General features: G+C 72.0%; 53 protein-coding genes, 1 pseudogene and 1 riboswitch (1 of these 55 cut by a window edge). Of the genes and pseudogenes, 26 read left to right on the forward strand and 28 right to left on the reverse strand.

Annotated elements, in window-relative coordinates; translation table 11 throughout:
- Window positions 1-42 precede the first annotated feature (42 nt).
- Window positions 43-378 (reverse strand): helix-turn-helix transcriptional regulator, encoded by a 336-nt coding sequence (locus tag PSH03_RS26365; RefSeq protein ID WP_210782867.1) that lies wholly within the window; start codon window positions 376-378, stop codon window positions 43-45.
- A 226-nt stretch (window positions 379-604) separates the two neighbouring features.
- Here PSH03_RS26365 and PSH03_RS26370 point away from each other — a divergent pair, with 226 nt between their 5' ends.
- Window positions 605-1,339: a carbonic anhydrase gene (locus PSH03_RS26370; RefSeq protein WP_238690720.1), complete on the forward strand. Its 735-nt coding sequence runs from the start codon at window positions 605-607 to the stop codon at window positions 1,337-1,339.
- Between the two features lie 56 nt (window positions 1,340-1,395).
- On the opposite strand, the gene PSH03_RS26375 is transcribed toward PSH03_RS26370, so the two are convergent.
- Together PSH03_RS26375 and PSH03_RS26380 are read right to left on the reverse strand one after the other, a co-directional pair.
- Entirely contained in the window at window positions 1,396-2,415 is a 1,020-nt protein-coding gene (locus tag PSH03_RS26375) for a coiled-coil domain-containing protein (RefSeq protein ID WP_210782871.1), read from the reverse strand.
- Between the two features lie 4 nt (window positions 2,416-2,419).
- A riboswitch (cyclic di-AMP (ydaO/yuaA leader) is annotated at window positions 2,420-2,550 on the reverse strand.
- A gap of 166 nt (window positions 2,551-2,716) precedes the next feature.
- Window positions 2,717-4,087: a YibE/F family protein gene (locus PSH03_RS26380; protein ID WP_238690721.1), complete on the reverse strand. Its 1,371-nt coding sequence runs from the start codon at window positions 4,085-4,087 to the stop codon at window positions 2,717-2,719.
- Between the two features lie 242 nt (window positions 4,088-4,329).
- Here PSH03_RS26380 and PSH03_RS26385 point away from each other — a divergent pair.
- Window positions 4,330-4,896, forward strand: a pseudogene (locus tag PSH03_RS26385) (HAD-IC family P-type ATPase); the annotation flags it as partial.
- A gap of 6 nt (window positions 4,897-4,902) precedes the next feature.
- Here the strand turns inward: PSH03_RS26385 and PSH03_RS26390 are convergent.
- Window positions 4,903-5,199 (reverse strand): metal-sensitive transcriptional regulator, encoded by a 297-nt coding sequence (locus tag PSH03_RS26390; protein ID WP_030329541.1) that lies wholly within the window; start codon window positions 5,197-5,199, stop codon window positions 4,903-4,905.
- A 94-nt stretch (window positions 5,200-5,293) separates the two neighbouring features.
- Between PSH03_RS26390 and PSH03_RS26395 the strand changes: the two genes are divergently transcribed.
- From PSH03_RS26395 to PSH03_RS26425, 7 genes are all read left to right on the forward strand, one after another.
- A complete protein-coding gene (locus PSH03_RS26395) occupies window positions 5,294-5,503 on the forward strand; it encodes a heavy-metal-associated domain-containing protein (protein ID WP_238690722.1) in 210 nt (69 codons plus the stop codon).
- Window positions 5,504-5,516: 13 nt separating this feature from the next.
- The gene (locus PSH03_RS26400; protein WP_210782877.1) at window positions 5,517-6,467 is read left to right on the forward strand and encodes a DUF8832 domain-containing protein; all 951 of its coding nucleotides are present in this window, start codon (window positions 5,517-5,519) and stop codon (window positions 6,465-6,467) included.
- Window positions 6,468-6,479: 12 nt separating this feature from the next.
- Window positions 6,480-8,726 (forward strand): heavy metal translocating P-type ATPase, encoded by a 2,247-nt coding sequence (locus tag PSH03_RS26405; RefSeq protein ID WP_238690723.1) that lies wholly within the window; start codon window positions 6,480-6,482, stop codon window positions 8,724-8,726.
- 73 nt (window positions 8,727-8,799) lie between these two features.
- A complete protein-coding gene (locus PSH03_RS26410; RefSeq protein ID WP_210782881.1) occupies window positions 8,800-8,973 on the forward strand; it encodes a CsbD family protein in 174 nt (57 codons plus the stop codon).
- Window positions 8,974-9,136: 163 nt separating this feature from the next.
- Window positions 9,137-9,484 carry an ArsR/SmtB family transcription factor gene (locus tag PSH03_RS26415; RefSeq protein WP_210782883.1) on the forward strand — a complete coding sequence of 116 codons (348 nt, stop codon included), beginning with the start codon at window positions 9,137-9,139 and terminating at the stop codon, window positions 9,482-9,484.
- Entirely contained in the window at window positions 9,481-9,750 is a 270-nt protein-coding gene (locus PSH03_RS26420) for a hypothetical protein (protein WP_091395128.1), read from the forward strand. The genes PSH03_RS26415 and PSH03_RS26420 overlap by 4 nt, the downstream gene beginning before the upstream one ends.
- Before the next feature lie 125 nt (window positions 9,751-9,875).
- Complete coding sequence (locus PSH03_RS26425; RefSeq protein ID WP_238690724.1) at window positions 9,876-11,336, forward strand: alpha/beta hydrolase; 1,461 nt, start codon at window positions 9,876-9,878, stop codon at window positions 11,334-11,336.
- A gap of 47 nt (window positions 11,337-11,383) precedes the next feature.
- On the opposite strand, the gene PSH03_RS26430 is transcribed toward PSH03_RS26425, so the two are convergent.
- The 4 genes from PSH03_RS26430 to PSH03_RS26445 all read right to left on the reverse strand — a co-directional run bounded on the left by PSH03_RS26430 (window position 11,384) and on the right by PSH03_RS26445 (window position 15,147).
- Entirely contained in the window at window positions 11,384-12,040 is a 657-nt protein-coding gene (locus PSH03_RS26430; protein ID WP_210782885.1) for a class I SAM-dependent methyltransferase, read from the reverse strand.
- Window positions 12,041-12,131: 91 nt separating this feature from the next.
- A complete protein-coding gene (locus PSH03_RS26435) occupies window positions 12,132-13,385 on the reverse strand; it encodes an RNA polymerase sigma factor (protein WP_238690725.1) in 1,254 nt (417 codons plus the stop codon).
- A complete protein-coding gene (locus PSH03_RS26440; protein ID WP_238690835.1) occupies window positions 13,382-13,738 on the reverse strand; it encodes a YciI family protein in 357 nt (118 codons plus the stop codon). The genes PSH03_RS26435 and PSH03_RS26440 overlap by 4 nt, the downstream gene beginning before the upstream one ends.
- Before the next feature lie 146 nt (window positions 13,739-13,884).
- Window positions 13,885-15,147: a DUF2786 domain-containing protein gene (locus tag PSH03_RS26445; protein WP_210782891.1), complete on the reverse strand. Its 1,263-nt coding sequence runs from the start codon at window positions 15,145-15,147 to the stop codon at window positions 13,885-13,887.
- A gap of 188 nt (window positions 15,148-15,335) precedes the next feature.
- Between PSH03_RS26445 and PSH03_RS26450 the strand changes: the two genes are divergently transcribed.
- Together PSH03_RS26450 and PSH03_RS26455 are read left to right on the forward strand one after the other, a co-directional pair.
- On the forward strand, window positions 15,336-15,818 hold the full coding sequence (locus tag PSH03_RS26450) for a DUF2243 domain-containing protein (RefSeq protein ID WP_238690726.1): 483 nt from the start codon (window positions 15,336-15,338) through the stop codon (window positions 15,816-15,818).
- Window positions 15,815-16,666: a cytochrome c oxidase assembly protein gene (locus PSH03_RS26455; RefSeq protein ID WP_210782895.1), complete on the forward strand. Its 852-nt coding sequence runs from the start codon at window positions 15,815-15,817 to the stop codon at window positions 16,664-16,666. Before PSH03_RS26450 ends, PSH03_RS26455 begins: the two co-directional genes overlap by 4 nt.
- On the opposite strand, the gene PSH03_RS26460 is transcribed toward PSH03_RS26455, so the two are convergent.
- The 8 genes from PSH03_RS26460 to PSH03_RS26495 all read right to left on the reverse strand — a co-directional run bounded on the left by PSH03_RS26460 (window position 16,667) and on the right by PSH03_RS26495 (window position 24,598).
- A complete protein-coding gene (locus PSH03_RS26460) occupies window positions 16,667-16,942 on the reverse strand; it encodes a hypothetical protein (RefSeq protein ID WP_238690727.1) in 276 nt (91 codons plus the stop codon).
- 14 nt (window positions 16,943-16,956) lie between these two features.
- On the reverse strand, window positions 16,957-18,075 hold the full coding sequence (locus PSH03_RS26465) for an IQM protein middle domain-containing protein (protein ID WP_502361701.1): 1,119 nt from the start codon (window positions 18,073-18,075) through the stop codon (window positions 16,957-16,959).
- Window positions 18,020-18,361, reverse strand: a complete 342-nt coding sequence (locus tag PSH03_RS26470; protein WP_210782901.1) for a WXG100 family type VII secretion target — start codon at window positions 18,359-18,361, stop codon at window positions 18,020-18,022. The genes PSH03_RS26465 and PSH03_RS26470 overlap by 56 nt, the downstream gene beginning before the upstream one ends.
- 3 nt (window positions 18,362-18,364) lie before the next feature.
- Window positions 18,365-18,823 (reverse strand): YbaB/EbfC family nucleoid-associated protein, encoded by a 459-nt coding sequence (locus PSH03_RS26475; protein WP_238690729.1) that lies wholly within the window; start codon window positions 18,821-18,823, stop codon window positions 18,365-18,367.
- Window positions 18,824-18,937: 114 nt separating this feature from the next.
- Window positions 18,938-20,059 carry a CaiB/BaiF CoA transferase family protein gene (locus PSH03_RS26480; RefSeq protein ID WP_210782905.1) on the reverse strand — a complete coding sequence of 374 codons (1,122 nt, stop codon included), beginning with the start codon at window positions 20,057-20,059 and terminating at the stop codon, window positions 18,938-18,940.
- Window positions 20,056-22,212: a 3-hydroxyacyl-CoA dehydrogenase NAD-binding domain-containing protein gene (locus tag PSH03_RS26485; protein WP_238690730.1), complete on the reverse strand. Its 2,157-nt coding sequence runs from the start codon at window positions 22,210-22,212 to the stop codon at window positions 20,056-20,058. The genes PSH03_RS26480 and PSH03_RS26485 overlap by 4 nt, the downstream gene beginning before the upstream one ends.
- Before the next feature lie 15 nt (window positions 22,213-22,227).
- Window positions 22,228-23,442 (reverse strand): acetyl-CoA C-acetyltransferase, encoded by a 1,215-nt coding sequence (locus PSH03_RS26490; protein ID WP_238690731.1) that lies wholly within the window; start codon window positions 23,440-23,442, stop codon window positions 22,228-22,230.
- On the reverse strand, window positions 23,432-24,598 hold the full coding sequence (locus PSH03_RS26495; protein ID WP_210782911.1) for an acyl-CoA dehydrogenase family protein: 1,167 nt from the start codon (window positions 24,596-24,598) through the stop codon (window positions 23,432-23,434). Before PSH03_RS26495 ends, PSH03_RS26490 begins: the two co-directional genes overlap by 11 nt.
- A gap of 140 nt (window positions 24,599-24,738) precedes the next feature.
- Here PSH03_RS26495 and PSH03_RS26500 point away from each other — a divergent pair, with 140 nt between their 5' ends.
- Window positions 24,739-25,383 carry a TetR/AcrR family transcriptional regulator gene (locus tag PSH03_RS26500; protein WP_210782912.1) on the forward strand — a complete coding sequence of 215 codons (645 nt, stop codon included), beginning with the start codon at window positions 24,739-24,741 and terminating at the stop codon, window positions 25,381-25,383.
- Between the two features lie 98 nt (window positions 25,384-25,481).
- On the opposite strand, the gene PSH03_RS26505 is transcribed toward PSH03_RS26500, so the two are convergent.
- Window positions 25,482-26,369 carry a zf-HC2 domain-containing protein gene (locus tag PSH03_RS26505; RefSeq protein WP_238690732.1) on the reverse strand — a complete coding sequence of 296 codons (888 nt, stop codon included), beginning with the start codon at window positions 26,367-26,369 and terminating at the stop codon, window positions 25,482-25,484.
- 72 nt (window positions 26,370-26,441) lie between these two features.
- On the opposite strand from PSH03_RS26505, the gene PSH03_RS26510 reads away from it, so the two are divergent.
- From PSH03_RS26510 to PSH03_RS26545, 8 genes are all read left to right on the forward strand, one after another.
- Window positions 26,442-27,482, forward strand: coding sequence for a TRM11 family SAM-dependent methyltransferase (locus PSH03_RS26510; protein ID WP_238690733.1), 1,041 nt, complete (start codon window positions 26,442-26,444; stop codon window positions 27,480-27,482).
- 446 nt (window positions 27,483-27,928) lie between these two features.
- Window positions 27,929-28,018 (forward strand): K(+)-transporting ATPase subunit F, encoded by a 90-nt coding sequence (kdpF, locus tag PSH03_RS26515; RefSeq protein WP_036410889.1) that lies wholly within the window; start codon window positions 27,929-27,931, stop codon window positions 28,016-28,018.
- Window positions 28,018-29,673, forward strand: a complete 1,656-nt coding sequence (gene kdpA / locus PSH03_RS26520) for a potassium-transporting ATPase subunit KdpA (RefSeq protein WP_238690734.1) — start codon at window positions 28,018-28,020, stop codon at window positions 29,671-29,673. The genes kdpF and kdpA overlap by 1 nt, the downstream gene beginning before the upstream one ends.
- Before the next feature lie 20 nt (window positions 29,674-29,693).
- The gene (gene kdpB, locus PSH03_RS26525) at window positions 29,694-31,889 is read left to right on the forward strand and encodes a potassium-transporting ATPase subunit KdpB (protein ID WP_238690735.1); all 2,196 of its coding nucleotides are present in this window, start codon (window positions 29,694-29,696) and stop codon (window positions 31,887-31,889) included.
- Window positions 31,889-32,770, forward strand: coding sequence for a potassium-transporting ATPase subunit C (locus tag PSH03_RS26530; protein WP_238690736.1), 882 nt, complete (start codon window positions 31,889-31,891; stop codon window positions 32,768-32,770). The genes kdpB and PSH03_RS26530 overlap by 1 nt, the downstream gene beginning before the upstream one ends.
- A gap of 72 nt (window positions 32,771-32,842) precedes the next feature.
- Window positions 32,843-35,392, forward strand: a complete 2,550-nt coding sequence (locus PSH03_RS26535; protein WP_238690737.1) for a sensor histidine kinase — start codon at window positions 32,843-32,845, stop codon at window positions 35,390-35,392.
- The gene (locus PSH03_RS26540) at window positions 35,389-36,069 is read left to right on the forward strand and encodes a response regulator (RefSeq protein WP_238690738.1); all 681 of its coding nucleotides are present in this window, start codon (window positions 35,389-35,391) and stop codon (window positions 36,067-36,069) included. The genes PSH03_RS26535 and PSH03_RS26540 overlap by 4 nt, the downstream gene beginning before the upstream one ends.
- Before the next feature lie 102 nt (window positions 36,070-36,171).
- Complete coding sequence (locus PSH03_RS26545; RefSeq protein WP_238690739.1) at window positions 36,172-38,187, forward strand: FAD-dependent oxidoreductase; 2,016 nt, start codon at window positions 36,172-36,174, stop codon at window positions 38,185-38,187.
- A gap of 134 nt (window positions 38,188-38,321) precedes the next feature.
- Here the strand turns inward: PSH03_RS26545 and PSH03_RS26550 are convergent, their stop codons facing one another.
- Window positions 38,322-39,254: an SDR family oxidoreductase gene (locus PSH03_RS26550; RefSeq protein ID WP_210782926.1), complete on the reverse strand. Its 933-nt coding sequence runs from the start codon at window positions 39,252-39,254 to the stop codon at window positions 38,322-38,324.
- A 182-nt stretch (window positions 39,255-39,436) separates the two neighbouring features.
- Between PSH03_RS26550 and PSH03_RS26555 the strand changes: the two genes are divergently transcribed.
- Entirely contained in the window at window positions 39,437-40,192 is a 756-nt protein-coding gene (locus tag PSH03_RS26555; RefSeq protein WP_210782928.1) for a dienelactone hydrolase family protein, read from the forward strand.
- A 17-nt stretch (window positions 40,193-40,209) separates the two neighbouring features.
- Here PSH03_RS26555 and PSH03_RS26560 read toward each other — a convergent pair whose 3' ends face one another.
- The 8 genes from PSH03_RS26560 to PSH03_RS26595 all read right to left on the reverse strand — a co-directional run bounded on the left by PSH03_RS26560 (window position 40,210) and on the right by PSH03_RS26595 (window position 47,353).
- A complete protein-coding gene (locus PSH03_RS26560) occupies window positions 40,210-41,313 on the reverse strand; it encodes an L-dopachrome tautomerase-related protein (protein ID WP_238690740.1) in 1,104 nt (367 codons plus the stop codon).
- A 100-nt stretch (window positions 41,314-41,413) separates the two neighbouring features.
- Window positions 41,414-42,295, reverse strand: coding sequence for an SMP-30/gluconolactonase/LRE family protein (locus PSH03_RS26565; protein WP_238690741.1), 882 nt, complete (start codon window positions 42,293-42,295; stop codon window positions 41,414-41,416).
- 20 nt (window positions 42,296-42,315) lie between these two features.
- Window positions 42,316-43,257: a sugar kinase gene (locus PSH03_RS26570; RefSeq protein ID WP_238690742.1), complete on the reverse strand. Its 942-nt coding sequence runs from the start codon at window positions 43,255-43,257 to the stop codon at window positions 42,316-42,318.
- The gene (locus PSH03_RS26575; RefSeq protein WP_210785672.1) at window positions 43,254-43,874 is read right to left on the reverse strand and encodes a bifunctional 4-hydroxy-2-oxoglutarate aldolase/2-dehydro-3-deoxy-phosphogluconate aldolase; all 621 of its coding nucleotides are present in this window, start codon (window positions 43,872-43,874) and stop codon (window positions 43,254-43,256) included. The genes PSH03_RS26570 and PSH03_RS26575 overlap by 4 nt, the downstream gene beginning before the upstream one ends.
- A gap of 11 nt (window positions 43,875-43,885) precedes the next feature.
- Window positions 43,886-44,713 carry a hypothetical protein gene (locus PSH03_RS26580; RefSeq protein WP_238690743.1) on the reverse strand — a complete coding sequence of 276 codons (828 nt, stop codon included), beginning with the start codon at window positions 44,711-44,713 and terminating at the stop codon, window positions 43,886-43,888.
- Between the two features lie 5 nt (window positions 44,714-44,718).
- Entirely contained in the window at window positions 44,719-45,864 is a 1,146-nt protein-coding gene (dgoD, locus tag PSH03_RS26585; RefSeq protein ID WP_210785674.1) for a galactonate dehydratase, read from the reverse strand.
- Complete coding sequence (locus PSH03_RS26590; RefSeq protein WP_112620721.1) at window positions 45,861-46,571, reverse strand: FadR/GntR family transcriptional regulator; 711 nt, start codon at window positions 46,569-46,571, stop codon at window positions 45,861-45,863. Before PSH03_RS26590 ends, dgoD begins: the two co-directional genes overlap by 4 nt.
- Before the next feature lie 35 nt (window positions 46,572-46,606).
- Window positions 46,607-47,353, reverse strand: a complete 747-nt coding sequence (locus tag PSH03_RS26595) for an SDR family NAD(P)-dependent oxidoreductase (protein WP_238690744.1) — start codon at window positions 47,351-47,353, stop codon at window positions 46,607-46,609.
- A 159-nt stretch (window positions 47,354-47,512) separates the two neighbouring features.
- Here PSH03_RS26595 and PSH03_RS26600 point away from each other — a divergent pair, with 159 nt between their 5' ends.
- Genes PSH03_RS26600 through PSH03_RS26620 form a run of 5 tightly spaced genes read left to right on the forward strand, consistent with a single transcriptional unit; the run spans window position 47,513 to window position 54,892 of the window.
- Window positions 47,513-48,808: an ABC transporter substrate-binding protein gene (locus PSH03_RS26600; protein ID WP_238690745.1), complete on the forward strand. Its 1,296-nt coding sequence runs from the start codon at window positions 47,513-47,515 to the stop codon at window positions 48,806-48,808.
- Between the two features lies 1 nt (window position 48,809).
- Window positions 48,810-49,730: a carbohydrate ABC transporter permease gene (locus tag PSH03_RS26605; protein WP_210785678.1), complete on the forward strand. Its 921-nt coding sequence runs from the start codon at window positions 48,810-48,812 to the stop codon at window positions 49,728-49,730.
- Window positions 49,727-50,548: a carbohydrate ABC transporter permease gene (locus PSH03_RS26610; protein ID WP_196920834.1), complete on the forward strand. Its 822-nt coding sequence runs from the start codon at window positions 49,727-49,729 to the stop codon at window positions 50,546-50,548. The genes PSH03_RS26605 and PSH03_RS26610 overlap by 4 nt, the downstream gene beginning before the upstream one ends.
- Window positions 50,545-52,632 carry an alpha-galactosidase gene (locus PSH03_RS26615; protein ID WP_238690746.1) on the forward strand — a complete coding sequence of 696 codons (2,088 nt, stop codon included), beginning with the start codon at window positions 50,545-50,547 and terminating at the stop codon, window positions 52,630-52,632. The genes PSH03_RS26610 and PSH03_RS26615 overlap by 4 nt, the downstream gene beginning before the upstream one ends.
- A gap of 46 nt (window positions 52,633-52,678) precedes the next feature.
- Entirely contained in the window at window positions 52,679-54,892 is a 2,214-nt protein-coding gene (locus tag PSH03_RS26620) for a DUF8189 domain-containing protein (RefSeq protein ID WP_238690747.1), read from the forward strand.
- Window positions 54,893-54,909: 17 nt separating this feature from the next.
- On the opposite strand, the gene PSH03_RS26625 is transcribed toward PSH03_RS26620, so the two are convergent.
- Together PSH03_RS26625 and PSH03_RS26630 are read right to left on the reverse strand one after the other, a co-directional pair.
- Window positions 54,910-55,215: a hypothetical protein gene (locus PSH03_RS26625; protein WP_238690748.1), complete on the reverse strand. Its 306-nt coding sequence runs from the start codon at window positions 55,213-55,215 to the stop codon at window positions 54,910-54,912.
- 322 nt (window positions 55,216-55,537) lie between these two features.
- Window positions 55,538-56,243 carry the 3' portion of an HNH endonuclease signature motif containing protein gene (locus PSH03_RS26630; protein ID WP_238690749.1) on the reverse strand. Its footprint extends 545 nt past the window's final position, so 706 of the gene's 1,251 nt are visible here — the last part of the coding sequence; its start codon lies off the right edge, out of view; the stop codon is at window positions 55,538-55,540.

Below are 56,243 nucleotides of genomic sequence, written 5' to 3' on the forward strand. Positions count from 1 at the left end.
AGGTTACCGCCGTGACCGTCGGTCAGCGGCCCCCGGCCAGGGTCAGGCCCCGGGCTCCGCCTTCGCGGTGGAAGCGTCGGCGAACAGCGCGAGCAGGTCGCCGACCTGCCGGTCGGCCTCGGCGGGGTGCCGGAACCGGCCGGCCGGGTTGAGGGTGTATTCGTTACGTCGCCCGACCCGGGTGCGGTGCAGGTAACCGCCCGCCTCCAGGTCGGCGACGATCGCCTGCGCGGCCCGTTCGGTCACCCCGACCTCGGCCGCGACGTCGCGCAGCCGGGCCGTCGGATCGCGGGCGATGGCCAGCAGGACGTGTCCGTGATTGGTGAGGAACGTCCAGTTCCGCCCGCCGCCGGTGTCGTCCGTCACCGTGCTCGCCATCGTGTTACCGCCTTTCCGGATGTCCGTCTGCCCTCGCGAGAGTCTGGTCCGCCGTGCCCCGGGACGGTTGCCCAGGGGGTGGTCGGAGTCAACGTATGAAATCTAAATCACGCATACCTTGACGCATCTTACGGTGCGTGTGACGGTGGAGCGCGAGCCAGCGCCCGCCGCCCGGCCGGCGGAGAGCCGGTTTGACCAGGTCAGATGCGTCGAGACGAGGTGCGGGATGAGTCATACCGGGAGCTCCGGCGGTCAGCCGGGTCCGCAGCGGACCACCGACCGGGCCACCGCGCTCAGCGAGCCGACCCGGGCGTACGCCGAGCTGGTCGCCGGCAACCGGCGCTTCGTCGATGGCGCCCCACGCCACCCCAACCAGGATGCCGGGCACCGGGCCGCAGTGGCCGACGGGCAACACCCGTTCGCGGTGATCGTCGGCTGCTCCGACTCGCGGCTGGCCGCCGAGATCATCTTCGACCGGGGCCTGGGCGACCTGTTCGTGGTTCGCACCGCCGGGCACACCGCCGGCCCCGAGGTGCTCGGCAGCGTCGAGTACGCGGTGACAGTGCTCGGCACCCCGCTGGTGGTGGTGCTCGGCCACGACTCCTGCGGTGCGGTGCAGGCCGCCCGGGAGTCCGCCGCGACCGGTACCGCGCCGAGCGGCCATCTGCGCGCGGTGGTCGACGCCGTGCTGCCCAGCCTGCGCCGCGCCACGTCCGAGGGCGTGGACGACATCGACGGCATCGTCGACATCCACATCGCCCAGACCGTCGAGACGTTGCTCGGGCAGTCGCCCGTGCTGGCCGACGAGGTGGCGCGGGGGCGGTGCGCGGTGGTGGGGGTGTCCTACCGGCTGGCCGCCGGAGCGGTGCGCACGGTGGCCGCCGTGCCGGCCGGCTTCGCGACATTGGAGCCCTCGGCCTCGACCGAGTCGACCGAACCGGCCGCGCCTGCCACCGTCTGACGCGACGAGGGCCGCTCCGCGTCACGCGGAACGGCCCTCGTCGGGGATCGTGCGGGTCAGAGCAGCGACATGTGGACGTGGTCGGTGTGGTTCGACGGCCCGCTGTACGAGCTCCAGCCGGTGGCCGGGAACCAGATCTGCCGGTTCCAGATCACGTAGTAGATGCCGAGCCGGTCGGCGTTACGGATGAGGAACGCGGCGACGTTGTTGCCGTACGTCCGGGTGTCGTTGTTGTGCCACGGGGAGAACCCGCTCTTCTGTAGCGACCAGTCGCAGGCGCGGCCCTTCGGGTGCTCCCACGGCCCGCCGGGGCGGTAGCAGCCGACGAACCGGTTGAAGCCGGCCGCCTTGACCTCCTTGTACGCGTGCAGGGTGCGCGGCGTGACGCAGCCGGACGTGGTGGGGTCGTTCTCGCTGCACGACTGGGGCTTCCAGTCACCGTCGGCCGTGCGACCCGGGCCGATCTTCGCGACCTTGGAGGTGGCATCCACCAGGCCGCCGGTGAAACCCTTGCCGCCGACGAGGGAGAGCGCCTTGTCGGCCTCGCTCTTGCGCTTCGCCATCAGGGCGGTCTGCTTCTGCTGCTCCCGGACCTCGGTGTCGAGGGCGAGCTTGGCCTGCTCGGCGCGGGCCTTCACCTCGTTGACCTCGGAGAGCTTCTTCTCGTTGACCATGTTCATCTCGTCGAGCATCCCGGCGCGCTGGACGAACGAGTCGGGAGCGTCGCTCTCCAGCAGCATCGCGACAGCGCCGATCCGGCCGGTCCGGTACGCCTGGGCGGCGATCCGCCCGACCTGCGGGGCCAACGCGTCCAGGTCAGCCTTGGCCCGGTTGACCTCCGCCGCCAACTCGCTCTGCCGCTTCTTGGATTTGTCCAGCTTGGACTTTGCGGCGGAGTAGTCGCGGTTGGCCTGCTCGATGACGTCGTTGAGCAGCTTGGGCTCGCCGTCCTCCTCGTGCCCGGACGGTGTGGGGTTCGTCGGGGCGGCGTGCGCCGGGAGCGGCCCGGCGAGCACGGTAAGTGCGGCGATCACGGCCACCACGGGAGTCAACCAGCGGCGTAGGGGTGCCGTCACAATGTTCCCTTCCGTCGACCGCCGACCGGGTTAGCTGACGGGTTCGGGGCGGAAGTGGCCCCTACCGCTGACGCGGATTCACCCCAGGCACCTGGGTCCCCGGCTCGCCGGTTGGCGATTGGGCGGTGGCACCGCAGGCGCCGCTTCGCGCCTTCATCGGTAACCGGCAGCGAGGTTACCCGAGAGTCGACCGGCTGAGCTATGCCTGGATGCCGACCAAAAGCGTCATTTCGCCATAGCGTTGAGTGACCAGTGACGCGGTTCTCAGGGTGGATGCCCGATCTGGTCACGCTGAGGAGTGTCACCATGCCGTATCCGTGCTCCTGTTCGACTCCGGCCACCGGTCGGTGGCCTCTGATGGGGGTGCGGTCCGCGTCCGGTCCGGCTCGTCGGAGCCGGCCGTACGCGGTGAGCTGAGTGCGGCCAGTGCCTCGCTGCGGTCCGGCTGGGGCCGGGGCGCGGGAGCGTCGGTGGACGCCGTGCCATCGGTACGCCCGGCGGCGGTCACCACCGCGGCCAGCCCGGTGGTCAGCGGCACGGCGGCGATCAGGCCGAGGGTGGCGACCGCGCTGCGGACGATCTCCTGCGCGAGGAACTCGCTGGTGAGGATCTGCCCGATCGGCCGCGAGTCGGCGGTGAGCAGGAGCAGCAGGGGCAGTGACGCGCCCGCGTACGCCAGCACGATGGTGTTGACGGTGGAGGCGATGTGCGCGCGGCCGACCCGGGTGGCGGCACGGTACAGCTGCAACCGGGTCAGCCCGGGGTTGGCGTTCGCCAGTTCGGTGACGGTGGCCGCCTGGGTGACCGTCACGTCGTCGAGCACCCCGAGCGATCCGATGATGATGCCGGCGAGCAGCAGACCGTGCAGGTCCACGTCGCCCTGGAACATCGACAGGGTGGTGGCGTCCTCGCTGCCGAAGCCGGTGAGGTGGGTCGCGGCCGTGGCGATGGTGGCGAGCACGCCGGTCAGCACCAGGCTGCCCAGGGTGCCGAGCACCGCGACCGAGGTCTGTGCGGTGACCCCGTGGGTCAGATAGAGCACCACGAACATGATCAGGGCCGCGCCGACCACCGCCACCAGCAGCGGTGACCTGCCCGCGCTGATGCCCGGCAGCACGAAGGTGAGCAGGATGGCGAAGCTGGCGGCCAGCCCGGCGAGCGCTGCCAGACCCCGCCACCGACCGAACGCGACGATCGCGGCCGCGAAGACCACCGCCAGCCACACCATCGGGGTGCCGCGTTGGTGCTCGGCGATGTTCCAGTTGCTGACGGTGGGCTCGATCGGATCGGCCAGTTCGACCAGGACGACCTCGTCGCCGACCTCGACCCGGGGTGCGCCGGGCCCGTCGGGCACCGGTGTGCGCACCTGCTGGCCGGCGGTCGGCCCGTCGTCCACCCGGACGTCGACAGTGCCGCACCGCCCGTCGCCGACCCTCGGTGTGCCCTCCGGAACCGACGGCACCGGCGGGCACGGCTCGCTCACCACCCGGGTGACAGTGCCGGGGTAGCGCGGCACGTCCGCACCACCGTCGGTCTGCGGTGACCCGCCGCGCGGCCAGAGCAGCACTGCGGCCAGCACGGTGGCGACGAAGAGGGGTACCACCGTCACGACGAGGATCCGTCGCACCCGTGGTGGGGCGGACGGAGCGGGGTGAGTGTGGTCGGCGGCCAAGGTGAGACTCCCAACGATCCGGTGCGGGATACGGGTCAGCGGGCCGGGCGGTTCACCGTTGCGGTGGAAACGCGGCGGACGGCGGGGCGGATCGCTGCCTGACGACCGCTTGATCACGGACGGTCAGTGCTCGGCCCGGTCGGCCGGGGGCGCCGCCACGACGTGGCGGCGCCGGTGCCCGACTGTGCAGCGGCATTCGGAGGGCCATCGTGGGAGATGCTAGCCAGCCCTCCCGGGGGTTGCAGGTCGTGGCGGAGTGTCGGGCGGCCGAACCGCTCGCGCGGCGGTCTCCGAGGCGGCATGTTGGAGCCGCCCGGCCGGTGGCCGAGGCGGTCGCCGCCGACCTCGGCTTCCGACCTGGGGTCGACGAGGTCTTCGCCGAGGTGCTGCCGGCGGCGAAGGACGATCGGGTGGCCGAGCTCCAGCGGCGGGGGTTGGTCGTGGCGATGGTCGGTGACGGGGTGAACGACGCGCCGGCGCTGGCCCGGGCGGACGTGGGTATCGCGATCGGCGCGGGCACCGATGTGGCCATCGAGTCCGCCGGGGTGGTGCTGGCGTCCTCGGACCCGCGCGGGGTGGGTGCCGTGGTCCGGCTGTCCCGGGCGTCGTACCGGAAGATGCGACAGAACCTGGCCTGGGCGGCCGGCTACAACGTGGTGGCGCTGCCGCTGGCCGCCGGGGTGCTGGCCTGGGCCGGCGTGGCGTTGAGCCCGGCGCTGGCCGCGGTGCTGATGTCGGCGTCCACCATCGTGGTGGCGCTCAACGCGCAGTTGCTGCGCAGGGTCCGTCTCGACCCCGCGCCGGACTGAGCCCGGTCAGCCGCGCTTCATGAGCCGGCCGACCGCCGCCATCATCTCGGTGGCCATCTCGTCGGCCCGACCCTCGGCGGCGCCCTCGTGCATGCAGTGCCGGGCGTGCCCGTCGAGCAGCCCGAGGGCCACCTTGTCGAGGGCGGCCTGGATGGCGGAGATCTGGGTGAGCACGTCGATGCAGTAGCGGTCGTCGTCGACCATCTTCTCGATGCCCCGGACCTGCCCCTCGACGCGGCGGAGCCGCGCGAGCAGCTGGTCCTTGCTGGCGGTGTATCCGCGGATCGGGGTGGGTGCGGTCATGTCGACAAGGATAGCGTACCCCCAGGGGGTATGGTACGGTCGGTTCTGTTGAGATACCCCCACGGGGTACCGGTACCGCGAAGGAGACGATCCAATGGTCAACACGACGTACCAGGTGCAGGGCATGACCTGCGGGCACTGCGTCAGCGCGGTGAGCGCCGAGGTCGGCGCCATCGCCGGCGTGCGTGACGTCCAGGTCGACCTCGCGGCCGGCCGGGTCATCGTCAGCAGCGATCAGCCACTGGACACCGCTGTCGTCCGAGCCGCAGTCGACGAGGCCGGCTACGACCTCGTCGACGCGTGATCGGCGGGCCGACGTGCGCACCGTGACGAGACTGGCCGGGTTCGCCGTCGGCCTGGCGGCGATCTTCGGCGCCACCTACGGGATCGGCCGGGTCGTCGACACCGCCCCGGTCGCCGAGAGCCGGCACGACGATGCCGCCACCACCCCGACGGCGGACGAACGGGGCGGGACGGCCGACCGGCTCCCCGGCGGGCTGCTCGTCTCCGACCGGGGCTACACCCTCGAACCGGTCGACGCCCCGGCCGACGAGTTCGCCTTCCGGATCGCCGGCCCGGACGGCCGCCCGGTCACCCGGTACGACGTGGCGCACGACAAGCAGATGCATCTGATCGTCGCCCGTCGGGACCTCTCCGGCTTCCGTCACGTCCACCCCGAGCTGGCCCCGGACGGCACCTGGCGGGTCGACACCCCGCTGGCCGGCCCCGGGCAGTGGCGGGCGTTCGCCGACTTCACCCCGACCGGGGGCGAACCGCTGACCCTCGGCGTGGACGTGACAGTCCCCGGCGAGTTGACCGAACGGCCGTTGCCCGCTCCGGCGACCAGCACCACCGTCGACGGCTACACGGTCACCCTGACCGGAGCGCCGCAGCCCGGCCGCACGTCGTCGCTGACAGTGACCGTCAGCCGGGACGGTCAGCCGGTCACCGACCTGGAGCCCTACCTGGGCGCGTACGGGCACCTGGTGGCTCTACGTCGGGGTGATCTGGCGTACCTGCACGTGCACCCGGACGGAAAGCCCGGCGATGGGCGCACCCGGCCCGGTCCTGCCGTCACCTTCCTCGCCGAGGTGCCCTCGGCCGGCAGCTACCGGCTCTACCTCGACTTCCAACACGGCGGGCGGGTGCACACCGCCGAGTTCACGGTGGTCGCCGGCGCTGCCCCGACCAAAGGGGCCCCCACCCCGAGCGGGCCCGCACCGACCGGCGGGGCCGACCACGGCACCCCCGGGCACGGACACAACTGACGGGACCAGAAGATGACCACCACCAGCAGACCGCTGCCCGAGGCGCCGAACCGGATCGAACTGGCGATCGGCGGGATGACCTGCGCCGCGTGCGCCGCCCGGATCGAGAAGAAACTCAACCGGATGGACGGGGTGAGCGCCACTGTCAACTACGCCACCGAGAAGGCGACCGTCCGGTACGCCGACGGCGTCACGCCGGACGACCTGATCGGGACCGTGCAGAAGACCGGTTACACGGCGGCGCTGCCGGCCCCGCCCAGCGCCGAACCCCCGGTGGACCCGTTGCGGGGGCCGCGTACCCGGCTCTGGGTGTCGGTGGCCCTGAGCGTGCCGGTGGTCCTGCTGGCCATGGTCCCGGCCTGGCAGTTCGACTACTGGCAGTGGTTGTCGCTGACCCTGGCCGCCCCGGTGGTGGTCTGGGGTGGGCTGCCGTTCCACCGGGCCGCCTGGACCAACCTGCGGCACGGCGCGGCCACCATGGACACCCTGGTGTCGCTCGGCACCCTGGCCGCGTTCGGCTGGTCGCTCTGGGCGCTCTTCCTCGGTGACGCGGGGATGCCCGGCATGACGCACCCGTTCAGCTTCGACATCACCCGGACCGACGGCGCAGGCAACATCTACCTGGAGGCGGCCGCCGGGGTCACCGTGTTCATCCTGGCCGGTCGCTTCTTCGAGGCCCGTTCCAAGCGGACTGCCGGCGCCGCACTGCGCGCTCTGCTCGACCTCGGGGCCAAGGAGGTGACGGTGCTGCGTGACGGCGTGGAGACCCTGATCCCCGTGGACCGGCTCGCCGTCGGTGACCGGTTCGTGGTCCGCCCCGGGGAGAAGATCGCCACCGACGGGGTGGTCGACGAGGGCACCTCCGCTGTCGACGCCAGCATGCTCACCGGTGAGTCGGTGCCGGTCGAGGTCGGCCCGGGTGACGGCGTGGTCGGCGCCACGATCAACGCGGGTGGGCGGCTCATCGTCACCGCCACCCGGGTCGGCGCGGACACCCAGCTCGCCCGGATGGCCGACCTGGTGGAGCAGGCGCAGAGCGGCAAGGCGGCCGTGCAGCGGTTGGCGGACCGGATCTCCGGGGTCTTCGTGCCGATAGTCATCACCCTCGCCGTCGGCACTCTCGGTTGGTGGCTCGGCACCGGGGCCGGTCCGACCGCCGCGTTCACCGCCGCCGTGGCCGTGCTGATCATCGCCTGTCCGTGCGCGCTCGGCCTGGCCACCCCGACGGCGCTGCTGGTCGGCACCGGTCGGGGCGCTCAGCTCGGCGTACTGATCAAGGGCCCGGAGGTGCTGGAGTCGACCCGCCGGGTGGACACCGTGGTGCTCGACAAGACCGGCACCGTGACGACCGGCCGGATGACACTGGTGGACGTGGTGCCGGCGAGCGGCGTGGACCGGGCCGAGCTGCTCCGGCTCGCCGGGGCGGTGGAGGCCGCCTCCGAGCACCCGATCGCCCGTGCGGTCGCGGCCGCTGCCACCGACGCGGGCGCGCTGCCCCCGGTGACCGCCTTCGGCAACCTCGAAGGGCTGGGGGTGACCGGCACTGTCGACGGGTTGGCAGTGCTGGTCGGCCGGGTCCGGCTGCTGCGCGAGCGTGAGATCGACGTACCGCCGGAGGTCGAGTGGGCCGTGCGTGACGCGGAGGCCGCGGGCCGTACGGCGATCGTCGCCGGCTGGGACGGACAGGCCCGCGGCGTGCTCACCGTCGCCGACGTGGTCCGGCCGACCAGCCGGGCGGCGGTGGCCCGGCTGCGCGGGCTGGGGCTGACCCCGGTCCTGCTGACCGGGGACAACACCACTGTGGCTCGTGCGGTCGCCGCCGAGGTGGGCGTCGACGAGGTGATCGCCGAGGTGCTGCCGGCCGGGAAGGTCGACGTGATCAAGCGGCTTCAGGCCGAGGGGCGGTCGGTGGCGATGGTCGGTGACGGGGTCAACGACGCCCCGGCGCTGGCCCAGGCCGACCTGGGGCTGGCCATGGGCACCGGCGCTGACGTGGCGATCGAGGCAGCCGACCTCACCCTCGTCCGGGGCGACCTGGACGCGGCGGTGGACGCCATCCGGTTGTCCCGGCGCACGCTCGGCATCATCCGGGGCAATTTGTTCTGGGCGTTCGGATACAACGTGGCGGCCCTGCCGTTGGCCGCCGCCGGGCTGCTCAACCCGATGATCGCCGGCGCCACGATGGCGCTGTCCTCGGTCTTCGTGGTGGCCAACAGCCTGCGCCTGCGTCGCTTTCGTCCGGCCGCTGCCGATCTGTGACGACGGTAATGGTTGGGCCGGTGACGGCGGGGGTACCTCTGTGGTTGTAGCGACGCTCGCAATGGAGGTTGGCATGGCTTTCGACGACAAGATCAACAACGCCACCGAGGACGCGACCGGCAAGCTGAAGGAAGGCGCCGGTCGGGCCACCGACAACGAGCAGCTGGAGGCGGAGGGTCGCGCTGACCAGTCCACCGCCAAGCTCAAGCAGGCGGGCGAAAAGATCAAGGACGCCTTCAAGAGCTGACGTACGACGTACCCCGCACGCCGGGCCGGTGATCATCACCGGCCCGGCGTGCTGTGTGTCCGGCCTCTCTCGCCGACCCTGAGATCCCCCTGATTCTGTTTTCCGTCCGCACCGCAGCTCGCCGGCACCTGCTAACTTTCCTTGGCATGTGCAAGGGCTGGTTATGAGCACCGCCTCACCGCCGACCGGCGACGACCTGGTCCGGGTGCTGGCCACCCTGGCCAACCCGCACCGGCTGCGGGTCGTCGCCGCGCTGGCCCGCGAGCGTGCGTACGTCAGCGGGCTGGCCCGGCAACTGGGCATCAGCCGGGCGCTGTTGCAGGTCCACCTACGGAAGCTGGCGGCGGCCGGGCTGGTCACCGCCCGCCTGGAGTTGTCGGAGGACGGGAAGGCCATGAACTACTACGAGGTGGAGCCGTTCGTGCTCACACTCACCCCCGCTGTCATCGCGGCGGCGGTCGAGACGCTGACAGTGCCCGAGTCGGGCGAGCAGCCGGGAGCACAGCGATGAGCGAGCACGACTGGACCGAGGTGGTCGGCGCGATCGGCATCTTCGCCTTCCTGATCAGCGTGGTCACTGTGACCGTCGTGCAGCTCGCCAAGACCCGGCGGGCCCGGTACGAGGCGGACCGGGCGGACGACTACCGCCGGCTCGCCGAGACGGCCGCTCAGGCCCAGGCGGAGAACGCCCGACTGCTCGCCGCGATGGACGGCCGGCTGGGCGGGATGGAGACCCGGATGACCACGCTCGAACGCGTCCTGCGCGAGGTCGACTGACCCGGCGGGCGAGAGCGGCCCCGGGCCGTCGAGCGGCTACTCGACGGCCCGGGTGGAAGCAGCATCACCTCGCCCAGTGGGCGAGTTTCACCGGCAACGCTCCTTCGAGGAGAGGACAGCACCTCATGCTGCGCGTACGCAAATCCGCAGTCGGCTGGGCGGTCGCCCTGGCCCTCACAGCAGCCGGCCTGACCCCGGCGAGCCCGGCCGCCGCCCGAGCACAGCCCGCCCCGACGATCGACTGGCGGCCCTGCGCCGAGGACAGCAGCGCCGAGTGCGGCACCCTGTCGCTGCCGGTGGACTGGGACCGACCCCGAGGTGAGCGCTTCGACCTGTCGCTGGCCCGCCGGGTCGCCAAGCCGGCCACCCGGGAAGGCGCGCTGATCTTCGGCCCCGGCGGGCCCGGCGACAGCGGTGTCGACCGGGTGGTGGACGGCAGCTCCCGGTTCAGCGCCGACCTGCGTGCCCGGTTCGACATCGTCAGCTTCGACCCACGCGGCACCGGCGACAGCCACCCCGTGGTCTGTGCCCGGGACCTGCTCGCCCGGCAACCACAGCTGATCGCCGACCAGGCCCAGTTCGACGCCGTCCTGGCCAACAACGTCCTGCTGCGCGCCGACTGCCGGGCCCGCACCGGGGCGCTCTACGACCACGTCGACACCACAAGCGCCGCCCGCGACCTGGACGCGGTCCGCGCCGCGCTCGGAGAGCGGCAGTTGACCTTCCACGGCAGCTCGTACGGCACGTTGCTCGGGCAGCGGTACGCCGAGCTGTACCCCGACCGGGTCCGGGCCATGGTGCTCGAGGCCACGATGGACCACAGCGTCGGCACCCGGGCCTTCCTCGACAGCCAGGCCGTCACCGCGGAGGGCGCGTTCGACGAGTTCGTTGCCTGGTGTGACCGGTCCACGGCCTGTGCCCTGCACGGTCGGGACCTCCGGGCGATCTGGGCCGGGCTGCACGTGCGGGCCGAGCGCGGCCTGCTGACCGACCCGAAACGGCCCGGGGTGGTGCTGACCCCGTTCGAATTGAGCCGGCTCACCCACAAGGAGTTCTACGACACCTGGCGGTGGCCGGGGCTGGCCGAGTGGCTGGGCAAGATGACTGCCCCCACCGCCATGCGAAGTGCCGGCCCATCGACCGGCGACGCCCTGGCTCCGTACCCTTTCGCGGTTTTCTGCCAGGACTGGAGCCTGCCGGTCCGCGACTACCGCGAGTACGTCGGACATCTGCGCCGGACGGCCCGGCTCGCGCCGGACCTGCGCTACCCGCCGGCGCTGTTCGCGCTGGTCACCTGTCTGGGCACCCCGACGCCGGTCGCCAACCCGCAGCATCGGCTACGGGTCCATACCGACGTGCCGCTGCTGCTCGCCGCCACAGTGCACGACCCGGCCAGCGGCTACGGCTGGGCGCGCAACGTGGCGCGGCAGTTGGGTCGGCACGGCGCGCTGCTCAGCTACCAGGGGTGGGGCCACGGCAGCTACAGCAGCAGCCCGTGCGTGCAACGAGCCGTCGACTCCTACCTGATCGATCAGGTGGTGCCCGCCGGGGGTGCCAGCTGCCCGGCCGTCGAACCCGAGGTGTGACGGCCGCTGCCGGCCGCCGGGTCGCCCGGCGGTCGGCAGCGGTGTGCTCAGCGTCGTCGGGTGGCGCGTACGACCACGTCGTGCAGCGGGACCTCCCGGCCCGGCATCGTGCGGCGTTGCTCCTCGGCAGTGATGATCTCCCAGGTGCTGCTGTCCAGGCCAGCGGTGATGTCCGCGAGGGTGACCGATGCCTCTTCCGGCGGGTGGTGTCCGTGCCCATGCCCGTGCCCGTGCCCCGCCGCGGTGGCTTCCGCGGTGTGCAGATGCCCGACGATGAGGAGGGTGCCGCCGGGGGCCACCCACCCAGCGACGCGGTCGTAGAAGGCCAGCTGCGGCATCGCGGGGTGCGCGTAGTGCGTCGTTACCAGGTCGAACCTCGTCTCCGGGGCCCAGGTCGTCAGGTCCGCCTCCACCCATCGCACTCGCTCGGACACCCCGCTCTCCGCTGCGCGTTCGGCGGCTCGGGCGAGCGCGACGGGTGCGATGTCGACAGCGGTGACCTGCCAGCCGTGGGCGGCGAGCGAGATTGCCTCGGCGCCCGCGCCGCACCCGGCGTCCAGCGCCGAGCCCGGTGCCAGAGCGCCGATCTCCCGGGCCAGGTACGGGTGCGCGGGACTCGTGCTCATCGCGCCGGGACGGTCGTGGTGTGCCTGGTGCCAGTGCCGCTCCCAGTAGTCCTTGTCGAACTCGTGCTGCTCGGTCATCGGTGCCTGCTCCTTCGCGCGTCGGCAACGACTGTGACCGGCGACCGGACGATGCGCAAAGATTATTGCCAAAACGGCAAGACGATGTCGCTCACCCCTGCCCGGTCAGCCGGGCCGCCCGTACCTCCAGGTAGCGCTGCTCGGGCCGGCTCGTCGTGCCCCGCGCCGCCACCAGGTACGCCTCCCGCGCCGCACCGACCTCCCCGGCCAGCTCCAACAGGTGAGCCCGGACGGCGGCCAGCCGGTGGTGCCCGGCCGTGCGTTCGTCGGCGTCCAACGGCGTGAGCAGGGCGAGCCCGGCCCGGGGCCCGTCGACCATGGCCACCGCCACCGCCTGGTTGAGGGTGACCATCGGGTTCGGCGCGATCCGGGCCAGCAGTCGGTAGAGCGCGACGATCTGCCGCCAGTCCGTCTCCGCCGCCGTCGACGCCTCGGCGTGCACCGCGGCGATCGCCGCCTGGAGCTGGTACGGGCCGGGCGGCGACCAGGTCAGCGCCTCGGTGATCAGGGCGACCCCCTCCGCGATGGCGGCGGAGTCCCACCGGGAACGGTCCTGCTCGGCCAGCGGCACCAACTCCCCGTCCGGCCCCACCCGGGCCGCCCGGTGCGCGTCGGTCAGCAGCATCAGCGCCAGCAGCCCGGTCACCTCGCCGTCGTCGGGCAGCAGCCCGCGCAGGATGCGAGCCAGCCGGATCGCCTCGCCGGTCAGCTCGGCCCTGCGCAGATCCGGGCCGCTGGACGCGGTGTAGCCCTCGTTGAAGATCAGGTAGAGCACCCGCAGCACCGTTCCCAGCCGCTCGCCCCGCTCGGCCGGCCCGGGCATGGTGAACCTCGCCCCGGCGGCCTCGATCCGCTGCTTGGCCCGCCGGATCCGTTGACTCATCGTCGCCTCGGGCACCAGGTGCGCCCGGGCGATCTGGGCGGTGCTGAGACCGCCGACCGCCCGCAGGGTGAGCGCCACCTGCGCCGATCCGGGCAGCGCCGGGTGGCAGCAGAGGAACAGCAGTGTGAGGGTGTCGTCGTCGGCCGGAACGGCGGGCTCCGCGTCCGCCGAGGGCGCCACCGCGGCGTACGCCGGCTCGCGCCGCGCCACCGCCACCTCGCGGTCCCGGCGCGCGCTCTCGCTGCGCCACTCGTCGGTGAGCCGTCGGGTGGCCACTGTGAGCAACCAGGCGCGCGGACTGTCCGGTACGCCCTGCCCGGGCCACTGCGTCGCGGCGGCGAGCAGCGCCTCCTGGACCGCGTCCTCGCATCTGTCGAACTGTCCGTGCCGACGGACCAGCAGGCCGAGGACCTGCGGCGCGAACGTGCGCAGCAGATCCTCGACCGTCCGGTCCTCGGTCACATCTCCGTCCCGGCCTCGTCCATGATCGGGCGGACCTCCATCGCGCCGCCGTACCTGACGTCCGGCCAGCGGGCGGCGATCTCGGCAGCGCGCTGCGGGCTGTCGCAGTCGACGGCCAGGTAACCGGCGAACTGCTCCTTGCTCTCCATGAACGGGCCGTCGAGGACCTCGGGGCTGCCGTTTACGAGCCGGACCGTCGACGTCTGCGACGGACTGGCCAACGCCTGGCCGCCGATCAGCTCGCCGGTCTCGGTCAGCTCCTTCATGATCTCGTCGACCTCACCGAAGAGCGTGGTGCGCTCCTGCTCGCTCAGCTCCTCGGTGAAGCCGGGCCGGTTCCAGATCAGCAGCATGTACTTCACGGCGATGCTCCTCAGGCTCCGGTCGCACCCAACCGGGGCGCGACTCACCGGAGGGTCGGAGCCGTTCCCCCGATCCCTACCGCGTACCGAAGAAAATCGCAGAAACATCCGCTGGGTGCGTTCCCACGCCGGATGGTTCAGCGCGGATCGGGTCGGCCGGGCACCTGTCGGGGCTTCCGGGCACCGCCGACGTCCAGCGAAGCCCGGTCGGCGGCCGAGGTGCCGGACGACCAGCCCTCGGCGTCGCGCACGCTGAGCCGGTGCCGGGTGACGCCGGGAAAGAGCGTGTCCAACCGCTCCCGGACCGCCTCGCCCCGCGCCGCGAGCACCGGCAACAGCCGTTCCGCCCCGGCCGTCTCGGCCGCCGCCTGGTCCGCCGCGTTTGTCGCCGCCTCGGTGGCCGTGCGCAGCCGCTCGCCGATCCGCAGCGCGAACGCGTTGAGGAAGGACTCGTCCCAGACCTTCGTCCGTCGCCCCGACCCCGGCCGGCGCTCGGCACGCCCCCGCAGCATCGCCGCAGTGGCCTGGACCAGCAGCGACGTGTAGAGCAACTCCACCGCCACCAGATCGGCCGGCCAGCCCAGCACTGTGGCGAAGCCGAGATCGTCGGACCAGACCGCCTCGCACCGGTTCGCCGCCGCCACCTCCTGCACCAGCAGCGCCTTCGCGCCCGCGTACGGGGCGTCGGTGCTCAGGCGTACCCCGCCGGGCAGGTCTCCGCGCTCCGACCCGGCTGCCAGCAGCGCCTCGTCGATGCTGTGCCGGGCGATCAGCTCCTGGGCCTTCCCGGTCAGCGCCTCCGCCTCCGCCGGGAAGGTGGTCGACTCGGCCTTCGCCAGCAGCGCCCGCACCCGATCCAGCATCGGCGACCCGCTGCGAGCCGTGCCCGCAGTGCGGGGCAGTGCCGCGCCGCTCGTGCCCGGCGGTGGGCGCAGCACCGCGATCGGCGGCAGGCTCTCCACCAGCGCGAGGGTGTCCACGGCCGCGCGGAGCGCGTCGGCCCGGTCCAGACCCTCCCGGATTGCCCAACCCGCCAACACGCCGCCGTCAGCACCGCCCTCGGTGGCCACCAGCTCGCGTAGCTGGTCGTCCCACCAGGCCGGGATCGGCTCGGCCTGGACGCGTCGCTGGACGGCCATCGCGGCACGGACCAGCCGGGCCGCGCGGGCGTCGAGCCGTCGACCGGTGATCCGGTCCACGTCGACCGGCTGCCAACCGCGCGGCCAGAGCCGGCCCAGGCCGCGGACCAGGCGACGCAGCAGAGCGGCGTCCACCGCCGTGGTGCCGTCCGCGGCGCCGGTGCCGACCATCAGTTGGTCCAGCTGCCGTTCGGCCTGCCGTACGTCAGTGCCGCGCACCGCCGCGAGCGCGTTGGCGACGAGTTCGTCCGCGTCCGGCACGGGCACCTCCTTCTCGGTATCTGGCTATCGCTGCCCCTCCAGGCTCCATGATCATGCCGTCAGTGGCCCGGGAGTCACGAAACGGGGATGTGCCACCGGCCCAATGGGCCTTCCCGCCGCTTCGGCCCGGCATGTTTCAGGCGGTTCGGGGTATTTGCAACCTGATCCAGCTGACTGCGAGGTGTGTGGTGGTCGATTCGAGCCTGCCGAGGCCCCGTTCCGCCGACGTTCGTTCCTCCACCCTCGTCGGCGTCCTGATCGGCATCGCGATCATGGCCGCGGTGGACGAGATCGTCTTTCACCAACTCCTCGCCTGGCACCACTTCTACGACCGCTCCACCCCCTCGGTGGCGCTGCTCTCGGACGGGCTGCTGCACGCCGCCGAGGTGATCGCCCTGGTCGGTGGGTTCTTCTGGTTCGCCGACCTGCGTCGACGGCATGCCCTGGCGAGCCGGCTGGCCTGGGGTGGCTTCCTGCTCGGCGCCGGAGGATTCCAGCTCTTCGACGGGCTCGTCGACCACAAGGTGCTCCGACTGCACCAGATCCGCTACGGCGTACACCTGGTGCCGTACGACGTGGTCTGGAACGTGGCCGGCGCTGTGCTGCTGCTGGCCGGCGTCGCCGTCCTGTGGCGGGCCCGCTCCCGCCGGCCCGGCGCCGGCCCCCGATGACGGTGGCCGGGCCGCTGGCGCACGCCGGACACGATGCGGCCGGGCCGAACTGGTTCCCGCTGTTCCCGGTCGCGTTGTTGGCGGTCGCCTACGTGCTGGCCGCCGTTCGGGACCCGCGGGGTTGGGACCACCGACGCACCGCCTCCTGGCTGGTCGGCTGCGCCCTGCTGGCGGTCGCCGTCGGACCGCTGGCCCAACTCCCCGACAACCCGAGCGGGCACATGACGCAGCACCTGCTGCTGGGCATGCTGGCCCCGCTGGGGCTGGTGCTCGCCGCCCCGGTGACGCTGCTGCTGCGGGTAGCGCCGCCGCCGGTACGCCGAGCGGTCGGCCTCCTGCTGCGCGCCCGTCCGCTGCACCTGCTCGCCCACCCGGTCACCGCCGCGCTGCTGACCACCGGCGGGTTGGCGTTGGTGCTGCTCACCCCGCTGTACGCGGCGGCCGAACGGCAACCCGTCCTGCACCACGCCGTGCACCTGCACTACCTGGCCGCCGGGTACCTCTTCGCCTGGTCGTTGGCCGGGCCGGACCCGGCGCCGCGTCGCCCCGGACTGGCGGTACGGGTCGGCGCGTTACTGGCCGCGTCGGCTGGCCACGCCGTGCTGGCCAAGTACCTGTACGCCCAGGCCGAAACCCTCCCGCCCGGCCTCAGCGACCGGGACCCGGAAGCGTTTCGCTCGGCCGCCCTACTCATGTACTACGGCGGCGACCTGGCAGAGCTGCTCCTGGCGGCAGCCCTCTTCGCCACCTGGTACCACTCCCGCCGCCCTCGCCCTCGCCCGTCCCCACTCCCGTTGATCAAGAAGTTTGCGTCACCGGAAGGCAGTTCCTTGACGCAAACCTCTTGATCAGCTCGAAGGCGGGGTGGCCAGTGCGGCGGAGAGTCGGCGGAAGAACGAGCGGATCTCGTCCTCACCGTGGTGCGTCTCCGCCTGGTCGTTCAGCGGGCCCGAATAGCGCAGCGCCTGGTCCAGTGCGTCCCGCGTCTCAGCCCGGTCTCCCGGGTAGAGCCCGGCGGTCACCCCGTCGACGACCCGGGTCACTACCGAGTCGTCGAGCACCCGGTCGAACTGGATCCCGTAGAGGATTCCGTTGACGTGGCCCTTCCAGCTGTCCGTACCCATGCTCGTCGACTCCCCTAGAAGATCTGGCTGCCGTCCCAGGCAAGGATCGGAACCCCGCCCACGCCGTTGCGCTTGAACTCGGCGTCGAGATTGGCCATGTGGCTCGCATCGGGCTGGTAATGACCGCTGCGTGCCGTCGCGTACTGGACCCTACCGTCCTTGACGACCAACTCGCCCGCCGCGGCGACCGGCTGCCCGTTGCCCAGTGTGGAGTGATGGAAGTCGCCGACCTTCTGGTAGTTGGACGCATAGAGGTTGCCGTTCCGGTCCATCACGAAGATCGCCTGACCGTTTCCGCTGAAAACGGTCTGAGCGCTCGACGTGTCGAACGGCTCGCCGCTTCTGGCGCTGCGCAACATGCCGTTGCTGTCGAAGAAGACCCGGTGTTGTTCGAGTTCCTCTGGACTGAGCCGGCGCACCGCCGTCGGGAAGTGCCCTCCGGGCAGGTGCTCGTTGCGGTACTTGTCGAGCATCGGCTTCGTGTTGTGGTAGCGCGGGGAGGTGTGCGGACCAGGTACACCGGGTCGTCCGGGCCCACCCGGCTTCGCGCCCTTGCGGTTGAAACGGCGCAGCAGCGTCTTCGCACGCTTCAACAACCGCGGAATGATCTCCTTGACGACCCGCTCGATGATCTCCTTGATGATGCGCTGGATGGCCATCCGGGCCAGGCCGATCGAGACGGGGATCGAGGCCAACGAGGAGCCGAGGCTGGGTGCCGCTGCCGCCAACGCCATCGCTACCTGAATCACCAGAATCGTCAGCTGGACGATGACGAGGACCTTCTGGGTCAGGGTGATGATGGCCATCACCAGCAACGCCGTACCGATAAGTTCAGCCGCCTGCGCGCCGTCCTCCATCCGGCGCGGTGCACCCTCCTCGCCCTGCCACGCCTGCTCGAACGCGCGGACGTCGTCCCCGCTGTTCGTCATCCCGACCTTCGCAGCGCCCGCCTCCGCCTCCCCGACCGCTGTGCGGAGCCGGCCGGCGAACGCGAACCACAGTTGGGACGCCTGGAAGAGCAACTCCTCGTCGGCGGCCGGCCAGGTAAACCCGACCCATCCCAGGGCCTCGGCGAGTTCAGGAGGGAGCTGCATACCCACTGGGCAGCTCCATCCTCGTGAAGAGTTCGGCATTTGCGATGTCGGTCGCCTCGTGGGCGTCGGCACTGGCGTCGAGGTTCCCGGCGGCCTCCAACAACTGGTCGGCCATCGACCGGTAGACGTCGAGCGCGTGCGTCAGAACTTCCACGTACGCGGCACCGAACAGCGAGCCGGCCTCGTCGTCACCCCACGGGTTACCCGCCCCGTTGACAGTCGACTCAAGACTGGCGATCTCCGCGCCGAGCTGCTGGCCGGTTGTCGCGAGCGACGCCGCCGCGCCGTGGAGAGCGTCGAGGTCGACCTGGATCCCGTCGGACATGACTCAGCGCTGGCCTGTCCGGCGGGTGACGACGTCCAGGTCGCCGATCATCTGCTGGAAACCCCGGAACGCGTCTTCCGAGACACGTTCAAGCTGCTTGCCGAGGGCCACGGTGTCGACGTGAGCGGCCGCCGTCAGCTCAGCTCTGCGGGCCCGCTCGTCGGCCTGCGCTGCCTGGACCGCCTCCAGGACGTACTCGGCGATGGCCCCGGTGCCGGCCCGGGACAGGCTCGGATCGATCACCAGGGTCTGCAGGGCACCGAAGGCGGAGACTTCCGCCTCGACGAGACCGTTCCCGCCGGTGCCCCGCCCCGTCAGCTGATCGACGGCGGGTGCGGCACTGTCGTCCTGCTCATCGGCGTCGTCCGGCTGCGCCGAGGCTGAACCCGGAATCTGGCTCAGCAGGCGCATGGCCTCCTCGAGTGAGCGGCTGAGGCCGGCCGGGTCGATTCCGCTCGCCATGCTCGTCCCCTTCGGGTCTGCAGTCCACGATCAAGAGCGACGGTATCAACGCGGCGCCTGCGTGGCTGCCCCACCACGTCCCCTGTGGAGCGGCGCGACCCCTGATCGCCGAGTTCACTTCCAGCCGGTGAGGATCTCCTGGACGGGTAGGACGTCCTGCTCCGGATCTGGCGCCGGGGTTGGCCGTGCGGTCGGCGTGCGGTCGAAGCGGGGCGCGGGGGCCGGTTGGATCTCGCCGCCCACCTCGACGAACGTGCCCCGGGCCGCGTTGTGCGGGTGCGCGTGCGCCTCGCCGGGGGCGAGCACCGGCGCGACGCAGGCGTCCAGGTCGGCGAAGACCGCCGTCCACTCGTCCCGGGTGCGCTCGGCGAACCGATCGGTGAACCGGCGGCGCAGTTCGTCCCAGCCGCTCGGGTCGTACTGGGCGGGCAGGTTCGGGTCGTCGGCGAGGCCGAGGCCGCTGAGCAGTACGGCGTAGAAGGCCGGTTCCATCGCGCCGACCGCCATGAATCCACCGTCGGCGGTGGCGTACGTGTCGTAGAACGGCGCCCCGCCGTCGAACATGTTGCGCCCGCGCGGGGCGGCCCACAGGCCGGTGCCGAGCAGCCCGTGCAGGAACGAGGTGAGCAGCGCAGAGCCGTCCACCATCGCCGCGTCGACAACCTGGCCGAAGCCGGAGCGCTCCCGCTCCAGCAGCGCTGCCAGCACCCCGACGGCGAGCAGCATCCCGCCGCCGCCGAAGTCGCCGAGCAGGTTCATCGGCGCGTACGGGCGTTCGCCGGCCCGCCCCAGCGGCTCCAACGCCCCGGCCACCGCGATGTAGTCGATGTCGTGCCCGGCTCGGGCTGCCAGCGGGCCGTCCTGACCCCAGCCGGTCATCCGCGCGTACACCAGTCGGGGGTTGCGGGCCTGGCACACCTCCGGCCCGATGCCGAGCCGCTCGGCCACCCCCGGCCGGTACGCCTCGACCAGCACGTCCGCGCGGTCGGCGAGGCGCAGCAGGTCCGCCACCCCGGCCGGGGACTTCAGGTCCAGCGCCGTGACCCGCCGCCCGCGTTGCAGCGGCCCGCTGGTCGGTGCGGACAGCCGGCCCGCTCCGGGGGCGCCCGGCCGGTCCACCCGCACCACGTCCGCGCCGAGGTCGGCGAGCACCATGCAACCGAACGGCGCCGGGGCGAGGCTGGCCAGCTCGACCACCCGCACCCCGGCCAGCGGCCCGCCGTGTGCCGCCGTCATGCGACGTCAGCCGGTTCGGCCCGGAGGGCGGCGAGCCGGTCGGCCAGGTCGGCGGGGGGCGTGAACCGGTCGCCGTAGATGCCGGCCAACTCGGTGGCACGGGCCGCGAAGCCGGCCGGGCCGCCCGCGTACTGCCGGACGTAGCGGATCACCCCGCCCGTCCACGCCGGGAAGCCGATGCCGAAGATCGAGCCGATGTTGGCGTCGGTCTCGGTGCGCAGCACCCCCTCGTCGAGGCAGCGCAGCGCGTCCAGCGCCTCGGCGAAGAGCATCCGTTCCTGGAGGTCGGTGAACGGCACCGCCCGACCCGCGTCGGTGATCAGGTCGGCGAGACCGGGCCACAGCCGGCCCCGGGTGCCGTCGTCGTAGGAGTAGAAGCCGCGTCCGGCGGCGCGCCCCGGCCGGTCGTACGCGTCGACCAACTCGTCCACCAGGCGGTGCGCCGGAAGCGGGCGGAACTCCTCGCTGGCCGCCTCGAACTGGCGGCGGATCCGCTGGATCAGCGTGAGGCTGACCTCGTCGGCCAGCGCCAGCGGCCCGGTCGGGTAGCCGGCCTGGAGGGCGGCCTGCTCCACCGATGCGGCGGGGACACCCTCGGCGACCATGCCGACCGCCTCGTCGATGAACTTGCCGATCACCCGGCTGGTGAAGAAACCCCGGCCGTCGTTGACCACGATCGGGGTCTTGCCGATCCGCCGGCCCAGGTCGAACGCACGGGCCAGCGCCACGTCCCCGGTCCGCTCGCCGACCACGATCTCCAGCAGCGGCATCCGGTCCACCGGAGAGAAGAAGTGCATGCCGATGAAGTCCGCCGGCCGGTCCACGCCGGCGGCCAGCCCGGTGATCGGCAGGGTGGAGGTGTTGGAGGCGAGCAGTGCGTCGGGCGCCAGCACGGGCAGCACCTCGGCGAAGACCCGTTGCTTCAGCGCCGGGTCCTCGAAGACCGCCTCGATGACCACGTCGCAGCCGGCCAGCGCGTCCACCTGGTCGGTGGTGGTGATCCGGTCCAGTACGGCACGGGCGTCCGCCTCGGTGGTGCGACCCTTGCGTACCGCGCGGGCCAGTAGCCGCTCGGCGTGTTCCCGGGCCCGGCCGGCGGCCTCCGGCGTGACGTCCTTGACCACGACGTCCAGCCCTGCCTTGGCGCAGGCGTACGCGATGCCCGCGCCCATCATGCCGGCCCCGAGTACCGCCACCCGGCGTACCGGTGCGGCGTCCACATCGGCCGGTCGGGCCGCGCCACCGTTGACGGCCTTCAGGTCGAAGAAGAACGCACCGATCATGTTCTTGGCGACCTGCCCGGTGAGCAGGCCGATCAGGTGCCGGGTCTCCACGGTCAGGGCGGTCTCCAGGTCGACCTGTGCGCCCTCGACGGCAGCGGCCAGGATCGCCTCGGGCGCGGGTAGCCGGGCACCCTTGAGCTGCTTGCGCAGCGTCGCCGGGAAGGCGGGCAGTTGTGCGGCCAGCGAACGGCTGGCCGGGGTGCCGCCGGGCATCCGATAGTCCGGCCGGTCCCACGGCTGCGCCGGGTGCGGGTTCGCCGCGATCCAGGCCCGCGCCCGTTCCAGCAGCTCGGTGGGCGTGGCGACCACCTCGTCGACCAGCCCGACCGACAGGGCGTCGGTCGGGCGCATCCGCCGGCCGGTGAGCAGCACCGTGGTCAGCGCGCTGGCCAGGCCGAGCATCCGCACGGTCCGGGTGACGCCGCCCGCCCCGGGCAGCAGGCCCAGCGTCACCTCGGGCAACCCGAGCCGGCTGCCGGGGGCGTCCAGTGCGATCCGGTGGTGGCAGGCCAGCGCGATCTCCAGGCCACCGCCGAGCGCCGAGCCGTTGACCGCGGCGACCACCGGTCGGCCCAGCGTCTCCAGCCGGCGCAGGTCCCGTTTGATGGTGCCGAGCAGGGCGGCCAGGTCGGGCGCGTCGGCGCGGGTGGCCCGGATCATCTCGGGCAGGTCGCCGCCGGCGAAGAAGGTCGACTTCGCGCTGGTCACGATGACGCCGGCGAGATCGTGCTCGGCCTCCAGCCGGTCCAGGGCGACGCTCATCGAGGCGGCGTACGCCCGGTTCATGGTGTTGGCGGACTGGGTGGGGTCGTCGAGGGTGAGCGTGACGATGCCGTCGGCGCCGCGGTCGTACCGGATGGTGTTGGTCATTGTCGTCCTCCCCGGTCAGCAGCGTTCGAGAACGGTGGCGACGCCCATGCCGCCGCCGATGCAGAGGGTCACCACGGCGCGGCGCAGGTCACGCCGCTCCAACTCGTCCAACGCCGTACCGAGCAGCATCGCTCCGGTCGCGCCGAGCGGGTGGCCGAGCGCTATCGCGCCGCCGTTGACGTTCACCCGGTCCGGGTCGAGGCCCAGGTCACGGACGTACTTGAGCACCACAGCGGCGAACGCCTCGTTGATCTCGAACAGGTCGATGTCGTCGACTGTGAGCCCGGCGACGGCGAGCGCCTTGTGGGTGGCCGGGATCGGGCCGGTCAACATCAGCGTCGGGTCCGCGCCGGTGACCGCCGCGCCGACGATCCGGGCGCGCGGGGTGAGGCCGAGATCCCGACCGACCTGCTCCGAACCGATCAGCGTCAGCGCCGCGCCGTCAACGATGCCGGACGAGTTGCCCGCGTGGTGGACGTGCTCGATGGCCTCCAGCCAGTGGAACTTCTGCAACGCGACAGCGTCGAAGCCGGCCGCCTCACCCATCGTGGCGAAGGACGGGGTGAGCCTGGCCAGCGCCTCCCGGGTGGTCTCCGGGCGCGGGTGCTCGTCGACAGTGAGGATGTCCAGTCCGTTGCCGTCGCGGACCGGCACCACCGAGCGGGCGAAGTACCCGCCGGCCCACGCCTTGGCGGCCCTCTCCTGCGACCGCAGCGCGTAGCCGTCCACGTCGTCGCGGGTGAAGCCCTCCAGGGTGGCGATCAGGTCCGCGCTGACGCCCTGCGGCACGAACAACGTGGCCAGCGCGGTCTGCGGATCGGTGGCCCAGGCCGCGCCGTCGGAGCCCATCGGCACCCGGGACATCGACTCGACCCCGCCGGCGAGCAGTAGATGCTCCCAGCCGGAGCGGATCCGGGCGGCGGCGGAGTTGACCGCCTCCAACCCGGAGGCGCAGAACCGGTTGAGCTGCACCCCGCCCACCTGGTCGGGCAGCCCGGCCAACAGCGCGGCGGCCCGGGCCAGGTCGCCACCCTGCTCGCCGACCGGGGTCACGATGCCGAGCAGCAGGTCCTCCAGCCGGCCGACGTCCAGGCCGGGGTTGCGCTCCCGCAACGCGTCGATCAGGCCGACCACCAGGGAGATGGGCTTGACCCCGTGCAGCGCGCCGGTGTCCCGGCCGCGCCCGCGCGGGGTGCGGACCGCGTCATAGACGTACGCCTCAGAGAGCACGGGCGATCAGCTCCTTCATGATCTCGTTGGTGCCGCCGTAGATCTTCTGGACGCGGGCGTCGGCGTACATCCGGGCGATCGGGTACTCAGTCGTGTAGCCGTAGCCGCCGAAGAGCTGAAGGCACCGGTCGACGACCTCACACTGTCCGTCGGTGAGCCATGACTTCGCCATCGCCGCTGTGGAGACGTCCAGGTCGCCACGCGTGTGTCGGACGATGCAGTCGTCCAGGAAGACGCGGCTGACCCGGGCGCGGGTGGCGCACTCGGCGAGCACCATCCGGGTGTTCTGGTGACCCATCAGGGTCTTGCCGAAGGCGGTGCGCTCCTTGGCGTACGCGACGGTCAGCGCGACCGCCCGTTCCATGGCCGCCACCGCGCCGACGCCGATCACCAGCCGCTCCTGCGGAAGCTGCTGCATGAGCTGGATGAAGCCCAGCCCTTCGGCACCGCCGAGCAGGTTGGACGCCGGCACCCGGAACTCGTCGAAGAACAACTCCGCCGTGTCGTTGGCGTGCAGGCCGATCTTGGACAGCAGTCGGCCTCGCCGGAACCCCGCCGGGTCGCCACCCACCTCGCAGATCAGCAGCGAGACGCCGGACGCCCGCTGCTCGGGGTCGGTCTTCACGGCCACGATGACCAGATCGGCCAGAGCACCGTTGGTGATGAACGTCTTCGCGCCGGTCACCAGGTAGTCGTCGCCGTCGCGGACCGCCCGGGTGCGCATCGCCTGAAGATCGGAGCCACCGTCCGGCTCGGTCATCGCGATGGCGCCGACCAGCTCACCGCTGCACAGGCCGGGCAGCCAGCGTCGCTTCTGTTCCTCGCTGCCGTACGCCACCAGGTAACCGGTGACGATGCCACTGTGGACGGCCAGGCCGAGGCTGCTCTCCCCGGCGTACGCCTGCTCGTGCAGCAGCACCGCCTCGTGGGTGAACCCGCCGCCCCCACCGCCGTACTCCTCCGGGACCGACAGGCCGAGCAGCCCCAGCTCGCCGGCGCGCCGGTAGTGCTCGCGGTCCGGATGGCCCTGCGTCAGCAGGCGCTCGGCGTGCGGCAACACCTCCTTGGTGAAGAAGGCGCGGGCCAGCTCGGCCAGGTCGTCATGCTCCGGCTCGCGCCAGGGGGAGGGGGAGCCGTCGGGCGGGGGGGTCGGCATGTGCACCACCCTCGCGCGCTGTTGGCAGCATGTCAATAAGATGCTGAGTAGCTCAGAGGCAGCTCTGACGACTACTGGGCATCAAGTGATCATGGTGAGGAACGGCGGGCGACCGGTGGGCTGTCGATAGGGTCGGGCAGATGAGTGTCGAGACGGCTCCGCGCCGCCGCCGGCTGGAGCCGGACGCCCGGCGTGGGCAGATCCTGGCCTGCGCGGTCCGGCTGTTCGGCGAGCGCCCGTACGCGGACGTGTCGACCACCGACGTCGCCCGCGAGGCTGGTGTCGCTCGCGGGCTGGTCAACCACTACTTCGGTGCGAAGAAGGACCTGTACCTGGAGGTCGTCCGGGTCATGGTGACCATCCCCGAGGTTGCCCTGGAGCGGCTGCCCAAGGGTGATCTCCGGACCCGGGTCGACGCCAGCGTCACCTGGTTCCTCGACGTGGTTTCCCGGCACAGCACCTCGTGGCTGGCGGCGGTCACCGCCCGGGGGATGGGCGGCGACGCCGACGTGGAGCGGGTGCTCGCCGAGGCCGAGGAGGTCGCCGCGGACCGCATGCTGGTCGCCGTCGGGCTGGCCGGCGAGGCGGAGCACCGCGAGGAGTTGCGCGGGATGGTCCGGGCGTACGGGGGTCTGGCGACCTCGACGGCCCGCGAATGGCTCCAGCGTGGCGCGCTGACCCGCGCCCAGGTGCACCTGCTGCTCACCACGACCCTGCTGACCATCGTCGAGCAGGTCATCCCGCAGGTCCTCGCCGACCGCGAACCGACGCGACCAGAGCGCTGACCGCCGGGGCCGCTGAGCGCTGACCGCCCGGGGCCGCCAAGCGCTGAACGCCGGGGCCGCTGAGCGCTGACCGCCGTCCGCCGAAGGGCGCCGGTCGCTCAGGCGGCGCGTCGGTCGCCGGCCTGGCCGGTACGAGCCGCCGGAGCGGCCTGGCCGGCATGCACCGCCGGTGCGGCGTACCGGTCGGCCGCCTGCGCCGGATAGGACTCGGGGCGCACCACCCGCAGCGGCCGGTCCACCTCGTCGGCCCCGAACCGCCAGCGCGACGGTGTCGGCTGCCGCTGTGGTGCCGGGCCACCGGGGCGCAGCCCGGGCCGGGACAGCAGCACGGTGATCAGGTAGCCGACCACCAGGAAGCCGTGGCTGATCAGCCGTTCCCCGCCCACCGAACCGGTGGCCAGGTCGTTTACCGACAGCAGCAGCAACGTGCCGACGAACGCGCTGAGCATCGGCAGCAGGCCGGCGGGTGGGCTGCGGCGCAGCGCCACGAAGAGGAAGCCCGCGCCCACTGCCACGTTCCACGCCGCCGACTCGTGCCACAGGTGCTGGCCGGTGGGGTGCAGGTGGTCGGCGGTCGCGCCCCGGCCCACCTGGGCCAGGCCGAGCACCAGTTGCACCGCGCCGAGCAGCCCGAGCGCCGACCGCAGGCCGGCGACGAGCGGGCCACGTCCGAACGCCGCACGCAACCCGGCGGCGAGCTGGCCCCGTCCGGGCACCTTCCGCAGGCCGGCGACCAGCGGGCCGCGCCGCCACCGTGACCGGCGGGCCGGGGCCGCGCTGGCGGCGGCAAGGATCGCCGCCGTCCGGTCGGGCACCTCGACCACCAATCGGGTACGAACCCGACGGGTCACCGCGGCCGCCGCCGTGAACCAGGCCCGGCACTCGGCACACCCGTCCAGGTGCTCCTGCACCGCCGTCAGTTCGCCGGCGGTCTCCTCCCCGTCCAGCTGCGCGGACAGGACCTCCCGCCACTGCTCACACCCCATGTATCAGTAGTCGCTCCGGCAGCCGCTCCGGTTCCCGGCGACAGTGACTGGTTGTGGAATACTCGCCGGATCATGACGCGTTACGGCCTGCTGATCCTGCCCGCCACCAACCGGGTGTACGCCCGCGCCGCAGTCGACCTCACCCGAGCCGAGCTGGAGATCTTCGGCCGCTCGGCGCTGGACGGCCGGATCGGCGAGCTGGACACCGAGGTCGTGGGAGGGGCGTCCTACATCACGTTCACCGGCGACGGGCTGACCGAGCGTGACCTGGCCGTCCTGGGCAACCTCTCCGCCGGGTACGCGTTGTTCGAGATCGTCGGCGAGCTGCTGCGACCGATCGAGTGGACCCGCCTGGACCGCTACGACGACGATCTGCTCACCATCCAGAAGTACCCGGGCAAGACCAATGAGCAGTTCACCAAGCTGCTGCTCAACGTCACCCTGCTCGCCTCGGACTGGGCCGCCGAGATGACAAGCCGCCGGTTCCGGGTGCTCGACCCGCTCTGCGGTCGGGGCACCACCCTCAACCAGGCGCTGATGTACGGCTTCGACGCTGCCGGGATCGAGCGCGACCAGAAGGACGTCGAGGCGTACCGGGCGTTCATCACCACCTGGCTGAAGCAGAAGCGGGTCAAGCACCGGGTGCTGGAGTCGGGGCCGGTGCGCCGGGAGCGCAAGGTGGTCGGCCGGCGGGTGCGGATCGAGTTGGCGCCGACCCGCGAGGAGCACAAGGCCGGCCAGACGCAGTTGCTGGACGTGGTCAACGCCGACACCGCCCGGTCGGCGGAGTTCTTCCGCCCGGAGACCGTCGACCTGGTCGTCGCCGACGCGCCGTACGGCGTGCAGCACGGCAGTCGTACCGCTGGGCAGGGGTTGACCCGCGATCCGCTGGCGTTGCTCGCGGACGCCGCGCCGGTCTGGGCCCGGTTGTTGCGCCCCGGCGGTGCGCTCGGGATCTCCTGGAACACCCACGTCGCCAGTCGGGACGACGCGGCGGCGGCGTTGGCCGACGCCGGCCTGACGGTGGTCGACGCCGAGCCCTACCGCGCGCTGCGGCACCGGGTGGACCAGTCGATCATGCGCGACGTGCTGGTGGCCCGCCGCCCGGCCTGACGGGCTCGCAGCCCCGCCCCGCCCCGCTCCGCCGCGCCATGAGCCATCCCATCCGGGTCGCGCGTGGTCTCTCTCTCCTGCATTCCCCTTTGCTCTGCACCCGCGGAGGCACCAGCTACAGACCGTGAGTGTCGCCTCCGCGGGTGCAGAGCAAAGGGCGGACCACCCGTCTTGACCTCGCGCGCCATCGAGGGTCTGTGCCGCATTTCACCTGTTCAGTGGGTAGGTGTGAAAACCACGTCAAGAAAAGGTTCGCCGCCGTCATGGTCGCGTTATGACCCCTGCCGTCCGGCGGGTGGTGGGGCTTTGATTGCCCGGCGCGACCGGAAGGCGGTCGCGACGAACCTTTCCGGCTGAGGAGTCAGCGTGTCTGACGTGGTTTTCGTGGTCCTGACGGTGGTGCTGTTCGCAGTGCTCGCCCTGGTGGTCCGGGCGGTGGAGAAGCTGTGAACGCCGTCAACGCCGTCGGTCTGGTGCTCGCGGTCGTCCTGGGCGCGTTCCTGGTGTTCGCCCTGCTGTTCCCGGAGCGCTTCTGATGACCACGACAACAGCAGGCGTCATCTTCGTGTTGACGCTGGTGGCGGCCCTGGTCGCCGTTTACAAGCCGTTCGGTGACTACATGTTCCGGGCGGTCTCCGGCACGAGGCAGTCGCGGGTCGAGCGGGGCATCTTCCGACTGGTCGGGGTCAACCCGGCCGCCGAGCAGACCTGGGGCGTGTACGCCCGCAGCGTGCTGGCGTTCTCCGCGGTCTCGATCCTGTTCCTGTACCTGTTCCAGCGGGTGCAGAACCACCTGTGGCTGTCGCTGGGGCTCGACCCGGTGGTGCCGCACGGCGCGTGGAACACGGCCGTGTCGTTCGTGACCAACACGAACTGGCAGTGGTACTCGGGTGAGTCGACGATGGGCCACCTGGTGCAGATGGCCGGTCTGGCCGTACAGAACTTCACCTCGGCGGCGGTCGGCATCGCGGTGGCTGTTGCGTTGGTACGCGGCTTCGCCCGCAGCCGCACCGGGCAGCTCGGCAACTTCTGGGTCGACCTGACCCGGATCGTGCTGCGCATCCTCGTGCCGATCGCGGTGCTCGGCGCCATCGTGTTGATGATCGGCGGCGTGGTGCAGAACCTGTCCGGCGGCACCGACGTGAGCACGCTGACCGGTGGCACCCAGACCATCACCGGTGGTCCGGTCGCCAGCCAGGAAGTGATCAAGGAGCTGGGCACCAACGGTGGTGGCTTCTACAACGTCAACAGCGCGCACCCGTTCGAGAACCCCACCACCTGGACCAACTGGCTGGAGATCTTCCTGCTCCTGCTGATCCCGTTCAGCCTGCCCCGGGTCTTCGGCCGGATGGTCGGGCAGAACCGGCAGGGCTACGCCATCGCCGCGGTGATGGGCATCCTCGCGTTCCTCAGCGTCGCCATCACCAACATCTTCGAGCTGGCCGGTCACGGCACGGTGCCGCAGGCGGTCGGCGCGGCGATGGAGGGCAAGGAGGTGCGGTTCGACGTGTCGAACTCGGCCACCTTCGCCGCCGCCACCACGCTCACCTCGACCGGTGCGGTGAACTCGTTCCACGACTCGTTCACCTCGCTGGGCGGCATGATGACGATGGTCAACATGATGCTCGGCGAGGTCGCGCCGGGCGGTACCGGTTCGGGGCTGTACGGCCTGCTCATCCTCGCGGTGATCACGGTCTTCGTGGCCGGCCTGATGGTGGGCCGCACCCCCGAGTACCTGGGCAAGAAGATCAGCTCGCGGGAGATCAAGTTCGCCTCGCTCTACTTCCTGATCACACCGATCCTGGTGCTCGTCGGCACGGCGGCGGCGTTCGGCACCGGCAACAACTCCACGGCGCTCAACGTCGGCCCGCACGGCCTCTCCGAGGTGCTGTACGCGTTCACGTCGGCCAGCAACAACAACGGTTCCGCCTTCGCCGGCATCACGGTCAACACCACCTGGTGGAACACCGCGCTCGGGTTGTGCATGCTGCTGGGCCGGTTCCTGCCGCTCATCTTCGTGCTCGCGTTGGCCGGCTCGCTGGCCCGCCAGGCACCCACCCCCGCGTCCGAGGGCACCCTGCCGACCCACCGACCGCTGTTCATCGGCATGGTCGTCGGCGTCACCGTGGTCCTCGTCGCGCTGACCTTCCTGCCCGCGCTCGCGCTCGGTCCGCTGGCAGAGGGGCTCTGACCATCATGAGGAACGAGGACATGTCCGTCACGTCCGCCCCGACAGAGCAACTCCCCGGCACGCCCGCCACCCAGGGCAACCGGATCGGCGGGGGCCTGCTCGACCCCAAGCAGTTGATCCGGTCCCTGCCGGACGCGGTACGCAAGCTCAACCCCAGCACGCTGTGGCGCAACCCGGTGATGCTGATCGTGGAGGTCGGTGCTGCCTTCACCACCGTCCTGGCGGTGATCGACCCGTCGGTGTTCGCCTGGGCGATCACCATCTGGCTCTGGCTGACAGTGGTCTTCGCCAACCTGGCCGAGGCGGTGGCCGAGGGTCGGGGCAAGGCCCAGGCCGCGACCCTGCGGCAGGCGAAGAAGGACACCATCGCCACCCGGCTGATCGACTGGAAGCCGGGCGCGCGGGCCAACACCTACCGCGACGAGGCGGTGCCGGCGCCGGACCTGCGTCAGGGCGACGTCGTGCTCGTCGAGGCGGGCGGCATCATTCCCGGCGACGGCGACATCGTCGAGGGGATCGCCAGCGTCGACGAGTCGGCCATCACCGGCGAGTCGGCCCCGGTCATCCGGGAGTCCGGCGGCGACCGCAGCGCGGTCACCGGCGGCACCAAGGTGCTCTCCGACCGGATCATCGTGAAGATCACCCAGAAGCCGGGGGAGAGCTTCATCGACCGGATGATCGCCCTGGTCGAGGGGGCCAACCGGCAGAAGACGCCGAACGAGATCGCGCTGAACATCCTGCTCGCCGCGCTCACCGTCATCTTCCTGCTGGCAGTTGTCACCCTCCAGCCGCTGGCCATCTTCTCCAAGGCGTACCAGGCGGCCGCGCCGAACAGTGGGGCGATCACCGACTCCGGTGTCACCGGCGTGGTGCTGATCTCGCTGCTGGTCTGCCTGATCCCCACCACCATCGGCGCGCTGCTCTCCGCCATCGGCATCGCCGGCATGGACCGGCTGGTGCAGCGCAACGTCCTGGCCATGAGCGGCCGGGCCGTCGAGGCTGCCGGCGACGTCAACACCCTGCTGCTGGACAAGACCGGCACCATCACGCTGGGCAACCGGCAGGCCGCCGAGTTCGTACCGGTCGAGGGGGTCGACCCCGCGACGCTGGCCGACGCCGCGCAACTGTCCAGCCTGGCCGACGAGACCCCGGAGGGGCGCTCGGTGGTCGTCCTGGCGAAGAACGAGTTCGGGCTGCGCGAGCGTGAGCCCGGCGTGATGCCGCACGCGACCTTCGTACCGTTCACCGCGCAGACCCGGATGAGCGGCGTCGACCTCACCCCGGACGCCAGCGTGGACGCCGGCGCGGTGGGCGCGGCCCGCAGGGTCCGCAAGGGCGCCGCCGCCGCGGTGATGAAGTGGGTACGGGAGAACGGCGGCCACCCCACCGAGCAGGTCGGCGAGATCGTGGACGCGATCAGTGGCACCGGCGGTACCCCGCTGGTCGTCGCGGAGCACGTCGACGGTGCGCCCGCCCGCGCCCTGGGTGTCATCCACCTGAAGGACGTCGTCAAGTCCGGCATGCGCGAGCGGTTCGACGAGATGCGCCGGATGGGCATCCGAACCGTGATGATCACCGGCGACAACCCGCGTACCGCGAAGGCGATCGCCGACGAGGCCGGGGTGGACGACTTCCTGGCCGAGGCGACGCCGGAGGACAAGCTCGCGCTGATCAAGCGGGAGCAGGAGGGTGGCCGGCTGGTCGCGATGACCGGTGACGGCACCAACGACGCGCCGGCGCTCGCGCAGGCCGACGTCGGGGTGGCAATGAACACCGGCACGTCGGCCGCCAAGGAGGCCGGCAACATGGTCGACCTCGACTCCGACCCGACCAAGCTCATCGAGATCGTGGAGATCGGCAAGCAGTTGCTGATCACCCGTGGCGCGCTGACCACGTTCAGCATCGCCAACGACATCGCGAAGTACTTCGCGATCATCCCGGCCATGTTCGCCGGCCTCTACCCGAGCCTGGACGCGCTGAACATCATGCGGTTGTCCAGCCCGGAGTCGGCGATCCTGTCCGCTGTCATCTTCAACGCCCTGGTGATCATCGCGCTGATCCCGCTCGCCCTGCGGGGCGTGCGGTACCGGCCGGCCGCCGCGTCGAAGCTGCTCAGCCGCAACCTGCTGGTGTACGGACTGGGCGGCATCATCGTGCCGTTCATCGGGATCAAGCTCATCGACCTGCTCATCCAGTTCATCCCGGGGATTTCGTGATGCGCCTACCCACCTGGATCGCCCAACACCTCGCCGCGCTGCGCGCCGTACTCGTCTTCACGGTGCTGCTCGGCCTGGTCTACCCGCTGGCCCTGGTAGCGGTTGGTCAGCTGCCCGGCCTCAACCACAAGACCGACGGCTCGCTGATCTCCTCCGGCGGGACGACTGTCGGCAGTGCGCTGATCGGCCAGTCCTTCACCGACGCGGACGGCAACCCCGTCGCCCGGTACTTCCAGTCCCGCCCCTCCGCCGCCGGCGACGGCTACGACCCGACGTCCACCTCAGCCAGCAACCTGGGCCCGGAGAGCGTGGTCGACACCATCGCCACCGACCCGGAGGAGTCCGGCGAGAGCCTGCTCACCCAGGTGTGCGGGCGCAGCAAGTCGGTCGGCGAACTCAACGGCGTCGACGGCCGGCGCCCCTACTGCACCGACGACGGGGTGGGTGCCGTGCTCGCGGTCTTCCGCGCCGACGGTCTGACCGGCCCGGTCACCCGGGTGGTAAGCGTCAACCAGCCCGCCCCGGCCACCCCGTTCGTCCCCGAGTACGAGGGGGTGACTGTGGAGCTGGCCCAGCCCGGCGAGGACTACGTGGCCGCCGGCGGGGTGGTCACCCCGATCCGGGGCGACGCGCCCGCCGACCCGGCGGTGCCCGCCGACGCGGTCACCGCCAGCGCCAGCGGTCTCGACCCGCAGATCAGCCCGGCGTACGCCGAACTGCAGGTGAACCGGGTCGCACGGGAGCGCGGCGCGGACCCGGCGGCGGTCCGCAAGCTGGTCAAGGAGCACACCGGCGGGCGCGGGCTGGGCTTCCTGGGCGCGCCCGGCGTCAACGTGCTGGAGCTCAACCTCGCCCTTGACAAGCAGTACGCCGCACGCTGAGCACCCTCGCGGGCGGGGCCGTGCCGACCGGCGCGGCCCCGCCCGCCGATCTGACCAGGGAGGATGGTCCCCGTGCCACGCGGAGAACTGCGCATCTATCTCGGGGCCGCACCCGGCGTCGGCAAGACGTACGCCATGTTGGAGGAGGCCCGGCGGCGGGCCGCGCGCGGCACCGACGTGGTGATCGGTTTCGTGGAGACCCACGGCCGCCAACACACCGCCGCGATGCTCGGCGACCTGGAGCAGGTGCCCCGCCGCACCATGGACTACCGCGGCGCGGCGTTCACCGAGATGGACCTGGACGCGGTGCTGGCCCGCCGGCCGGAAGTCGCGGTGGTCGACGAGTTGGCGCACAGCAACGTGCCCGGTTCCCGGCACGACAAGCGCTGGCAGGACATTCAGGAGTTGCTCGACGCGGGGATCGACGTGCTGTCCACCGTCAACGTGCAGCACCTGGAGTCGGTGAACGACGTCGTCGCGCAGATCACCGGCACCACCCAGCGGGAGACCGTGCCGGACGAGATCGTCCGCGCCGCCGAGCAGGTCGAGCTGGTCGACATGACCCCGGAGGCGCTGCGTCGTCGGATGGCGCACGGCAACATCTACCGACCCGACAAGATCGACGCCGCGTTGGGAAACTACTTCCGGGTCGGCAACCTCACCGCGCTGCGCGAGCTGGCGCTGCTCTGGCTGGCCGACAAGGTCGACGAGCAGCTCGACCGCTACCGCAGCCAGCAGGGGATCGCTGCCACCTGGGAGGCCCGGGAACGGGTAGTGGTCGCGCTGACCGGTGGCCCGGAGGGTGAGACGCTGATCCGTCGGGCGGCCCGGGTCGCGGCCCGCAGCAAGGGCGCCGACCTGCTCGCCGTGCACGTGGCCCGCAGCGACGGCCTGGCCGGGGCCGACCCGGCCCAGTTGGCCCGGCAACGCGTGCTGGTGGAGAGCCTGGGCGGCACGTACCACCAGGTGCTCGGCACCGACGTGCCGGCCGCGCTGCTGGACTTCGCCCAGGGCGTGAACGCCACCCAGTTGGTGCTCGGGGCCAGCCGGCGTGGTCGCCTCGCGCAGATCTTCGCCCGGGGTGTCGGGGTGACCACCACAGCGCTGTCCGGGGCGATCGACGTGCACCTGGTCACCCACAAACAGGCCGGCAAGGGCCGGCGGGCGGCGGCCGTTCCGGCGGCGCTGTCCCGACGCCGCCGACTGCTCGGCTTCGGCCTGGCGGTGCTGGGCATGCCGCTGCTCACAGTGCTGCTGAGGACCCTGCCCGACCTGACGCTGACAAACGACATCCTGCTGTTCCTCGCCGGGGTCGTCGGGGTCGCGCTGGTCGGCGGGGTGTGGCCGGCCCTGGTCGCCGCGCTCGGCGGCTCGCTGCTGCTCAACTGGTTCTTCACCCCACCCTTCCGCACGCTGACCATCGCCGAGGCGGACAACCTGCTCGCCCTGGCCGTCTTCGTCGGCGTTGCCCTCGCGGTGAGCTGGATCGTCGACGTGGCCGCCCGGCGTACCCGGGAGGCCGCGCGGGCCGCCGCCGACGCGCAGACCCTCGCCGCCGTCGCCGGAGGCGTGCTGCGCGGCGAACGTCCGCTGCCCGCTCTGCTGGATCAGCTCCGGGAGACCTTCGGGCTGCGTGCGGTTAGCGTGCTGGAGTTGGCCGAGGACGCCAGCGGGCGCCCCGACCGGGCCCGCGAGGAGCACGCCTGGAGCGTCGTGGCCAGCGTCGGCGAGGGCCCGGCCTGCACACCCGAAGGTGGTGAGACGGCGGTACCTGTCGACGACCGGATCACCGTCGTCCTCTGCGGCCGGCGGTTGGAGGCCGCCGACCGGCGGATCGTCGAGGCGTTCGCCGCCCAGGCCGCCGTCGCGCTGCGCCAGGAACGGCTCGCCGAGGAGGCCGCCACGGCCCGGCCTCTCGCCGCCGCCGACCGGATGCGCACCGCGCTGCTCGCGGCGGTCAGCCACGACCTGCGTACCCCGCTGGCGTCCGCGAAGGCGGCCGTGACAAGCCTGCGCAGCCACGACATCGAGTTCGACGAGTCCGACCGCGAGGAGTTGTTGGAGACCGCCGAGGAGTCGCTGGACCGCCTCGCCCGGCTGGTCGGCAACCTGCTGGACATGAGCCGGCTCCAGGCGGGTGTGCTGGGCATCTCGGCGACCGCGATCGGCCTGGAGGACGCCGTACCCCTGGCGTTGGACGACCTTGGCCCGGCCGCCGCGACCGTCGGTACGGACATCCCGGCCGACCTGCCCGCTGCCACCGCCGACCCGGGCCTGCTGGAACGGGTGCTGGTCAACATCGTCGCCAACGCGCTGCGGTACAGCCCGCCGGACCAACCGCCCACGATCACCGCCAGCGCCCACGCCGGCCAGGTCGAGCTGCGGGTGATCGACCGGGGGCCGGGCATTCCGGAGGACCAGTGGGAGCACGTCTTCCTGCCGTTCCAACGCCTCGGTGACCGGGACAACCAGACCGGCGTCGGTCTCGGTCTTGCCCTGTCCCGGGGGTTGGCCGAGGCGATGGGTGGCAGCATCACCCCGGAGACCACCCCCGGCGGTGGGCTCACCATGGTGCTGCGGCTGCCCGCCGCGCCGACCAGCTCGGAGGGGCCGCAGGAATGACGCGCATCCTGGTCGTCGACGACGAACCGCAGATCCTGCGTGCCCTGCGCATCAACCTGCGCGCCCGCCGGTACGAGGTGGACGTCGCCGGCACCGGGGCCGCCGCGTTGAAGGCCGCCGCCAGCCACCCGCCCGACCTGGTGGTGCTGGACCTCGGCCTGCCCGACATTGACGGCGTGGAGGTGATCCGGGGCCTGCGCGGGTGGACCACAGTGCCGATCATCGTGCTCTCCGGTCGGGCCGGCAGCGAGGACAAGGTCGCGGCGCTGGACGCGGGCGCGGACGACTACGTCACCAAGCCGTTCGGGGTGGAGGAGCTGCTGGCCCGCATCCGCGCGGTGACCCGCCGCCTCGGCGCGCCCAGCGAAGCGGTGCCGGCCCTGCGGATCGGCCAGCACACGGTCGACCTGGCCGACCACAGCGTGCTGCGGGACGACGGCACCGAGGTCAAGCTGACCCCCACCCAGTGGAGTGTGCTGGAGAAGCTGCTGCGTCACCCCGGCAAGCTGGTCAGCCAACGTCAGCTCCTGCAGGACGTGTGGGGGCCGGAATACCAGAACGAGACCAACTACCTGCGGCAGTACCTGGCCCAGCTGCGGCGCAAGCTGGAGGACGACCCGGCCCGCCCCCGCCACCTCATCACCGAGCCGGGAATGGGTTACCGCTACCGGCCGTGAACCGTTGACACCCGCCGGCAGAGATTGAAGAATTTCTTTCGCAGCGGCAGCGGCGTGCTTCTGTAACCGTCCCCTTCACCGGTTACCCCTCGGGAGCCCGCCGTGTCCGTGCCCCTGCCCCTGTCCCGTCGCCGGCTGCTGGTCGCCGGCGGTGCCGGCCTCGTCCTCGCCGGTCTCACCGACCCGTTCCGGGCCGTCCCCGCCCGAGCCGCCGTCACCACCGCCGACCTGGTCGTCTACGGCGCCACCTCCGGCGGGCTGGCCGCCGCGATCACCATGCGCCGGCTCGGCCGCACCGCAGTGGTGGTGGAGCCCACCGGCCACGTCGGCGGGTTGAGCACCGCCGGGCTGGGCGCCACCGACACCGGCGTCCAGGCGTCCATCGGCGGGCTGGCCGCAGAGTTCTATCGCCGGGTGTACGTGAAGTACCACGGCGGAACCCTCACGCCGACGTCACCGCTGCGGATGACCTTCGAACCGCGCGTCGCCACCGCCGTCTTCGCCGAGATGCTGGCCGAGGCGGGCGTCCCGGTGGTCGTCGACGCCCGGCTGGCCGGCATCGGTCGAACCGGCAACCGGATCACCGAGCTGCGCACCGAGGACGGGTCGATCTACCGGGGTGGGGTGTTCGTCGACGCCACCTACGAGGGCGATCTGCTGGCCATGGCCGGGGTGGGGTTCACCGTCGGGCGGGAGTCCAACGACACCTACGGCGAGACGATCAACGGGGTGCAGTCGCGCAACACCCACCAGTTCGCCTACCCCGTCGACCCGTACGTGACGGCCGGCTCGCCCGTCAGCGGGCTGCTGCCGGGCATCTCCGCCACCCCGCTCGCCCCGCAGGGCAGCGGCGACGACAAGATCCAGGCGTACTGCTTCCGGATGTGTCTGACCCAGGCGGCCAACCGGATCCCGTTCGGCAAGCCGTCCGGTTACGACCCGATCCGGTACGAGCTGCTGCTGCGGCACATCCAGGCCGGCTACGCGGGGCCGTACTTCACCACCCACTCGGTCGGCGGCGGGAAGACCGACTCCAACAACAACGGGGCCGTGTCGACAGACAACATCGGCTTCAACTACGCGTACCCGACGGCGAGTTGGGCCACGCGGGAGAGCATCATCGCCGAGCACCGCACCTACCAGCAGGGGCTGATGTGGTTCCTGGCCAACGACCCCCGACTGCCGGCGTCGGTACGCGACTCGACGGCCCGGTGGGGGCTGCCGGTGGACGAGTTCACCGGCACGGGCGGCTGGCCACCGATGCTCTACATCCGCGAGGCACGCCGGATGATCTCCGCGTACGTGATGACCGAGGCCGACTGCCGGGGCCGGGTACGCGCCACCGACTCGGTGGGCCTGGCCAGCTACACGATGGACTCGCACAACTGTCAGCGGGTGGTCGTCGACGGCAAGGTGCGCAACGAGGGAGACGTGCAGATCGGCGTGCCGGCGCCGTACCCGGTGAGCTACCGCGCGATAGTGCCGCACCAGGCGCAGTGCGCCAACCTGCTGGTGCCCGTCTGTCTCTCGGCGAGTCACATCGCGTACGGCTCGATCCGGATGGAACCCGTCTTCATGATCCTCGGGCAGGCCGCTGCCACAGCGGCCTCCCTGGCGCTCGCCGGGAACCTGGCAGTGCAGGCCGTCTCCGTGCCCGCCCTCCAGACCCGGCTGCGCCAGGACGGCGCGGTGCTGGAGTGGGGCTCGACGAGCGAGGTGATCCTGGACAACGCCGCGTCCAGCGGGATCACCCGGGCCGGGACGTGGCTGCGCAGCACCAGCATCGGCGGCTACTACGGCCCGGACTACGAGCACGACGGCAACACCGCCAAGGGCGTCAACCGGCTGCGGTTCCGCCCTTCACTTCCCGCCTCCGGGTCGTGGACAGTGCAGTTGCGCTGGACCGCGGACCCGAACCGGGCGACGAACGTGCCGGTGGACATCGCGTACTCCGGGGGGTTGGTCACCCGGACGGTCAACCAGCGACAGTCCGGCGGCCAGTGGGTGCCGTTGGGCACCTATCAGTTCACGGCGGGCAGCGACGGAAGCGTGCTGATCCGCACCGAGGACACCGACGGCCACGTAGTCGCGGACGCGGTGCGCTTCGTGCGTGCCTGACCGGAGGCGGGTGCCGGGTCGACCCGGTCAAGTGGCGGGGCCACCAGCAGCGGGTCGACCTGGATCACCTCGATGCCGAGCGGGCGCGGGCCACCGCCATTTCTTGACGCCGCGTTCACGGCGGGGCGCCCCAATCAGTTGCCGGGGTACTCGACGCCTACCAGCCGCTCTGAGGCAGCCCAGAGCCGGGCGGCGTCGTCGGTGCTGCGCGCCGAGCGGTAGACGGTCAACTCGGTTGGTGCGCCGGTGAACTGGCCCACACCGTCCGGGCCGTAGAACCGGCCGCCCTGCGCCTGTGGGCTGGTGGCCGCGTACAGGGCAGGAAGCAGCCCAGCATCCACCGAATGCACCAGGATCCCCCAGCGGGCCAGCCGACCCATGATCGAGTGGTGCAGCGAGGGGCGGCTGCGGCCCAGATTGGGGCCGGACGCGTACAGGTTGGTCATGGTGGTGCCCGGGTGGGCGACGTTGCTCACGATGCCCCAGTCACCGGCCCGACTGCGCCGGTCGAGTTCCAGCCCGAAGTGCAGGGTGGCCAGCTTCGAGGCGTTGTAGGCGCGGATCGACGCGTACCTGCGGTTGCTCTGGAGGTCGTCCCAGTCCAGCCGGCCGGAGCGGGCGGCGCTGCTCGACATCGTGGTGACGCGGGCCTGCCCCGCCCGGAGCAGCGGCAGCAGCCGTCCGGTCAACGCGAAGTGGCCGAGGTGGTTGGTGCCGAACTGGAGCTCGAAGCCCTCCGCGGTGGCGTGTCGGGTGGGAGGGGTCATCACGCCCGCGTTGTTGATGAGAAGGTGGATCGGTCGGCCCTCGCCGAGCAGCGTGTCGGCCAGCGCGGCCACCGACCCCAGCGAGGCGAGGTCCAGCGGCCGGGTCGACACGACGGCACCGGGCGCGGCGGCCCGGACGGCCTCCAGCGCGGCGGTGCCCTTGGCCGGGTTGCGGACCGGCAGCACCACCTCGGCACCGGCGCGCGCCAGCCGGGCGGCCAGACCGAGGCCCAGCCCGTCGCTGCCTCCGGTCACCACGGCGAGCTTTCCGGTCAGCTCCGGAACGGTCAGGTCGAGCACGACAACCCCCAGGTCAACGGTGTCCTTTATTGGTCGCCACCAACACTGGGTCAGGCTCCGGCCACCGCCCAGGGTGGCCTTGTCCAGGGATCGGCAGTCCCTGGCTGACGGACCGGTGCCGTACTCGCCGCTCTGGCGAGTAGGGTTCCGAACGGACCAAGATCGGCGTACGAGGAGGCGCGGTGCTGACGACGACGGTGGACATCCCGACCAGCGACGGAGTGGCGGACGCGAGCCTGACCCGACCGGACGGGGACGGCCCGTTCCCGGCGGTGCTGCTCTTCATGGACGCCTTCGGACCGCGCCCGCGCCTGGTCGAGATGGCCGAGCGGATCGCCGAACGCGGCTACCTGGTGCTGACGCCCCACCTGTTCTACCGGGCCGGCCGGGCACCGCTGTTCGACCTGTCCCGCCTCGGCGAGGCCGACCAGCGCGCCGCCCTCTTCGAGAAGATCATGCCGCTGGTCGGCGCGTTGACTCCCGACGTGATCAACCGGGACACCGCCGCGTTCCTCGACTTCCTGGCCGCCCGCGACGACGTCCAGCCGGGCCCGGTCGCCATGACCGGTTACTGCATGGGCGGCACGAACGCGCTGCGGGCCATCGAGGCGCACCCGGACCGCATCGCCGCGGTGGCGAGCTTTCACGGCGGGCGGATCGTCACCGACGCGCCGGACAGCCCCCACCTGGGCGTCGGCTCGATCACCGGCGAGGTGTACTTCGGGCACGCCGACGCCGACCAGTCGATGACGCCCGAGCAGATCGCCACGCTGGAGGAGGCGCTCGACGCCGCCGGGGTGCGCTACCGCTCCGAGGTGTACGTCGGCGCGCACCACGGCTACACGATGGCCGACACCCCGGCGTACGACGAGCAGGCCACCGAACGCCACTGGGCCGCCCTCTTCGACCTGCTGGACCGCACCCTGCCCGTCAGCTGACGAGCGCGCCTGCCTGATCAGCGGCGCAGCAGCACCGGACCGGCGTCGATGCGGGTGCGGAACAGCGCGTACGGCTTGCGTCGCAGGTCCTTGCCCAGCTGGTACTGCGGCTGCCGGTGCAGTTGGTTGGCGGTGACGTAGAGGTACCCGTCGGTGGCCACCGACATGGTGTCCGGCCAGAGCAGTCGCGGGTCGTGCACCAGCGTCTCGTACTCGCCGTCGGGCAGTCGACGCAGCACCGCGTTGTGCTCGTATGAGGTGAGGTAGAGCCGTCCGGCGTCGTCGCTCTCCAAGCCGTCCGAGGCGGTGCCCCGGTCGCCCTCGTCGACGACTGTGGCGGCGACCGCCTCCTGGGTGACGCCCGGGTCGGCCAGCGCCTCCGTGGACACGCTGTGCAGGCGTCGGGACGCCAGCGGGCAGTAGTAGAGCCGGTCGCCGTCGGCGGAGATGGCGATGCCGTCCGAGCCCATGCTCACCGGCTTCGGCGGGCCGTCGGCCGGCCGTTCGAGGAACGGTCGGCCCTCGACCACCGGCCGGAACGACGTCAGCGGCTCCGCCTTGGTGGACGGGTGGTCGTGCAGCCGCCGCCAGGAGGCTCCGCTGGCCAGGTCCACCACGATGATCCCGTTCGGCCCGGAGTCGGCGGAGTCGGTGATGTACGCGGCCCCCGCCTCGCCCCGCCGCAGGTCGAAGCGGACGTCGTTGAGATACGTCGTCGGCAGCGCCACGTCCGTCGGGAAGGTGATCACCTGGGCGACCGTGTCGGTGTCCAGGTCGATCCGGACCAGTTTGGGGCCGCCCGGCTTGGTGGGCTGGAACATCGGGCTGCCGGTGTCCAGCACCCAGAGCCGGTCGGCCGGGTCCACCACGATGCTCTGCACCGAGACGAACGCGCCCGCGTCGTCGTCACCGGACGGGTCGTTCCAGGCCTGGTCGGGGTAGGGCATCTCCCGACCGTCGCGCAGTTCGACGACGGTGGCCGGCACCTCGTCGCCCCACTTGGGGAAGTTGACGAAGATCCGGCCCCGGTGCGAGACGCTCACCCCGGTCGGCATCGGGCCGGTGAAGGTGTGCACCAGCTCCAGTTCGCCCATCGGCTCGTCGCCGACCGGCCCGTTCATGACGTCCGCCCCACGGTTCTCATCGGCTCGCTCCCTACCGGTCGGCTGTTACGGCGCTTCGGTGGGGTTGTTCCCGCCCTGGCGTCCGATATGCCTCCGATCAGCTCGCTGGCGAACTGGCCCGCGCGGCGGGCAGGCCGGGCACCGGGACGTCCACCGCGAGCAGCGCGCCGTCCTGGGGGCCCGCCGAGTCCAGCCCCACCCGGGCGGTGCCGATGAAGAGTCGCCGCAGGTCGGGGCCGCCCAGGCAGATGCCGGCCGGCTGCTTGGCCGGCAGCCGGATCTCCCGGTCGAGGGTGCCGTCGGGCCGGTAGCGGCGTACCGCCGAGCCGCCCCACAACGCGATCCAGAGGTGGTCGGCCGCGTCGAGCGTCATACCGTCCGGGCCGCCGTCGGCGGGGGACAACCGCAGGAACGGCTCCCGTCCGCGCAGGTCGCCGGTGGCGGGGTCGACGGTGAACCGGTCGATCTCGCCGCGCGGGGTGTCGGCCAGGTACATGGTGGTGCCGGTCGCGTCGAACGCCGGACCGTTGGGGATGGTCAGCCCGGTCACCGCGGGGACCGGCGCGGCGCCGGGGGTGAGGCGGAACAGCGTGCCCCCGCCGGGCACCATCGCGTACGTCATGCTGCCGGCCCAGAAGCGGCCGTGCGGGTCGGCGACCGCGTCGTTCATCCGGGTCGGCTCGGGCGCGTCGGCGACCAGCTCGGCGACCGGTCGGGCGTCGCCGGTGGCGGGCAGCACCGTGACGCCGGTCCCGGCGGCGGCCAGCCAGTCGCCAGGTCGGTCGGCCACCGGGGCGACCGCGCCGAGCGGCACATCGAGGCGGCGTAGCTCCCGCAGCGGGGTCGGGGCGTCGCCGTCGGTCTCCAACAGTCGCCCGGCCAGCAGGTCGACGAGGACCAGCCGGTCGTCGACCCAGCGCAGGCCCTCACCCAACTCCAGCCGGTCGGTGCTCCAGACGGTCGGCTCGGTCAGCTCCATTGTGCTCCTCCAAAGGATCGTCAGCGGACCGTACCGCCGGGGCCGTGGTCGAGCAGCGCCAGCTCGGCCCGGTCAGGCAGGCCCTCCCAGTCGCCCCGGCTGGCGACCGCGAACGCGCCGGTGGTGACGGCCCGGTCCAGTCGGGCCGACGCGTCGACGCCGTCGAGCCAGCCGGAGAGCAGCCCGGCGACGAAGGCGTCGCCCGCGCCGACGGTGTCCACCACCGGCACCGTCCGGGCTGGACGGTGGATGGTGCCGGCCGCGCTGTGGCTGGTCGCTCCATCGGCACCGTGCTTGACAACGACCTCGGTGACGCCGGCCGAGAGTAGCGCCGAGGCCGGGTCGGTCGCATCGGTGAGCACCGCCAACTCGTCGTCGGAGGCGATCACCAGGTCGATCGAGGACAGCAGCGGGCGCAGCGCGGCGGCGGCCTCGGCGACCGACCAGAGCCGGTTGCGGTGGTTGACGTCCAGGCAGATCGTGCTGCCCGCGACGCGGGCGCGCCGCACGGCCTCCGCCACCGCGTGGTACGGCTCGACGCCGAGCGCGCAGGTGATGCCGGTGACGTGCAGCAGCCGGGGTGGCGGCCCGGGCGCGTCGAAGGCCCGGGTCACGTCGGCCGGGCCCAGCCGGGAGCCGGCCGACCCGGCACGGTGGTAGGTGACCCGGTTGATGTCGGCGACCCGGTTCTCGAAGAGGATCAGCCCGGTGGGAGCGCTCGCGTCGACCCGGGACCAGGTCAGGTCGACACCCTCGGCGCGCAGCGTACGGCGGACCAGCTCGCCGGGCTCGTCGGCGCCAGTGACGCCGACCCAGGCCGCCCGGTGGCCGAGCCGGGCCATGCCGATCGCCACGTTCGACTCGGACCCGGCGACGGAGATGCCGGCCGTGCCGCCCAGTCGCAGTGGGCCGGTGGTGCGGAACGCCGCCATCGTCTCGCCGAGCGTGAGCAGGTCGGTCATGGCCGGACCGCCGCGAGGAAGGCGGCGGCGCGCTCGCGCAGCGCCGTCGTGTCGCCGCCTCGGACGGCGTCGCCGAGCAGCGGGGAACCGACGCCGACCGCTGTCGCGCCCCGGTCCAGGTAGCGTCGAGCACCGTCCGCGTCGACACCACCGACCGGCACGAACGCGGTACCGGGGAACGGGTCGCGCAGAGCGCCGAGGTAGTCGGGCCCGCCGAGCGAGGCCGGGAAGAGCTTGATCGCGGTGGCCCCGCCGTCGGTGGCCTGCACCACCTCGGTGGGGGTGAGGGCGCCGGCGAGCACCGGCAGCCCGAGCCGGCCGCCCTCGGCGAGGCTCGCCGCGATGGCCGGGGTGACCAGGAAACCGGCGCCGGCGTCGGCCGCCGCGCGGGCGTCCTCGGCGCTGAGCACGGTGCCGGCGCCCAGGGCGTAGTCGGGCCCGAGGGCGGCCCGGGCGCGGCGGATGACGCCGAGCGCGTCGGCGCTGGTCATCGAGACCTCGACCAGTGCGACGCCGCTATCGGCCAGGGTGAGTACGGCGGTCAGGGCGGCGGCCGGGTCCGGGCCGCGCACGATGGCCAACAGCCGGTGGGTACGCAGCTCGTCGAGCAGGTTCATCACGGGTGTCCTCAGTGGGTGCGGTGGGCGGAGATGATGAGTCGCCAGGTGACCTCACCGGCGGGCGGGACGACCGCCGCGTCGGCGGGGCCGGCGTCGGCCAGGTCGAAGGCCGCGCCGAGCATCGGTTCGACGCCGACGCTGCGGTAGGGGCCGTTCGCCGGCCAGCCGCCCAGGTTGCGCCAGAGCGCTGTGCTGCGGGGCTGGCCGGCGCACTCCAGCTCCAGAGTGAGCCGGTCGGCTCCGTCGATCACCTGCACCCGGGCGCAGTCGAGCAGCACCGCGCCGAGCGCTGTCCCGTCGTCCGGGCCGAACGTGTCCACTGTCAGCCCGGCCGGGGCCGGCCACGACCCGGTCAACCACGGGTCGCCGGTGGGCCAACTGCCCGGTGGCAGGAGCGCGGCGGCTTCCGGGTGCAGCCGGGTCGGGGTGCCGGTGGGCGCGTCCAGGCGGGCGGCGGGGGAGAGGTCGAGCAGGGCGTGCGCGGCCCAGACGAACCGGTACCCGGGGTCGGCGGCCAACCGGTAGTCGGCCACCACCACGCCGCCGGAGTCGGTGATCCGGCGGGTGAGGGTGAACGTCGGCCGCTCGATGACCGCACTGCCGGGGCCGCCGCCGCGCCACGGCCGCGACCACACCTCGCCGTGGTCGGGCTCGCCGCGCACTGTGGGCAGGCACTCCTCCAGACCGCCGGCGTCGACGAAGGCGTCGTCGGGGCGTACCTCGTGCCGGCCGGGTTCCGGGCCACGCCACAGCCACTCCCGGCTGCCGCCGCGCAGTCTCGTCCACCGACCGCCGTGCGCCGCGTCGTACGCCACCCGCAGGGCCACCGGCCGCACGTCGGTCACCACTCGGCGAAGGACCCGTCGGCGTGCTGCCAGACCGGGTTGCGCCAGACGTGGGGCGTCTGGGCGGCCTTGCGGACCGCCGTCTCGTCGACGGTGATGCCCAGACCGGGCCGGTCGAGGCGGGCGATGTGCCCGTCCACGAACCGGAACGGCTCCGGGTCGACCAGGTAGTCCAGCAACTCCGAGCCGGCGTTGTAGTGGATGCCGATGCTCTGCTCCTGGATCAGGAAGTTCGGCGTCGCGAAGGCCACCTGGAGGCTGGCCGCCAGGGAGATCGGGCCGAGCGGGCAGTGCGGGGCGAGCAGCGCGCCGTACGTCTCGGCCAGCGCGGCGATCCGGCGGACCTCGGAGATGCCACCGGCGTGCGACAGGTCCGGTTGGACCACTGCGACCCCGGCCTGCAACGGGCCGAGGAACTCGGACCGGCCGTAGAGCCGCTCGCCGGTGGCCACCGGGATCGGCGTGCTGGCGACGATGTCGCGCAGGTGGTGAGCCTGGTCGGGCAGGACCGGCTCCTCCACGAAGAACGGGCGCAGGGCGGCCAGCTCGGGCAGGACCCGGCGGACGGCGGCCATTCCGGCGCGACCGTGGAAGTCCACGGCGATGTCCCGGTCGGGGCCGAGCACCTCACGGGCGGCGGCCACCCGGCCGATGACCGCGTCCACTTCGGCCGAGGTGGGGATCGGCGAGAGACGCCCGCAGGCGTTCATCTTGACCCCGGTGAGGCCGGCGGCGATCTGCGCGGCGGCGGCGTCGGCCACCTCGCCGGGTTCGTCGCCGCCGATCCACGAGTAGATCCGTACCCGGTCGCGCACGTGCCCGCCGAGCAGCGCGTGCACCGGCGCGCCGTACGCCTGACCGGCGATGTCCCAGAGCGCCTGGTCGAGGCCGGCGACCGCGCTGGAGAGGATCGGGCCGCCCCGGTAGAAGCCGCCCTTGGTGAGCACCTGCCAGTGCTGCTCGATGCGCAGCGGGTCCGCACCGATCAGATACTCGGAGAGCACCTCGACCGCGCTGCGCACCACCTCGGCGCGGCCCTCGACCACCGGCTCACCCCACCCGACCAGCCCGTCGTCGGTCTCCACCCGGCAGAACAACCACCGTGGCGCGACCAGGAAGGTCTCGATCCGCTCGATCTTCACTGACTGCCCCTTCGTCCCCGTGCCTTCTCGACGTCGCGGACGGCCTTGTCCAGCAACTGACGCATAGCGGTCTCGGCCGCCGTCTCGTCCCGGTCGCGCAGCGCGTCGACCACCGCGCGGTGGCTGGGCACCGGGTCGTCGTGCGGGCTGCCACCGTGCACCAGCCGGTCCCGTTCGGCGAGCCCGGTCTCCATCACCACCTCCATCCGCTCCAGCAGCTCGTTGTGGGTGGCGGTGAGCAGCGCACGGTGGAAGGCGAGGTCGGCGGCGATGGCGGCGGCGGGATCACCGTTGGCCTGGGCCATCTCGGCCAGCGCCCGGTCGAGGGCGGTCAGGTCGTCCTCGGTGGCGCGGGTGGCGGCCAGGCGTGCGGCGGCCGGCTCGATGATGGCGCGCACCTCGTGCAGTTGGTCGAGCAACCGCTGGTCGGTGCCCTCGGCGAACTGCCAGCGGATCACGTCACCGTCGAGCAGGTTCCAGTCCGCACGGGGTCGGACGAAGGTGCCGCGCTTCTGCCGGGCGTCGACGATGCCCTTGGCCGAGAGGACCTTCAGCGCCTCGCGGAGCGCCGTGAGACTGACGTCGAACTCCTCCTGCAACGCGACGATGTTCAGTGTCGCGCCGGCGGCGATCTCGCCGGTGAGGATGCGACGGGCGATCGCTTCGACGGTCTGCCCGTGGACGCCGCGGCGTGCGTACTGTGCCAATGCTCCTGGCCTTTTCGCTGGTCGGTATCGATCTCTCAGGCCGAGGCTTTCACCGCTGTCCAGCCACCGTCCACCACGAGGCTCGCGCCGGTGATGTAGGCGGCGTCCGGCGAGGCGAGGAAGGCGACAGTGGCGGCCACCTCGTCCGGTGTGCCGAAGCGCTTCGCGACGGTCTCCGCGATGCTGCGCCGGCGGTCCTCTTCGGACACGTCGGCCCAGGCGGCGGTGAGGATCGGCCCGGGCAGCACTGTGTTGACCCGGACCTGCGGGCCGTACTCGACGGCGAGTTGGCGGCCGAGCGCGACCAGGCCGCCCTTGGCCGCCGCGTACGCGGGCCGGCCGGGCAACCCGACCAGCGCGTGCACCGAGGAGATCAGCACCACCGCGCCGGAGCGTGCCCGCAGGTCGTCAAGGCAGGCGCGGACGCCGAGGAAGGAGCCGGTGAGGCTGACGCCGAGCTGGTGGTCCCAGGACTGCCGGCTGGTCTCGTGCGCCGGGGCGACCCGGACGGCGTACGCGGTGCTGACCAGGATGTCGACCGGGCCGAGGCGGTCCCGTACGGCGCTCACGGTTGCCGTCCAGTCGGCCTCGTCGCTGACATCGCCCACTACGGACAGTGCTCGGTCGCCGCGCGCTGTCAGTTGCTCGGCCAGTGGGGCCGGATCGGCCACGTCGAGCAGCGCGACAGCTGCTCCTTCGGCGGCGAGTCGCCGGGCGATGGCCGTGCCGATCCCACCCATCGCACCGGTGACCAGCGCGTTCTTGCCCTCAAGCCGACGCATAAGCTGATCCACCTGACCCTCGCCTTGGTCTCGTCTAATCATTAATTACGAAGATATCTTGACAGTCGGCGACGGCCGATGCAACCTTCTCGTCACAGCATTCACATGGACGACACATCGCGTGGTGACGCTGAGTGTCGTAAAGGAAGGGATACCTCCGTGAGCGACTTCGACCCCGGTCGCCGGCGATTCCTTGGCCACCTTGGGCTCGCCGGACTGGGCGCGCTCGGCGCCAGCTCGTTCCTCAGCGCGTGCGCCAGCTCCGCCAGCGGGCCGACGACGAGCAACGGCTCGGGCGCGGTCACCATCCAGTCCAACCTCTCCTCGCCGCAGGCCAAGGCGGCGATGGAGAAGCTGATCGAGACCTTCAACGCGCAGGGCAAGGGCACGGCGAGTCTCAACACGATCGCCTCGGAGACCTTCCGGACCCAGCTGCCGACCTACCTGACCTCGGCCAACCCACCGGACCTCTACACCTGGTACGCGGGCTCGGTCGCCAACGACTACGCCAGCAAGAACCTGCTGCTGGACGTCTCGGACGTGTGGAAGTCACTGGACGACTACCCCCAGTCGTTACGCACGCTCTCCACCGACGCCAGCGGCAAGCAGATCTTCGTGCCGATGAACAACTACTGGTGGGGCTTCTTCTACCGCAAGTCCAACTTCGCCAAGTGGGGCGTGCAGGAGCCGAAGACCTGGACCGAGTTCCTGGCGCTGTGCGAGACGCTGAAGAGCAAGGGCGTCCCGCCGATCGGCATCGGCCTCGGCGACACCCCGTGGGTGGCCTCGGCCTGGTTCGACTACCTGAACATCCGGATCAACGGCGCGCCGTTCCACCGCGAGCTGCTCGCCGGCAAGCAGCGCTTCGACGACCCGAAGGTCAAGGCGGTCTTCACCCGCTGGCGCGAGGCCCTGCCCTACTTCGATCCCAAGGGCAAGGCGTACCCGTTCCAGGAGGCGACCACCGCGCTGCTGGCCGGCAAGACCGGCATGTTCCTGATCGGCACGTTCTTCGCCGACGCCGCACCCAAGGACGCGCTCGGCGACCTGGACTTCTTCCGGTTCCCGATCATCGATCCGGCGGTGCCGCTGGCCGAGGAGGCGCCGACCGACGGCTTCTTCGCCAGCGCGAAGACCGCCAACCCGACCGGCACCAAGGCCCTGCTCAGCTACCTCTCCGGGGTCGAGGCCCAGGAGGCGTACGTCAAGGCCAGCTCCGGCATCGTGCTGCCGGCCAACCCCAGGGCCAAGGCGTCGGACTCGCCGCTGGTGGTCAAGGGCAAGGCGATGCTGGACGAGGCCAAGGAGCTGACCCAGTTCTTCAACCGCGACTCCAGCGACGCGCTCCAGCCGACCGCGGACACCGCGCTGACCAAGTTCATCGACAAGCCGGACCAGATCGACGCGATCCTGCGGGAGTGGCAGGCCGGCGCCGAGAAGGTCTTCAAGGGCTGACGTGACAGCAACGATCTCCACGACGTCGGTCACCCCCACCCGGCGGCGGCGACGGTCGGCTCGACTGTCGCCGCTGCTGGTGGCGTTCGTCCTCGTGCCGTTCGCGGTCGAGAGCGTCTGGGTCTTCTGGCCGGCGATCCAGGGCTTCTGGTTCTCCCTCACCCGCTGGGACGGGATGACACCGCCGACCTTCGTCGGCACCGACAACTACGTCGAGCTGGCCGGCGACGCCACCTTCCGGGGTGCGCTGGTCAACACGGTGATCTGGCTGGTGCTCTTCGGCGGCCTCTCCGTGCTGGGCGGGTTCGGCATGGCGCTCGTCCTGCAGAAGGAACGGCGTTTTGTCGGCTTCTACCGGGCCGCGCTGTTCACCCCGGTGGTGTTCTCGCTGGTGGTGACCGCACTGGTCTGGCGGGTCTTCTACCAGCCCGACGGCATCGCCGACACGCTGCTGCGGGCCGTCGGCCTGGAGCAGCTGATCCGGCCCTGGCTCGCCGACCCGCAGACCGCCCTGTATGCGGTGATCCTGCCCGCGCTGTGGCGGCAGATCGGGTACGTGATGGTGCTGTTCCTGGCCGGGTTGAAGGCGATCGACCCGGCGCTGCACGAGGCGGCCCGGGTGGACGGCGCCAACTCCTGGCAGCGGCTACGACACGTCACGATTCCCCAGCTCAAGGGGGTCAACGCAGTGGTGCTGTCGGTCATCGTGATCGACTCATTGCGCTCGTTCGACATCGTCTGGTCGCTGACCAAGGGCGGGCCGTACCACTCGTCGGAGCTGCTCAGCACCTACATGTACTCGACCGCGTTCCAGAGCCTGCGGCTGGGCTACGCCTCGGCGATCGCTGTCGTGATCTTCGTGCTCGCGCTGGCCGTCATCCTCGGCTACCTGGTCCGCGCGTTCCGGGAGGAAGCGTCATGAACAAGCTCCGTACCGGGGCCTTCCACACCGGCATGATCCTGCTCTCGCTGCTCTGGCTGGGCCCGGTGCTCTGGGTGGTGGTGATGTCCACCCGGTCGTTCGACGACATCGCCGCGCACGGTGTGGGCAGCCTGCCCCGGTCGTTCACACTGGACACCTACCGGCAGGCGTGGACCGACGGCGGCGAGCTGCGGGCGCTGATCAACAGCATGCTGGTCACCGTCCCGTCGGTGGCGCTGAGCCTGGGGCTGGCCGCGATGGCCGCGTTCGCGCTGAGTCGCTTCCGGATCCCCGGACGGCGCACGATCCTGCTGCTGATGCTCGCCGGCAACCTGCTCCCACCGCAGATCCTGCTCATCCCGGTGGCCAAGTTCAGCGAGCTGACCGGCCTGTACGACACGCTCTGGGCGTTGATCGCGGTGCAGGTCGGCTTCGGGCTCGGCTTCTACACGTTCGTCCTGCACGGCTTCATGCGGGACCTGCCGGGAGAGATCCAGGAGGCGGCCACCATCGACGGCGCCGGCACGGCACAGATCTTCACAAAGGTGATGCTGCCGCTGACCCGGCCCGCGTTGGCCGCTCTCGGGGCGCTGTCGTTCACCTGGATCTTCAACGACCTGCTCTGGGCGATCACCGTGCTGCGTACCGATGACAACATGCCGGTCACCCCGGCGCTGCTCGCCCTCCAGGGCCAGTTCGTCTCGTCCTGGAACGTCATCGCCGCCGGTACTGTCATCGCGGCCGTGCCCACCGTCGCGGTGTTCCTCCGCTTCCAGCGGCACTTCGTCTCCGGCCTGGCGCTCGGAGCGGTCAAGTGACCGCCGAGGCCGGGCAGCGCTGGACGCTGCGCGGCACGCACACCGAGTACACAGTGCGGGTGCCCGCGCACGGTCGCTGGCTGGAACTCGTCGCGTGGGGGCCGCACGGCGTCTCCGACGGGCCCTCGCCGGTCGCCTACGACGGCCCGGTCCCCTTCCTCACCGCCGGGGACGCGGCCCCCATCGAGTACGCCACCGACGCCGACCGCCCGTTCACCGGCGCCGACCTGGTGATCGAAACCTCCAACGGGCAGCGCCGGGTGGGCTTCGTGCACACCGACGCGCGGATCGACGCCGACCAGCGGGAGCTGGCCGTCGAGTTCGCCGACCAGGTCACCGGGCTGCACGCCACGGTGCACTACCGGGTGCCCGTCGGCACCGACGTGGTGCAGCGGTGGGTCGACCTGACCAACGACGGCACCGGCGCGCTGCGGGTCGTCCGGGCCGGATCGGGCGGGTTCTGCGTACCGACGCCGCACGGCGCGCTGCTCAGCCACCAGTGGGGCCAGTGGGAGCAGGAGTTCCAGCTCTCCCACGTCGAGCTGGGCCACGGCACGTTCAGCATCGGCAGCTCCCAGGGCGTACCCGGGCATCTGCACGTGCCGTGGCTGGCCGTGCGCGACACCGCCGAGCCGGCCGGTCCGACGTGGGGGATGGCGCTGGCCTGGACCGGCTCGTGGGAGATCAGCGCCGAGCGGGACACCGGCGGCCTGACCCGGGTCCGGGTCGGCCGTCAGCTGGTCGACGGCCCGCTGGAGTTGGCCGCCGGCGAGCGCCTGACACTGCCGGTGGCCACCGGGGCGTACAGCCCGGACGGCCTGGACGGGCTGGCCCGGGTCTGGCACACCCACCAGCGGTTGCTGGCCGCCGACCGGCTCAGCCCCCGCCCGGTGCTCTACAACTCCTGGGAGGCGACCTACTTCGCGGTCGAGGCGCAGAGTCAGCTCGCGCTCGCCCGGATCGCCGCCGAGCTGGGCGTGGAGACGTTCGTCGTGGACGACGGCTGGTTCGTGGGCCGCGACGACGACACCGCCGGGCTGGGCGACTGGACGCCCGACCCGGCGAAGTTCCCGGCCGGGTTCGACACGTTCATCGCCGACGTCCGCGCGCTCGGGCTGAACTTCGGGCTCTGGGTCGAGCCGGAGTGCGTCAACCCTAAGTCGTCCCTGTACGCCGAGCACCCGGACTGGGTCTACTCCGTCGACGGCCGGCCGCTCACCCCGGTCCGCAACCAGTACCTGCTCGACCTGGGCCGGTCGGAGGTCGCCGAGTTCGTTCACTCCACAGTCGACGGCCTGCTGCGCCGGTACGACATCGACTACCTGAAGTGGGACTTCAACAGGCCGCGTACCGAGCCGGGTCGGTCCGGCGGGTCGGGCCCGCTCGACCTGGACGGCGCGCACGTCGCCAACCTGCACCGGATCTACGAGCGGTTGCGCCGGGACCATCCCGGTGTGCTGATCGAGGCGTGCGCCGGCGGGGGCGCGCGGACCGACCTGGCGATGGCCGCCCGGGCCGACGTCTTCTGGCCCAGCGACAACACCGGCCCGCTGGACCGGCTGGCCATCCAGTACGGCTTCCTGCACGCCAACGCCCCACACCTGCTCAGCTCCTGGGTCACCGACGCGCCCGGCCTGTTCGACGCCCGTCCCCGGTCGTTGGCGTTCCGATTCGTCCTGGCGATGGCCGGTGTGCTCGGCATCGGCGCGGACATCCGGGCGTGGACCCCCGCCGAGCGGGCCGAGGCGGCCGGCTGGATCACCCGCTACAAGGACATCCGGGACGTCGTCACGCGCGGCGAGGTGCACCTGATCGGTGGCCCCGACCAGGCCCGCTGTGCGGTGCAGTACACCGCGCCGGACGAGAACCAGGTCGTCGTGCTGGCCTGGCACACCGGCCGGCTCGACGGCGCCGGGCTGCTTCCGTCCCGCCCGGTCCGGTTGCCCCTGCGCGGCCTCGACCCGGCGGCCCGTTACTCGCACGGCGATCGGCACTACTCCGGCAGCCACCTCGCCACCGTCGGCCTGCCCGTGCAGTGGAGCGCGACCCACGACGCCGACCTCATCGTGCTGACCCGCGACTGAGATCGGAGCACCACCACCCCCACCCCCGAGGGACAGGAGTACCTCCATGCGCCTGAACCGACAGCTGACCGCTGCCCTGGCCGTGCTCGGCCTGGGCCTGGCCAGCCCGATGCCGGCGATGGCCGGCCCACCCCCCGCCGACCCACCACGGGCCGGCCACGGGCCCGGCCGCCCCGGTCACGCCCCGCCGGCCACCGGCGCCGAGGACCAGGGCGCGCCGGCCTTCTTCAACAGCGGCCTCGCCCCGACGCCCTACCAGGGCTGGAACACCTACTTCGGTCTCGGTGGCGACCCCACCGAGGCCGAAGTACGGTCGGTGACCGACTACATGGTCACCAGTGGTCTACGGGACGCCGGCTACACCTACGTGTGGATCGACGGCAACTGGGCCGCGCCCACCCCCCGCAACGACGCCGGTCAGCTCGTCGCCGACCCGGCCCGCTTCCCCGGTGGAATGGCCGCGCTGGCCGCGTACATCCACAGCAAGGGGATGAAGGCCGGCATCTACACCGACGCCGGCCCGTACCTGCCGGGACAGTGTGGGCTCGGCAGCAACGGCCACTACCGGGCGGACATCGCCCAGTTCGCCGGCTGGGGCTTCGACGCGCTGAAGGCCGACTGGCTCTGCGGCCGGGCCGCCGGCCTCGACCCGGAGACCACCTTCCGGGAACTGGCCGAGGCGGTACGCCAGTCGCCCCGACCGATGCTGCTCAACATCTGCAACCCGGTCAGCTCGGACTGGGGCGGCGGCCCGTACCCCCCGGAGCAGCTCTCCACCTGGAGCTACACGTACGCGCCCACCATCGCCGACTCCTGGCGGACCTACACGGACGTGGGGCTCACCGACCCGACTCCGCAGTGGGCGTACCCGTGGGTGCTGCGCAACATGGACGTCAACGCGTACCACCCGGCGGCCACCGGACCGGGGCACTACAACGACCCGGACTACCTGCTGCCGATGCGTCCACTGCCCGACGGCGGGTACGAGTTGAGCCTTGACGAGTCCAAGACGCAGCTCGGCATGTGGGCCATCATGGCCGCGCCGCTGGTGATCGGCTCCGACCCGCGGGGCCTGCCGAAGGAGATGATCTCGGCGCTGACCAACCCGGAGATCATCGCGGTGGACCAGGACCCGCTGGTCCGGCAGGGCGTCAAGGTCGCCGACACCGGCACCGACGCGCAGGTGTGGAGCAAGGTGCTCACCGGCTCCGGAAAGCGGGCGGTCGCGCTGCTCAACCGGCACGACACCGCCCAGCAGATCACAGTGAACTTCGCCGACGTCGCCCTCGGCGGGTCGGTCAGGGTCCGTGACCTGTGGTCCCGCTCCAACGTGGACGCCAAACCGGGCAGCCCGGGCGTACAGCCGTTCACCGGCTCGTACACCGTCGAGGTGCCGGCGCACGGGGTGGCCATGCTCGGCCTGACCGGCACCGACCAGGTCGCCGGCGCCGACCTCGGTGGCACCGCCAGCGCCAGCCCGGCGCTGGTCCGGGTGGACGACACCCACGCCACCGCCTTCGTCCGCGACGCTTCCGGTGCGCTGGCCGTCAACACCCGCACCGGTACGACGTGGGGCGCGCACTGGACCTCGCTCGGCGGCCCGGTGGGCGGCCGGATCCTCGGCCAGCCGGCGGCGTACGGCTCCGCCGACGGGCGGCTCGACGTCTTCGTCCGCGGCACCGACAACGCCACCTGGCAGCGCAGTTACGTGGCCGGTAGCTGGGGACCGTGGCGCAGCCTCGGTGGCACGCTGACCGACGCGCCGACGGTGGCGTGGACCAACCCGACGCAGTGGACCCTCGTCGCCCGCGGCGCCGACGGCAAGCTCTGGTCGCGTACGCCGAACGCCGGCTGGACCGGCGTCGGGGCTCCCGAGAATCGGCCGTTCTACGGTCGGCCGAGCGCTGTCGTCGACGACGCCGGCGTGCTGCACGTGGCGGTCCGCAGCCGCACCGACGAGGTGTGGTGGAGCAGCCGGACCGGCACCACCTGGTCGGCCTGGACCAACCTGGGCGGCACCACCAGCGGCAGCCCGACACTGCTCGCCACCTCCGGCCGGGTCTACCTGTTCGCGCTGGCCGCCGACAACCGGCTCTGGCAGCGCAACCTGGCCGACGGCGCCTGGGGCGGCTGGTTCCGACGCGGTGAGTTCGCCACCGACGCGTTCCGGGGTGCTCCCGGAGCCGCCGCCGGTGCCAACGGCAGCGCCTGGCTGGCGGTACGCGGTGTCGACGACCGGGTGCACCAGGTCACCCTCTGATCCAGGTGGCGGGCCGTCTACCGACGGCCCGCCACCTGCACCATCCGTGCCGGGCCGTCCCACGGGGGGACCCAGGCGGCGGCCTGGTCGGCCAGCGCCTCCGCCGCGTACCGGACGGGCTCGTCCGGACGCCCGGCCACTCTGAGCCGGGCCAGCGCCGAGAGCGCCTGCACCAGCGGCCAGATCGCACCGACCCGCCGAGCGTCGGCCACCACCTCCCGCAGCGCCCGTTCGGCCACCTCCACGTCGTCGCGTCCCTCGGCACTGCCGGCGCCCTCCTCGGCGTTGCCGCCACCCGGCCATCGTCCGTCCCATCCAGACAATCCACGGCGCGGCTGGTCAAGCCGTGGGTCAGGTGCGCGGTTGCTCGGAGTTCCACAGGCGTGCGGTCGGGCGGCTCTCCGCGTGGCCGAGCACCCGGAGCAGTACGTGCGCCATCGCCCAGGCAGAGCGGCTAGGCGCGGTGTAGGAACGGACGCATCTGCCTAGCCCGCGTCGTCAAGCGCGGAGCGGCGCCTGTGTCCCGTCGAGCGGGTGAAGCGCAGCCCCGGCCCGACCCCGGCCACCGGGAGCGAGCCCGTCGCCCGGAACGCGCGCATGTGGTTGCCCGGCTTGAAGGGCTGCGCGGGCGTTGGCTGGCTGCTCTTACGTTCGTCGGTGGTAGTGGTTGCGGCGGGGGAGTTGTTCGGGGTCGAGCCAGGCGGGTGGGATGAACTCGGGGTGTCCGTCGTCGCCGAGCCGGACGACCCAGTCGGCCTGGTGGACGTGTCGGTGGTGGTGGCCGCAGAGGAGGACGGCGTTGTCGAGGTTGGTGGTGCCGCCGTCGGCCCAGTGGTGGATGTGGTGGGCGTGGCACCAGCGGGGTGGTCGGTCACAGCCGGGGAAGGCGCAGCCGCGGTCGCGGATGACGAGGGCGCGGCGCAGTGGCCCGGTGATGAGGCGGCGTTGTCGACCCACGTCGAGGACCTGACCGGTCCCGCCGAGGACGGCCGGCAGGATAGCGGCGTCACAGGCGAGCCGGCGCACCGTGCCTGGGGTGAGTTCTAGGCCGATGTCGAGCGCCCCGGTCGACAGCTGCCGGGTCAGCCCGTCGTAGTTGGTGGTGATGACGATCTGGGCGGAGTCGCCGCCGCTGTCGGGCAGTTCGCCGGTTCGGAGGGCGAGTCGGCAGATGTCGGCGAGGGCGTCGTGGCGGCGTTGTCCGGGGGAGCGGGTGTCGTCGGGGCCGGATGGTGCGGTCAGTGGGTCGATGGCGGCGCGGAGTAGGCCGGCGGTTTCGGTGTCGAGGGTGCCGGTGAGTCGGAGGCGACCGTCGGTCTGTTCGGAGAGGGTGAGGTGGCGGTCGCGGGTG

Origin of the sequence: Micromonospora salmantinae (assembly GCF_022230905.1) — a bacterium.
In the GTDB taxonomy this organism is placed as follows: Bacteria; Actinomycetota; Actinomycetes; order Mycobacteriales; family Micromonosporaceae; genus Micromonospora; species Micromonospora salmantinae.

What these genes read in the sequence shown, in the direction of transcription:
- kdpA (WP_238690734.1), top strand. Translation starts at nt 28,018, where the DNA reads ATGACCACGACAACAGCAGGCGTCATCTTCGTGTTGACGCTGGTGGCG.
- PSH03_RS26390 (WP_030329541.1), bottom strand. Translation starts at nt 5,199, where the DNA reads ATGACCGCACCCACCCCGATCCGCGGATACACCGCCAGCAAGGACCAG.
- PSH03_RS26610 (WP_196920834.1), top strand. Translation starts at nt 49,727, where the DNA reads ATGAACAAGCTCCGTACCGGGGCCTTCCACACCGGCATGATCCTGCTC.
- PSH03_RS26595 (WP_238690744.1), bottom strand. Translation starts at nt 47,353, where the DNA reads ATGCGTCGGCTTGAGGGCAAGAACGCGCTGGTCACCGGTGCGATGGGT.
- PSH03_RS26440 (WP_238690835.1), bottom strand. Translation starts at nt 13,738, where the DNA reads ATGCTGCTGATCTGGAACCGGCCCGGCTTCACCGAGGAGCTGAGCGAG.
- PSH03_RS26430 (WP_210782885.1), bottom strand. Translation starts at nt 12,040, where the DNA reads ATGACCGAGCAGCACGAGTTCGACAAGGACTACTGGGAGCGGCACTGG.
- PSH03_RS26500 (WP_210782912.1), top strand. Translation starts at nt 24,739, where the DNA reads ATGAGTGTCGAGACGGCTCCGCGCCGCCGCCGGCTGGAGCCGGACGCC.
- PSH03_RS26365 (WP_210782867.1), bottom strand. Translation starts at nt 378, where the DNA reads ATGGCGAGCACGGTGACGGACGACACCGGCGGCGGGCGGAACTGGACG.
- PSH03_RS26570 (WP_238690742.1), bottom strand. Translation starts at nt 43,257, where the DNA reads ATGACCGACCTGCTCACGCTCGGCGAGACGATGGCGGCGTTCCGCACC.
- PSH03_RS26470 (WP_210782901.1), bottom strand. Translation starts at nt 18,361, where the DNA reads ATGTCCGACGGGATCCAGGTCGACCTCGACGCTCTCCACGGCGCGGCG.
- PSH03_RS26540 (WP_238690738.1), top strand. Translation starts at nt 35,389, where the DNA reads ATGACGCGCATCCTGGTCGTCGACGACGAACCGCAGATCCTGCGTGCC.
- PSH03_RS26425 (WP_238690724.1), top strand. Translation starts at nt 9,876, where the DNA reads ATGCTGCGCGTACGCAAATCCGCAGTCGGCTGGGCGGTCGCCCTGGCC.
- PSH03_RS26460 (WP_238690727.1), bottom strand. Translation starts at nt 16,942, where the DNA reads ATGGGTACGGACAGCTGGAAGGGCCACGTCAACGGAATCCTCTACGGG.
- PSH03_RS26395 (WP_238690722.1), top strand. Translation starts at nt 5,294, where the DNA reads ATGGTCAACACGACGTACCAGGTGCAGGGCATGACCTGCGGGCACTGC.
- PSH03_RS26510 (WP_238690733.1), top strand. Translation starts at nt 26,442, where the DNA reads ATGACGCGTTACGGCCTGCTGATCCTGCCCGCCACCAACCGGGTGTAC.
- PSH03_RS26560 (WP_238690740.1), bottom strand. Translation starts at nt 41,313, where the DNA reads ATGAACGGGCCGGTCGGCGACGAGCCGATGGGCGAACTGGAGCTGGTG.
- kdpB (WP_238690735.1), top strand. Translation starts at nt 29,694, where the DNA reads ATGTCCGTCACGTCCGCCCCGACAGAGCAACTCCCCGGCACGCCCGCC.
- PSH03_RS26415 (WP_210782883.1), top strand. Translation starts at nt 9,137, where the DNA reads ATGAGCACCGCCTCACCGCCGACCGGCGACGACCTGGTCCGGGTGCTG.
- PSH03_RS26495 (WP_210782911.1), bottom strand. Translation starts at nt 24,598, where the DNA reads ATGCCGACCCCCCCGCCCGACGGCTCCCCCTCCCCCTGGCGCGAGCCG.
- PSH03_RS26475 (WP_238690729.1), bottom strand. Translation starts at nt 18,823, where the DNA reads ATGGCGAGCGGAATCGACCCGGCCGGCCTCAGCCGCTCACTCGAGGAG.
- PSH03_RS26405 (WP_238690723.1), top strand. Translation starts at nt 6,480, where the DNA reads ATGACCACCACCAGCAGACCGCTGCCCGAGGCGCCGAACCGGATCGAA.
- PSH03_RS26575 (WP_210785672.1), bottom strand. Translation starts at nt 43,874, where the DNA reads ATGAACCTGCTCGACGAGCTGCGTACCCACCGGCTGTTGGCCATCGTG.
- PSH03_RS26410 (WP_210782881.1), top strand. Translation starts at nt 8,800, where the DNA reads ATGGCTTTCGACGACAAGATCAACAACGCCACCGAGGACGCGACCGGC.
- PSH03_RS26465 (WP_502361701.1), bottom strand. Translation starts at nt 18,075, where the DNA reads ATGCCGAACTCTTCACGAGGATGGAGCTGCCCAGTGGGTATGCAGCTC.
- PSH03_RS26455 (WP_210782895.1), top strand. Translation starts at nt 15,815, where the DNA reads ATGACGGTGGCCGGGCCGCTGGCGCACGCCGGACACGATGCGGCCGGG.
- PSH03_RS26565 (WP_238690741.1), bottom strand. Translation starts at nt 42,295, where the DNA reads ATGGAGCTGACCGAGCCGACCGTCTGGAGCACCGACCGGCTGGAGTTG.
- PSH03_RS26620 (WP_238690747.1), top strand. Translation starts at nt 52,679, where the DNA reads ATGCGCCTGAACCGACAGCTGACCGCTGCCCTGGCCGTGCTCGGCCTG.
- PSH03_RS26530 (WP_238690736.1), top strand. Translation starts at nt 31,889, where the DNA reads ATGCGCCTACCCACCTGGATCGCCCAACACCTCGCCGCGCTGCGCGCC.
- PSH03_RS26480 (WP_210782905.1), bottom strand. Translation starts at nt 20,059, where the DNA reads ATGACGGCGGCACACGGCGGGCCGCTGGCCGGGGTGCGGGTGGTCGAG.
- PSH03_RS26370 (WP_238690720.1), top strand. Translation starts at nt 605, where the DNA reads ATGAGTCATACCGGGAGCTCCGGCGGTCAGCCGGGTCCGCAGCGGACC.
- PSH03_RS26505 (WP_238690732.1), bottom strand. Translation starts at nt 26,369, where the DNA reads ATGGGGTGTGAGCAGTGGCGGGAGGTCCTGTCCGCGCAGCTGGACGGG.
- PSH03_RS26485 (WP_238690730.1), bottom strand. Translation starts at nt 22,212, where the DNA reads ATGACCAACACCATCCGGTACGACCGCGGCGCCGACGGCATCGTCACG.
- PSH03_RS26420 (WP_091395128.1), top strand. Translation starts at nt 9,481, where the DNA reads ATGAGCGAGCACGACTGGACCGAGGTGGTCGGCGCGATCGGCATCTTC.